Raw genomic sequence first — 55,612 nt, 5'->3', positions numbered from 1 at the left:
GCGAGGCCCAACGCGGGGTGTTTGGCATCGCTGCGTTGGGTTTCGTGCCTCTACCCAACCTACGGGAGGCGCGTGTGCGGAATAGCGGATGCTCGTGACTCCCGGGCTGAAGCCCGGGCTACCCGGTTACGACGTTCGTGCGCGGGCTTGCGGGGTGCCCGTGGCCCGGGCTGAAGCCCGGGCGACGAGGCGGGGGAGGGATTACTTCAGGTCGGCGAGGATATCGGCCATGTCGTCGGCGTGTTCTTCCTCTTGCTCGAGGATTTCTTCGAACAGGCGGCGGGTGGTCGGGTCCTTGTCGCCGAGGTACTGGATGATCTCGCGGTAGCTGTCGACGGCGATGCGCTCGGCGATCAGGTCTTCGGTGACCATCTCGCGCAGGTTTTCTCCTGCGACGTATTGGGCGTGGGAGCGGGCCTCCAGGCCGGCGGGGTTGAAGTCTGGTTCGCCACCCAGTTGCACGATGCGTTCGGCCAGGCGGTCGGCATGCTGCTGTTCCTGCTGGGCGTGTTCGAGGAATTCGCTGGCAGCGATGCTCGCCTTGAGCCCGGTGGCCATGTAGTAGTGGCGCTTGTAGCGCAGGTAGCAGACCAGCTCGGTGGCCAGCGCCTCGTTGAGCAGGCGCAGCACGGTGGCGCGGTCAGCGTGGTAGCCCTCGGTCACGGCGCCGTCCAGCACGTTCTGCCGGGCGCGCTGACGCAGGGTGTTCACATCGGTCAGTTGCACATCACTCATCAGGGTTCTCCTTGGCTAATCAGGCCCGGGTGCCTGGCTCTGGCGGCCGGTGGCGTCGCGGGCCCTACCTGGGATGTGAGTGATACGCAGCGGGAAAAGTTTAGGAAATCTGCGCGCCCGGGGCATCAGTCCAGGCGATCGCGCTCGACGTTTTCGCGCTGCCTGCAGGTCATGAACCCCGTGTGCTGGACACGGCCGCTGGCGCCGAAACTGACGTGGTAGGCCTGCTGGTGGCCGTTGTGATTGAGGATGTAGTTGTTGCAGGAGCCGGGGTGGATGCTGCGCTGGACGATGGAGGAGGGGCGCCCGCCGATGGCCTGTACCTGCTCCTTGGTCATGCCTTCTTCCACCTGCCGCACCAAGGGTTCGTTGCGGTAAGTGATGTAGTCGGTGGGGTTCTCGATCTTGCTGGCGCAACCGGACACCGAGCCCAGAGCGGCCGCGAGCAGGAGCGCGCGCTTGAACATGCTGATGGTCCTCGATGATCCGCTGTAAATAACAGCGCTTGGACATCAACGAGGCGTGCCGGTTCGCTATTTATTTGCGCCGGGGCTGTGCGTGGGTTGGCAATTCTGGCATTTGGCCACTGCGGCGCCCGGTGCTCCGGGCGCCGCAACGGATCAGATCTTCGCCGCCTCGGCTTCATGTTTCTGCCATTGCTCGCAGGTCATGAAACCCTTGCTGTCGACCCGGCCGGCATCGCTGAAACTCACGTAGTAGGGCTGCTGGTGGCCCTCCTTGTTCAGCACGTAGTTGTTGCAGGTGCCGGGGTGCACGGTTCGCTGGATTTCAGTGGACGGCGGGCCGCCGATGGTCAGCACCTCGTCCTTGGTCATGCCGTCCTGGACCTTTTCCACCAAAGGTTCATGACGGTAAGTGACGTAGTCGGTGGGGTTCTCGAACTTGGTGCTGCAACCCGCTACCGATGCCAGCACGAACACTGCCGCGAGTGTTTCCTTGTACATGGTTGAATCCTCATGGGGAGCGACTGGGCGTCTTCATGAGGTTCGAGTGGCGTATGGCCAGGTGAGTTCGAAGAATTTGCCGCCAGGCACTACTGGCTGGCGTTCTCGGCATCCTGCAGGCGCTGCTGGTTGACGGCGTTGGCCTGGTCGATCTGCTGCTTGAGCTGGTCCATCTGCTGCTGGGCCTGTTGTGCCTGCTCGGCTTGCAGCTTGGCCTGGGCCGCACCGGTGGCGGCGGTTTCGCCGAGGCCGCAGCCGGCGAGCAGGAGGAAGGGGAGGCAGGTCAGCAGGCGTTTCATGGCGGGGCTCCGCAGGTGGGCGATGCCGGCGAAGGTAATCCAGCGGCGGGGTCGCCGCCAGGGGCGCCGCACGAACGTCGTGGGGCGCCCGACGCCCGGCTCAGCCGTAGCGTTTGCGCGCCTCGATGGCCAGGCCGCTGCCGATGCTGCCGAAGGTGTTGCCTTCAACATGGCGGGCATTGGGCAGCAGGGCGGCGACGCTGTCACGCAGGGCGGGGATGCCGCTGGAGCCGCCGGTGAAGAACACCGTGTCCACCTGTTCCACGCCGACGCCGGCATCGCCCAGCAGGCGCGTGACGCTGTCGCGGATGCGCTGCAGCAGCGGCTCGATGGCGTCTTCGAACAGGTGGCGGGTCAGTTCCACGCGCAGGCCCGGCTCGATGCGTTCGAGGTCGATCACGCGGTGGCGCGCTTCGGTCAGCTCGATCTTGCTGTCCTCCACCTGCATCGCCAGCCAGTGCCCGGCGCGTTGCTCGATCAGGCGGAACAGGCGGTCGATGCCGCGGGTGTCGACGATGTCGTAGCGCATGTTCTTCAGCGACAGCTGCGACTTCTGCGCATAGACGGCGTTGATGGTGTGCCAGGTGGCGAGGTTGAGGTGGTAGCTGGTGGGCATGAGGGCATCGCTCTTCATGCGGCTGCCGTAGCCGAACTGCGGCATCACGCCTTGCAGGCTGAGCTGCTTGTCGAAGTCGGTACCGCCCACATGCACGCCGCCGGTGGCGAGGATGTCGCCATGGCGGTCGGCCACGTCGCGACGCTCGGGGGACAGGCGCACCAGGGAGAAGTCGGAGGTACCGCCGCCGATGTCGACGATCAGCACCAGCTCTTCGCGCTCGATGCTGCGCTCGTAGTCGAAGGCGGCGGCGATGGGTTCAAACTGGAAGGAGACGTCCTTGAAGCCGAGCTTGTTGGCCACGGCCACCAGGGTCGCCTGGGCTTCCTGGTCGGCGGCCGGGTCGTCGTCGACGAAGAACACCGGGCGGCCCAGCACCACTTGGTCGAACTCATGGCCGGCGAGCGCCTCGGCGCGCTTCTTCAGCTCGCCGATGAACAGGCCCAGCAGGTCCTTGAAGGGCATGGCGCTGCCCAGGACGGTGGTCTCGCTCTTCAGCAGCGTGGAGCCCAGCAGGCTCTTCAGCGAGCGCATCAGGCGGCCTTCGTAGCCTTCCAGGTATTCGTGCAGGGCCAGGCGGCCATAGACCGGGCGGCGTTCCTCGATGTTGAAGAAGATCACCGAGGGCAGGGTGATCTTGCCGTCTTCCAGTGCGATCAGCGGCTCCACGTCCGGGCGCCACCAGCCGACGGTGGAGTTGGAGGTGCCGAAGTCGATGCCCAGGGCACGGGCTGCGGTGAGATTGCTCATGGCGCGAGAAGTCCGGTGGAAAAAACGGCCGCGCAGTGTACGCGAGCCGAAGGCGCTTTGCTCAGGCGGCAAGGCGCAGTTCGTCGCAGTGGCTAGACTCCAGTCGACGCTTCGTCATCCCCCATGGACCACCCGGGAGACCGCCCATGAAGTCGATCCGCCTGCCCCTGCTCGTACTCGCGCTGCTGGCCGCCAGCCAGGGTTTCGCCGCGACCCAGCAGGAGAAGATGAAGAGCTGCAACGCCGACGCCACGGCCCAGGAACTCAAGGGCGACACGCGCAAGGCCTTCATGAGCAACTGCCTCAAGGCCACCCAGCAGGAGAAGATGATCAGCTGCAACAAGACCGCCAGCGAAAAGGCCCTCAAGGGCGATGAGCGCAAGGCCTTCCTCAGCGACTGCCTGAAGAAGAAATAGCCTCAGGCCAGGCCCAGGGTCAGCGCCGCCACCGCCAGGTAGCGGCCGGCCTTGGCCAGGGTCACCAGCAGCAGGAACACCCAGGGCGACTCGCGCATCAGCCCGGCCACCAGGGTCAGCGGGTCGCCGATCACCGGCAGCCACGACAGCAACAGGGTCCAGCGCCCGTAGCGGCGATAGGTGGCCTGCGCCCGTTCGATGGCGGATTCGGACACGGGAAACCACTTCTTGTGGCGGAAGTCCGCCAGGAAGCGGCCGAGCACCCAGTTCACCAGGGAGCCGAGCACGTTGCCCAGCGTCGCCACCAGCAACAATGCCCACACCGGCTGGCCACCCGCGAGCAGCAGCCCGGCCAGCACCGCTTCCGATTGCAGCGGCAGCAGGGTGGCGGCGCCGAAGGCGATGAGGAAGAGGCTGGTGTAGGTAATCAGGTCCGGCATCGGGCGAGTTCCGGAGCGGTGGGAGCGAGGACCGGGTGGTCCTCGCGAACGGCTTAGTGGCTGCTGTTCAGCTTGACCACATCACCGGAAACGGTGGTGGTGTAGCCGGTCAGGACCCAGGCCCAGAACCAGTCTTCCTGGATCTGGGTGTTGATCATCGCGTCACCGCCCTTGGCCTTGATCGCGGCGTTCTGGGCGCGGATGAAACGGTTGTTCTGCTGGACCGGAATCAGGCCGACGACCAGCAGGCCGGTGGCGCTGGCCTCGCTGTGGCCGATCACGGTGTATTGGCTGCTGTCGAGGTTCTGGGTCTTCATCGGGGTGCCGGTGCAGCCGGCGATAGCCAGTACGGACAGCAGGCCTGCGATCATCTTGAAGCTGTGTTTCACATCATTCTCCTTGGTGAATCATCCCGCGATTCGTTCGCCGGGGCGCGCAATGTAGACGCGGTGGATGCAAAGGTGAACCCGGTGTGGCAACGCGTCACTGAAAACAGATTGTGCCTACAGCCGATTGGAGGCTCTTTCGGCTAAAGGCAACTGAAAGCCTGGAAGGCTAGAATCTGTAACCTTGCTGCCATTGCTGTCGGACAATGTGACCGAGGGTGCGATACTTGCATCCCTGTGTCTCAACCATCCGCACCTGCCGTTTTGGAACCTCTAATGCGAAGAGCCTCTCACCACGAGTTGCGCACGGCCTTTCGTGCGCTGTTGAACTCGAAGACCTGCTATCACACCGCGTCCGTCTTCGACCCCATGTCCGCCCGCATCGCCGCCGACCTCGGCTTCGAAGTCGGCATCCTCGGTGGCTCGGTTGCCTCGCTGCAGGTACTGGCCGCCCCCGACTTCGCGCTGATCACCCTCAGCGAGTTCGTCGAGCAGGCCGTGCGTATCGGTCGCGTCAGCCGTCTGCCGGTGATCGCCGACGCCGACCACGGCTACGGTAACGCGCTGAACGTGATGCGCACCGTGGTCGAGCTGGAGCGTGCCGGCATCGCCGCGCTGACCATCGAGGACACGCTGCTGCCGGCCCAGTTCGGGCGCAAGTCCACCGACCTGATCAGCGTCGAGGAAGGCGTCGGCAAGATTCGCGCGGCCCTCGAAGCCCGCGTCGACCCGGACCTGGCGATCATCGCCCGGACCCACGCCGGCGTGCTGACCACCGAGGAAGTGATCACCCGCACCAAGGCCTACCAGGCCGCCGGCGCCGATGGCATCTGCATGGTCGGTGTCACCGACTTCGAGCACCTGGAAACCATCGCCTCGCATCTCAGCGTGCCGCTGATGCTGGTCACCTACGGCAACCCGCAGCTGCGCGACAACCAGCGCCTGGCCGACCTCGGCGTGCGCATCGTGGTCAACGGCCACGCGGCCTACTTCGCCGCCATCAAGGCCACCTACGACTGCCTGCGCGAGCAGCGCCAGATCGACACCGCCGCTTCCGAACTGAGCGCCACCGAGCTGACCCACAAGTACACCCTGCCCGAGGACTACATCATCTGGGCGCGGGAATACATGGACGTGAAGGAATAGCCCGGAACGACCTCCACTTGTCGCCCACCGGCCCGCGGCCTTGCAAAAGGCCGCCCGCCGCCCCCATAACCCTCCAATGAGCGGAATGAGATCGGGAGGTCGACATGGCCAGTGGTTGGGCGGGAGACGGTGCCGTACAGGAACAGATCGACAGCACCATCGAAGACGCCATCCAGCGGGCGCGTAGCCAGTTGCCCAAGGGCGAGAGCCTGACGCACTGCGAAGAATGCGACGCCATCATCCCCCAGGCACGGCGCGAAGCCGTACCGGGCGTGCGCCTGTGCATCGCCTGCCAGAGCGAGCACGACCGCGAGCAGTCCAGCCACGCGGGCTATAACCGCCGGGGCAGCAAGGACAGCCAGTTGCGCTGAGGGGTTAGACGTGGATCAGAACAGCGCGCCGATATAGACCGCGCCACCGGCACCGGCCTGGATGCCCAGGTTGGCGCCACCCATCAGCAGGGCGCCGCGCGCCGACTGCATCAGTTGCCGGGTCAGCATCGGCGAGACGGTGAGGCTGGTCACCGGGCTCGCGTTCATCAGCATCACCGCGGCCAGCAGCTTGGCGTCGAGGCCGAACAGCATGGCCGTGCCGGATACGCCGACGGCTACGCCTGCGCCGATCTCCACGTACATGCAGGGCCCGGTGATGTCGTCACGGGTGAGGTCGCGGTCCACCAGGTCGTCCGCCACGAAAACCGCGCCGTCACTGGGGAAGGCTTCCGCCGCACCGGCACCGCCGATGCTCTTGCCCTTGATCTTGATATCCACCTTGCCGAAGCGCGGCAGCTTGGCGCCGAAGCCCACGCCGGCACCGAGGCCGCCATAGCGCAGGGCGACGTTCTCCCCCGAGGGCGAACGCAAGGTGATGGAGCCGCCACCGCCGGCGACGAAGGCGACCGTCAGGCCACCACCACTGGCGGTGACATAGCCCCAGCGGCTCGGGTTGACGGGCAGGGGGATGGGCATCTTGGGCATTGCGGCTTCCTTGTGCGGTTCAGGCGATGTCGTAGCGGGGGCGCCTGAAGAGGGTCATCAATCCGGTGACCGTGAAGATGGAGCCCAGCAGGCCGAGGAAGGCCGAGGTGCCCCAGAGAGCGCCGAAGTCATCGACCACGGCCGAGGTGGCCGGAGCGTCGGCCTGGTAGTGCACCTTCACCGGCATGCCGACCTGGTAGCCGTAGATCCAGCCCCCTTGGGGGTAGGAGATGCGCGTACCGGTGCCGTCGGTGAATTCGATTTCCGGGTGGGAGCCGCCGGCATTGAGCGCGACGACGCTGCCGTCTGCCTCCAGGGCCGACTGCAGGAATCCCACGCGGGAAGAGGTCTGTATGGCCATCGCAGCGAGCAGCGCGATGCCGATCAGGGCGAAGAGACCGCCCTTGAGGCGGGGAAGCGGGGTATCGGACATCCTGTGGCGTTCCTGATCATCCATGGGCATGGCCGGGGGAACTCCCGGCCACTGCGCTGGGACAGGCGTCTGTCCCTGAGGTTCCCGTCAGGGCGACGGGAACCTGACCCATCAGGCCTTGGGGTTGAGGCCGTAGGCGTTGGTCTCGGGCACGCTGTCCTGGACCAGCAGGAACAGCAGGTACAGGCCGCCGAGGATCGGAACCAGGGCGATCAGCATCCACCAGCCGCTCTTGCCGATGTCGTGCAGGCGACGCGCGGTGACGCCCAGGGCCGGCAGCAGCACGGCGAGGCTGTACAGGTTGGCCAGCAGGGCCAGGTTCTCGTTGATCATGCCCAGTACCACGGACAGCACGACGGAGATCACGACGTTCACCAGGGTGAACATCCAGTACTCCTTGCGACGAGCGCGGCCGTTAAAGTCGAAGTAATGCTGCTTGATGCACTTCAAATACCATTCCATAACAAACTCCCTTTTTTGGCCGCGCTGAGCGGCACTCTCGTCTTCGTGGCAAGGCCTTGTCCTACACCGACGGTGTAGCCGACTGACTATAGCGTTTCGTAACAAGGCATTGCGTGGGGGAGTTCACGACACGGCAAATTGCCATCGAGTCAATTCTGGAGAGGCGCTCAGCCCCGGGAAATGGGCTTTTGCCGGGAATGCCGGCAAGAAATCACCAGGATGCCGTCCGTTTCGACTCGAAAGGTCAGGCTGTAGGGAAATTGTCGGAACAGGGCGCGGCGGACTTCGCCATGCACGAGAGGGTGAGCCTGTGGATAAAACAGGATGCCTTCCAGGCAGGTATCGAGTGCCCTGAGGAATTCGCGGCCCAGGCCGGGGGCGCAGGCGGCATACCAATCGCGGGCCTGTGTCAGCTCGAGTTCGGCCTCCGGGCGGAATCTGACCTTCACGCCTGGCCGGACCAGAGCCGTTTGCGCACGTCTTCCCAGTCGATGGCGGTTGCGGGGGCGGCGTCGTGGGCGGCCAGGCGCCGGTCGATTTCGCGACGCTCCTCGTCGGTCAACGGCGGGAGGTTTTCCGGGTGGGCGGCGACGCTGTCCCAGAGGTCTTCGGCCAACTGGATGCGTTCAGCGGGCGAGAGCTTGAGCAAGGCGTCGGGGAGGGCGGGGCGAGGCTGGGGCATGGCGGGCTCCCGGTGCGGGGAAATGGCGAAATCCTAGCACAGGGTGTTCATCCCCCCGCCGTGGCGGCAAGGGGATGGGCGCAAGCCTCAGAACAGGAAATACCGCTGCGCCATCGGCAGCACCTCGGCGGGTTCGCACCAGAGCAATTGGCCGTCGGCTTTCACCTGGTAGGTTTGCGGGTCCACATCGATGTCCGGGGTGTAGTCGTTGTGGATCAGGTCCTTCTTCTGCACGGTGCGGCAGCCCTTGACCACGGCGATGCGCTTCTTCAGGCCGAGTTGCTCGGGCACGCCGGCCTCCAGCGCGGCCTGGCTGATGAAGGTCAGGCTGGTGGCGTGGCGGCTGCCGGCGTAGCTGGCGAACATCGGGCGGTAGTGCACCGGTTGCGGGGTGGGGATCGAGGCGTTGGCGTCGCCCATCAGGCTGGCGGCGATGGCCCCGCCCTTGAGGATCAGCGTCGGCTTCACGCCGAAGAAGGCCGGGCGCCAGAGCACCAGGTCGGCCCACTTGCCCACTTCGATGGAGCCCACTTCATGGCTGATGCCGTGGGTGATGGCCGGGTTGATGGTGTATTTGGCGATATAGCGCTTGACCCGGAAGTTGCTGTTGCCGGCACCGTCGCCTTCCAGCGGACCACGCTGCTTGTGCATCTTGTCGGCGGTCTGCCAGGTGCGGGTGATGACCTCGCCCACACGGCCCATGGCCTGGCTGTCGGAGCTGATCATCGAGAACGCGCCGAGGTCGTGGAGGATGTCTTCGGCGGCGATGGTCTCGCGGCGGATGCGGCTTTCGGCGAAGGCCACGTCCTCGGCGATGCTCGGGTCCAGGTGGTGGCAGACCATGAGCATGTCCAGGTGCTCGTCGATGGTGTTGCGGGTGAAGGGCCGCGTCGGGTTGGTGGAGCTGGGCAGCACGTTGGCGAAACCGCAGGCCTTGATGATGTCCGGCGCATGGCCACCCCCCGCGCCTTCGGTGTGGTAGGTGTGGATGGTGCGGCCCTTGAAGGCACCCAGGGTGGTCTCGACGAAGCCGGACTCGTTGAGGGTGTCGGTGTGGATCGCCACCTGCACGTCGTACTGGTCGGCCACGCTCAGGCAGTTGTCGATGGCGGCCGGGGTGGTGCCCCAGTCCTCGTGCAGCTTGAGGCCGATGGCGCCGGCCCTGACCTGCTCGATCAGCGGTTCCGGCAGCGAGGCGTTGCCCTTGCCGGTGAAGCCGATGTTCATCGGGAAGGCGTCCGCGGCCTGGAGCATGCGCGCCATGTGCCAGGGCCCCGAGGTGCAGGTGGTGGCGTTGGTGCCGGTGGCCGGCCCGGTACCGCCGCCGATCATGGTGGTGACGCCGCTCATGAGCGCCTCTTCGATCTGCTGCGGGCAGATGAAGTGGATATGGGTGTCGATGCCGCCGGCGGTGAGGATCATGCCCTCGCCGGCGATCACCTCGGTGCTGGCGCCGATGGCGATGGTGACGTCGGGCTGGATGTCCGGGTTGCCGGCCTTGCCGATTGCCGCGATGCGCCCGTCCTTGAGGCCGACGTCAGCCTTGACGATGCCCCAGTGGTCGATGATCAGCGCGTTGGTGATCAGCGTGTCGACCACCTCGGCTGCCAGCAGCTGGCCCTGGCCCATGCCGTCGCGGATCACCTTGCCGCCGCCGAATTTCACCTCCTCGCCATAGGTGGTGAAGTCCTTCTCCACCTCGATCCACAGCTCGGTGTCGGCCAGGCGCACCTTGTCGCCGACGGTGGGGCCGAACATGTCGGCATAGGCTTGTCGGGAAATCTTCATTCCTCGGTCCTCGGAATTCAGGCTGCAAGCCGAAAGCTGCAAGCCTCAAGTAAAAAAGCGGAAGCCGCGCTGCCCTTGCTTGCAGCTTGTGGCTTGCGACTTGTCACTGCGATCACAGATCGCCCATCACCCTTCCGGCAAAGCCGAACACCCGGCGCAGGCCGGCGAGGTCCACCAGTTCCACCTCGCGGCTCTGGCCCGGCTCGAAGCGCACGGCGGTGCCGGCCGGGATGTTCAGGCGCATGCCACGGGCGGCGGCGCGGTTGAAGGCGAGGGCGTCGTTGGTCTCGAAGAAGTGGTAGTGCGAGCCGACCTGGATCGGCCTGTCGCCGGTGTTGGCCACGCTCAGGGTCAGGGTGCGGCGGCCGGCGTTGAGTTCGATCTCGCCGTCCTGGATCTGGTATTCGCCGGGAATCATGGGGGCCTCCGGGTCAGGGTGTGCTGCGCTGCGGGGTGAGGCACAGCTGCATGAAGGTCAGGTCCAGCCAGCGGCCGAACTTGCAGCCCACCTGGGGCATCTGCCCGGTGGTGACGAAGCCGAGGCGCTCGTGCAGGCGGATGGAGGCGGCGTTGCCGCTTTCGATGGCCGCCACCATCACGTGCTTGCCACAGGCGCGGGCGCGCTCGATGAGCGCGGCCATCAGCAGCGGGCCGAGGCCCTTGCCGCGCTGGTCGGCGTGCACGTAGACGGAATGCTCGACGGTGTTGCAGAAGCCTTCGAAGGGCCGCCAGTCGCCGAAGGAGGCGTAGCCGACCACCTCACCGGCCTCGAGGGCGACCAGGATCGGGTAGCCCTGCTGGGCGCGGGCGTCGAACCAGGCGCGGCGGTTGTCGAGGTCCACCGGGCGTTCGTTCCAGATCGCCGTGGTGTTCTCCACGGCGTCGTTGTAGATGGCGCGGATGCCTTCCAGGTGTTCGGGCGCGGCGTCGCGGATATCAAGTGACATGGTGGCTCTCACACAATCGGCTGGTGCACGGTCACCAGCTTGGTGCCGTCGGGAAAGGTTGCTTCGATCTGGATCTCCGGGATCATCTCCGGCACACCCTCCATCACCTGGTCACGGGCCAGCAGCGTGGTGCCGAAGTGCATCAGCTCGGCCACGGTGCGGCCGTCGCGGGCGCCTTCGAGCAGGGCGGCGGAGATGTAGGCCATGGCTTCCGGGTAGTTGAGCTTCACCCCACGGGCCAGGCGCCGCTCGGCGACCAGGCCGGCGGTGAAGATCAGCAGCTTGTCTTTCTCTCTCGGGGTGAGGTCCATCAGGTACTCCAGATTCGTGGCGGCACGGCGTCGCGGCCGAGCAGGGCAGGGCGCAACAGGCGCCAGAGGTCGATCAGCCAGGCGCGCGCGTGCAGGGCTTCACTGGCCAGGCAGCGGGCCACCAGCAGGCCGGGCAGTTGGGTCAGGTCGCCGCGCACCGCCGAGGGCAGTTCGCGGCAGCGTTCCAGCAGCTCCGGGTCGAGCTGGCCGGTGGCGATCAGGGTGGCGAACACCGGTTGCCCGGCGAGGCCGATGGGTGAGTCGAGCAGGCCGTCGTCGCCGCTGATGCGCTGGCGCTCGTGCCACAGCGCGCGGCCGTCGCGGCGGATATCCAGCTGTGCCTGGAACTGGCCGCTGGCGAAGTGCTCGCCGGCGGCGGGGCGGCCGAGGGCGACCACGTCCCAATAGAACAGCCGGGCGTCGGCGGCCAGGTCGATGCGGGTGCTCAGTTCGGCCTGGGCGCCGGAGAAGACGATGGTTTCCTGGGGCAGCCACTCCAGGGTGGCGCCGGCCTCGACCCGCAGCGCCAGCGTCTGGAAGGCCGGGCCATGGGCGCGGTACCACTTGGCCGCGCCGGGGCTGGTGAGCTGGGCCCAGGCGTCGTCGCCCACCCGGGCGGTGATGTCCAGGCGGTCGCCGCCAGCGATGCCGCCGGGCGGGTGCACGATGATGTGCTGGCACACCTCGGGGCCCTCGGCGTGGAGGTGCTTTTGCACCCTCAGGGGGCCGAGGTGGCGGCGAAGCACCGGAATGGTGCGTTCGTCCCGGCGGGCGTAGCCCAGCTCCAGTTCGGCGTGCCAGCTCGGCGTGAACAGGGCTGCGGGCAGGTTCATGGCTGTGGAGGCATCCGCAAAATAGTTGACCGACCGGGCAAAGCAAGAGGCGTGCCCTGAACCCATTCGGTGCACGGGCCCGGGCCCGGGGGTCAGATCGTCACCAGGCCGCGCACGCCTTCGGCTTCCATGTTTTCTCCACGCCCCTGCTGGATGATTTCGCCCCGGCTCATCACCAGGTACTGGTCGGCCAGCTCGGCGGCGAAGTCGTAGAACTGCTCCACCAGCAGGATGGCCATGTCGCCGCGCTCGGCCAGCTTGCGGATCACCGCGCCGATCTCCTTGATCACCGAGGGCTGGATGCCTTCGGTGGGCTCGTCGAGGATCAGCAGGCGCGGCCGGCTGGCCAGGGCGCGGCCGATGGCCAGCTGTTGCTGCTGGCCGCCGGAGAGGTCGCCGCCGCGGCGGTGCTTCATCTCCCGCAGCACCGGGAACAGCTCGTAGATGAATTCGGGCACCGCCTTGGCTTCCTTGGCGCTGAAGCGGGAGAGGCCCATGAGCAGGTTCTCCTCCACCGTCAGGCGCGGAAAGATCTCGCGACCCTGGGGCACGTAGGCGATGCCGGCGTGCACGCGCTGGTGCGGCTTGGAACCGGTGATCGGCTTGCCCTCCCAATTCACCGCGCCTTCCTTCGCGGGGATCAGGCCCATCAGGCATTTCAGCAACGTGGTCTTGCCCACGCCGTTGCGCCCGAGCAGGCAGGTGACCTCGCCAACCTTCACCTCGAACGACAGGCCGCGGAGGATGTGGCTGCCGCCGTAGTATTGATGCAGCTGATGGACTTGGAGCACGGTTGAATTCCTCAGTGGCTGCAGCCTCAAGCGCCAAGCTTCAAGCCACAAGAAAAAGCGGGTCAGCATCGTTTTGCAGCTTGCAGCTTGCAGCTGGCGCGTCAGCGCCCCAGATAAACCTCGATCACCTGTTCATTCGCCTGCACGTCCGCCAGCGATCCTTCCGCCAACACATGCCCCTGATGCAGCACGGTGACGTGGTCGGCGATGCTACCGACGAAGCCCATGTCGTGCTCCACCACCATCAGCGAGTGCTTGCCGGCCAGGCCCTTGAACAGCTCGGCGGTGAATTCGGTTTCGGCGTCGGTCATGCCCGCCACCGGCTCGTCGAGCAGCAGCAGTTGCGGGTCTTGCATCAGCAGCATGCCGATCTCCAGGAACTGCTTCTGGCCGTGGGACAGGAGGCCTGCCGGGCGGCGTCGCGAGTCCTGCAGGCGGATGGTGGCGAGTACTTCGTCGATGCGGTCCTTCTGCTCGCCGGAGAGTGTGGCGCGCAGGCTGGCCCACACCGATTTGTCGGTCTTCTGCGCCAGCTCCAGGTTTTCGAACACCGTTAGCGCTTCGAACACCGTGGGCTTCTGGAACTTGCGGCCGATGCCGGCCTGGGCGATCTGCACCTCGCTCATGCGGGTCAGGTCCAGGGTTTCGCCGAACCAGGCACTGCCGGTGGTGGGGCGGGTCTTGCCGGTGATCACGTCCATCAGCGTGGTCTTGCCCGCGCCGTTGGGGCCGATGATGCAGCGCAACTCTCCGACGCCGATGTACAGGTTGAGGTCGTTGAGCGCCTTGAAGCCATCGAAGCTGACGCTGATGTCTTCCAGCGTGAGGATGGTGCCGTGGCGGGTGTTCAGGCCCTTGCCGGCGCTCTGGCCGAGGCCGAGGGCGTCGCGGCCGGTGCCGGCGTCGCTGTTGGGGTCGTAGGCGGGTTCGAGCATGAGTTCGGGTACCGGGGTCGCTCTCATTGGTCCTTCTCCTTGCGCAGCAGGCCGAACAGGCCCTTGGGCAGGAACAGGGTGACGACGATGAACAGGGCGCCGAGGAAGAACAGCCAGTATTCCGGGAAGGCCACGGTGAACCAGCTCTTCATGCCGTTGACCAGACCGGCGCCCAGCAGCGGGCCGATGAGCGAGCCGCGCCCGCCCAGGGCCACCCAGACGGCGGCTTCGATGGAGTTGGTCGGCGACATCTCGCTGGGGTTGATGATGCCCACCTGGGGCACGTACAGCGCGCCGGCCAGGCCGCAGAGCACGGCCGACAGCACCCAGATGAACAGCTTGTAGCCGCGCGGGTCGTAGCCGCAGAACATCAGGCGGTTCTCGGCGTCGCGCAAGGCGGTGAGCACCCGGCCGAACTTGCTCTTCGACAGGCGCCAGCCCAGCACCAGGGCACTCACCAGCAGCGCCACCGTGGCCAGGAACAGCACGGCGCGGGTGCCCGGCGCGGTGATGTCGAAGCCGAGGATGCGCTTGAAGTCGGTGAAGCCGTTGTTGCCGCCGAAGCCGGTCTCGTTGCGGAAGAACAGCAGCATGCCGGCGAAGGTCAGGGCCTGGGTCATGATCGAGAAGTACACGCCCTTGATCCGCGAGCGGAAGGCGAAGAAGCCGAACACCAGGGCCAGCAGGCCGGGGGCGAGCACCACCAGGCACAGCGACCAGAGGAAGCTGGAGGTGCCGGTCCAGTACCAGGGCAGTTCGCTCCAGGCGAGGAAGCTCATGAAGGCCGGCAGGCCGTCGCCGGCGCTCTGGCGCATCAGGTACATGCCCATGGCGTAGCCGCCCAGGGCGAAGAACAGCCCGTGGCCCAGGGACAGCAGCCCGGCGTAGCCCCAGACCAGGTCCAGGGCCAGGGCGACGATGGCGTAGCAGAGGATCTTGCCCACCAAGGTGAGGGTGTAGGCGGAGACCTGCAGCGGGTTGTCGGCCGGCAGCAGGTGCAGCAGCGGCAGGGCGATGAGCACCGCCAGCACCAGGGCGCCAACGCCCAGGGTGACTTTCGGGCCGGCCTTCTGCGCGGCGGTGAGGGTCAGGGGCTGGTTCATCAGTCGATCACCCTTCCTTTGAGTGCGAAGAGGCCCTGGGGACGCTTCTGGATGAACAGAATGATCAGCGCGAGGATCAGGATCTTGCCCAGCACGGCGCCGATCTGCGGTTCGAGGATCTTGTTCGCCACGCCCAGGCCGAAGGCCGCCATCACGCTGCCGGCCAGCTGGCCGACGCCACCGAGCACCACCACCAGGAAGGAGTCGATGATGTAGCCCTGGCCGAGGTCGGGGCCGACGTTGCCGATCTGCGACAGGGCCACGCCGCCGAGCCCGGCGATGCCAGAGCCGAGGCCGAAGGCGAGCATGTCGACGCGGCCGGTGGGCACGCCGCAGCAGGCGGCCATGTTGCGGTTCTGGGTGACGGCGCGGACGTTGAGGCCCAGGCGCGTGCGGTTCAGCAGCAGCCAGGTCAGCGCCACCACGAACAGGGCGAAGCCGATGATGACGATGCGGTTGTACGGCAGCACCAGGTTGGGCAGCACCTGGATGCCGCCGGAGAGCCAGGCCGGGTTGGCCACCTCGACGTTCTGCGCACCGAACACCACGCGTACCAGCTGGATCAGCATCAGGCTGATGCCCCAGGTGGCGAGCAGGGTTTCCAGGGGACGGCCATAGAGGTGGCGGATCACCGTGCGCTCCAGGGCCATGCCGATGGCGGCGGTGACGAAGAAGGCCACCGGCAGCGCCACCAGCGGGTAGAGGGCGAGCAGGTCCGGCGCCAGGCGCTGGAACATCAGCTGCACGATGTAGGTGGAGTAGGCGCCGAGCATCAGCATCTCGCCGTGGGCCATGTTGATCACCCCGAGCAGGCCGAAGGTGATGGCCAGGCCGAGGGCGGCGAGCAGCAGGATGGAGCCCAGGGACAGGCCGCTGAAGGCCTGGCCGAGCACTTCGCCCAGTGCCAGCCGGCGCTTGACCTGGGCCAGGCTGGTTTCGGCGGCGGTGCGCACGGCGGCATCGGTTTCCACTGCCGGGTCGAGCAGCGCCTCGAGGCGGGTACGGGCCAGCGGGGCGCCGGTTTCGCCCAGCAGGCGCACGGCATTGAGGCGGATGGCCGGATCGGGGTCGACCAGTTGCAGGTTGGCCAGGGCCAGGCCGATGGCGTCACGCACGGCGGCGTCTTCCTCGGCGACCATGCGCTGGTTGAGCAGCGGCAGCTGCGCCGGCTTGGCGCTCTTCTGCAGCTGGCGGGCAGCGTCCAGGCGCGCGGCGGGTTCGGCGGCGAGCAGTTGATGGCTGGCCTGGGCGGTGATCAGCAGGCCGCGCAGGCGGTTGTTCAGGCGCAGCTTCTTCGGCGTGGCGGCGGGGGCGGCGTCGCCCTCGGCGGCCTGCCAGGTGCCGTCCTGTTCGACGTAGGCCAGCTTGGCGTCGACGGCAAAGCGGTTCTGTTGCAGGGCATCGAGCAGGGGCTGGCGCGTGGCCTCGGGCTGGGCGGCCCAGCTTTCCAGCAGCTTGGCCTGCTGGCCCGGGTTGGCGGCAGCGAAGTCGTTGGCGTCACCGGCCTGGGCCGCCAGGGGCAGCAACAGGGCCAGGGACAGGAGGGTTCGGAAAAGGCAGTTGGGCATGGAGAGGGAGGCTCCGTATCGGCGGGGTAAGCCAAAAGGTGGAAGCCAGAAGCTGGAAGCTGGAAGGGGGGCTTCCAGCTTCAGGCTTCAGGCTTCCGGCTTAGTTTTTCACCGCGTAGTCCGGCTTCTTGTCGTTGCCGGGGATGAAGGGGCTCCACGGCTGGGCGCGCAGCGGGCCTTCGGTCTGCCAGACCACGGAGAACTGACCGTCTTCCTGGACCTCGCCGATCATCACCGGCTTGTGCAGGTGGTGGTTGGTCTTGTCCATGGTCAGGGTGTAGCCGGAGGGCGCGGCGAAGGTCTGGCCGCCCATGGCTTCACGGACCTTGTCGACGTCGGTGGTGCCGGCCTTCTCGACCGCCTGGGCCCACATGTGGATGCCGACGTAGGTGGCTTCCATGGGGTCGTTGGTCACGGCGGTGCTGTAGTTGGGCAGGTTCTTGGCCTTGGCGTAGGCCTTCCAGTCGGTGACGAACTTGCTGTTCACCGGGTTATCCACGGACTCGAAGTAGTTCCAGGCGGCCAGCTGGCCCACCAGCGGCTTGGTGTCGATGCCGCGCAGTTCTTCCTCGCCCACGGAGAAGGCCACCACCGGGATGTCGGTGGCCTCGATGCCCTGGTTGGCCAGCTCCTTGTAGAAGGGCACGTTGGAGTCGCCGTTGACGGTGGAGATCACCGCGGTCTTGCCGCCGGCGGAGAACTTCTTGATGTTGGCGACGATGGTCTGGTAATCGCTGTGGCCGAAGGGGGTGTAGACCTCTTCGATGTCCTTGTCCGCTACGCCTTTGCTGTGCAGGAAGCTGCGCAGGATCTTGTTGGTGGTGCGCGGGTAGACGTAGTCGGTGCCCAGCAGGAAGTAGCGCTTGGCGGCGCCGCCGTCTTCGCTCATCAGGTATTCCACCGCCGGGATGGCCTGCTGGTTCGGCGCTGCGCCGGTGTAGAAGACGTTGGGCGAGAGCTCTTCACCCTCGTACTGCACGGGGTAGAACAGCAGGCCGTTGAGCTCCTCGAACACCGGCAGCACGGACTTGCGCGACACCGAGGTCCAGCAACCGAAGACCACGTCCACCTTGTCCTTGGTCAGCAGTTGGCGGGCCTTCTCGGCGAACAGCGGCCAGTTGGAGGCGGGGTCGACCACCACGGGTTCCAGCTTCTTGCCGTTGATGCCGCCCTTGGCGTTGATCTCGTCGATGGTCATGAGCGCCATGTCCTTGAGCGAGGTCTCGGAGATGGCCATGGTGCCGGACAGCGAATGCAGGATGCCGACCTTGATGGTCTCGGCGGCCTGCAGGGTGAAGGGGAACAGGCCGGTCAGTACCAGGGCGCTGGCGGCGAGGGTCGATTTCAGGAAGGGACGGCGTTTCATGTAAAGCCTCCTTGGCTGTCCATGCAATGACAGTGGGATGGGACCGAAATGGGGTCATCAGTACGGTCATCTGTACTGCTGTCAGTGCATTGGCAGCATCCGTGCCAACGGCGCTAAAGGCTTGATTCAGAGGGCTTTGCGGGGTTTTTCGCAGAATTTTTGGAAAATCGCCGCGCTCCATTGCGGTGCGCGGCGACAAGCTGAACGGTCGGTCAGGTCAGGGGTTGCACGCTTTCAGGGCGCCAGGTAGTTCTTCACCCCGGTGAAGATGATCTGGGCCGCGAGGGCGCAGACGAACAGGCCCATCAGGCGGCTGACGATCTGCAGGCCCTGCTCGCCGAGGATGCGTTCGATGCGGTTGGAGAGGTAGAGCACCACGCCCACGGTGACACTGGCGAGCGCGATGGCGGCCAGGGCGGTGAGCTTGTCGTTCCAGTGGTGGTGCCCGGCGCCCATCACCAGCATGGCGCCGATGGTGCCGGGGCCGACGGTGAGGGGGATGGTCAGCGGCACGATGGTGACGTCCTGCTGCACGTTATCCGACTGCACCGCCGGCTTGCCCTGGGCCATGCCGAGGGCGGAGATGAACAGCACGCTGCCGGCGCCGATGCGGAAGGCGTCGATGGTGATGCCGAAGACGTTGAAGATGCTCTGGCCGAACAGGTACAGCAGCACGCTGGCCACCAGGGTGCCGAGGGCGACCTTCCAGGCCAGGCGCTTGCGCTCCTTGACCGTGTAGCCGCGGGTCAGGCCGATGAAGCAGGAAAGGACGAAGAAGGGGCTGTAGAGCACCAGCATCTTCAGGTACAGGCTGAACATCATGGAGAGCATCGGACGGGCTCGTGATGGAGAGAGTGTTGTGAGTGTAGGAGCAGCCGATGGTTGCGCCCGTTGATCCGGGTCGCCCTGGCGGCGGGTCATCATACGCGGCCGGGCGCAACTGGGCGTAGAGCTGGCGCAGGCGGTCGTGGGTGGATTTCGGTGAGGGCCGGGTGGGCCGGGTGGGCGGGGTGGGCGTAGGGTGGGTTTCAGCCCACCGCTCTCCCGGAGCCAGGCACATTGGCATGCCAGGCCCGACCCCGCTTGGTGGATGAAAAGAGCGTCATCCACCCTACACAGCGGTCATGTCCGCGCGCGGCCGCCGCCCTTGTAGGAGCGAATTCATTCGCGATGGGAATCCCGGGCTGAAGCCCGGGCTACGTGGGATCAGGAATGCAGGGCGTCGTCGGGTTCGTGCTGGCGGCGCATTTCCTTTTCCGCGACCCAGTGCTCGATCAGCTCGCGCAGCTGGGAGAGCTCGACGGGCTTGGCCATGTGGCCGTCCATGCCGGCCCGGCGGGCGCGTTCCTTGTGCTCGGTGAGGATGTGCGCGGTGAGGGCCACCACCGGGGTGCGCGGGCGCTGTTCCTCGCTTTCCCAGTTGCGCAGCATCTCGGTGGCGGAGAAGCCGTCGAGCACCGGCATTTCGCAGTCCATCAGCACCAGGTCGTACTGCTGGTTCTTCATCGCGCTGAGGGCTTCCTCGCCGTTGCTGGCGGTGTCCGGCTGCAGGTTGAGCTTGCTGAGCATGCCGCGGATGACCTTGGTGGAGATGCTGTTGTCCTCGGCCACCAGGATGCGGAAGTCGTTGGGCACATTGAGCGGGGTGCTGACCTGGGAGCCGGGCAGGGCCGCCGAGCCGCCGGCGGCGCGCTGGTTGAGCTCGTCGGCGAGGGTGGTCTTGAGGGTGTAGCCGGCCACCGGCTTGGCGAGGATGCGCTTGATGCCGGCGTTGCGGGCGATGATCTTGCTCGGCGCGTTGCTGATGCCGGTGAGCATGATGATCAGGATGTCGTGGTTGAGGCTCGGGTCTTCCTTGATCTTGGCGGCCAGCTGCATGCCGGTCATGCCGGGCATGTCCTGGTCCAGCAGCACCACGTCGAAGTACTCGCGCAGGTGCGCCTTGGTGCGCAGCAGGGCCAGGGCCTCCTTGCCGGAGGGCACGGCGCTGACCTGCAGGCCCCAGGCGCTGCACTGTTGCATCAGCACCTTGCGGCAGGTGTCGTTGTCGTCCACCACCAGCAGGCGTGCGCCCTGCAAGGGGCCGTCGAAGTCGGAGGCGGGTTGCTCCAGGCGTTCGCTTTCCAGGGGCAGGGTCAGCCACAGGGTGCTGCCCTGGTTGCCGCCGGTCTGCACGCCGAACTCGCCGTCCATCAGGCGCACCAGCTGGCGGGCGATGATCAGGCCCAGGCGGCCACCGAGCTTGGTGGCGGAGAGGAAGTCCTTGCTGTGCAGCTCGGCGTTGAGCAGGGCGTCGCGCTCGGCGGCTTCCAAGGGGCGGCCGCTGTCCTGCACGGCGATGCGCAGGCGCGGTTCGTTGCCGCTGGTGTCCAGGGCCACCACCAGCAGGATCTCGCCTTCGTCGGTCTGCTTGAAGGCGTTGTCCAGCAGGCTCAGCAGGGCCTGGCGCAGGCGCGTCGGGTCGCCGCTGATGACGCGCGGCACCTGGGGCTGCATGAAGCTGATGAGCTCGACCTTCTGCTGCTCGGCCTTGGCGCGGAAGATGTCCAGGCAATCGTCGATCAGGGCGTTGAGGTCGAACTGCACGTCGTCCAGCTCGATCTGCCCGGATTCCAGCTTGGAGATGTCGAGGATTTCGTTGATCAGGGTGAGCAGCTCGTTGCCGGAGCTGTGGATGGTCTGCACGTAGTCGCGCTGCTTGGCCGACAGCGGGGTGCCGAGCAGCAGCTCGGTCATGCCCAGCACGCCGTTCATGGGGGTGCGGATCTCGTGGCTGATCTTGGCCAGGAACTCGCCCTTGGCCTTGAGCTCGGCGGAGCTGGCCGCCGCTTCACGGCTGACGCTGAAGTCGTCGAGGAGGATGCGTCGCTGGCGTTCGCTCATGGCGATGCTCATCAGCACGCCGCTGATGGCGGTCACCGCCAGCAGGCCGAAGGCCAGCCAGTCGGACTGCACCGACCAGTAGCCGAACAGCGCCGGCAGGGCGCTGATGAAGGCGACGCTGTAGACCAGCAGTGCCAGGGTGAACATGCGCGCCGGGCGGTAGCCGCGCCGCCAGTGGTGCAGCGAGACGAAGAGGATGCTCACGCCGGTGAGCGCCGCCATGGCGTAAACCAGTTGGTTGAACATCAGGTCGGTGGCGATCATCAGCAGCATGCCGATGACGCCGATGAGCACGATCTCGCCGACGAGCACGCCATTGAGCGGGGTGCTGGGGCAGACCTTGCGGAAGAAGCTGGCGGTGAAGAACAGCGCGCAGAGCATGGCCAGCAGCATCGACAGGTTGGCGATCTGCGGTTGCGCGCTCTGCCAGCTGTGCAGCCAGGGCGCGCTGATGCCCAGCAGGCTGAGGGCGGTGCCCACCAGGCACAGCTGGGTGGCGGCCAGCCACAGGCCGCTGGTGGCGCGGGCGTAGCCGAAGCGCAGGAGGTTGTGCACCACCAGCATCAGCAGGCTGCCGATGAGCACGCCGAAGAGCAGCGGGCGGCTGTCGTCGGCGGCCATGCTCACCGCCGATTGCAGGGAGACGGTGGGGCGCAGGGCATGTTCGGAGGAGAGCCGCAGGTAGAGATCCAGCGGCTCGCTGCGCATCGGCAGCGGCAGGAGGAAGTCTCGGCTGGGCAGCGGGCGGTCGCTGAAGGGCAGGCGGCTGCCGGTGCGGGTGTGGTCGATGAGCTCATCGTCACGGATCACATAGAGGTCGAGGAACGACAGGTAGGGCGCGAAGACCCGCAGCAGCTGTTCGTGATCGCCGGGGGGCAGCTGGTAGTGCAGCCAGAGGGCACTGTTGCCACCGGGGGTATAGAGGCGTTCGAGGTCGACGGGGGTGAATTGCGAGGCGGACTGCTGGGCGCGGATGTCTTCGAGCTGCAGGCTGGCGGTGGGATCGAGCAGCATGCTCCAGTGCGCGCTGTCCCTGGCTTGCGCCGATGGCAGGCAGAGCAGGGTCAGCAGCAGGCTGACGCTAAGACCGATGGCAATCCTGAGCCGGCGCACGGGCGAAGTCCCTTCGTGAGTGAGTGGCCGGATTATAGCCAAGCACCGGCCGGTGGAATATGACAAAGGCGGCCATATGGCCGCCTCTTCTGCAGGTTTACCGGTTTTTTACCCTCAACCTTCGCCGCGTTCGCGGGCGATGGCGCGGTAGCCGATGTCGTTGCGATAGAAGCAGCCGTTCCAGCTGATCTTCTTCGCCAGGCGGTAGGCCTGCTGCTGGGCTTCGTGGACGCTCGGGCCGATGGCCGTGGCGCAGAGCACGCGGCCGCCGGCGGTGACCACCTGGCCGTCCTTCAGCGCGGTGCCGGCGTGGAACACCTTGCCGTCCAGTTCGGCGGCGTCGGCCAGGCCGGAGATCACGTCACCCTTGGCGTAGTCGCCCGGGTAGCCGCCTGCGGCCAGTACCACGCCCACGGTGGGACGCGGGTCCCAGGTGGCTTCGACCTTGTCCAGGGCCTTGGCCAGGGCGGCCTCCACCAGCAGGACCAGGGAGCTTTCCAGGCGCACCATGATGGGCTGGGTTTCCGGGTCGCCGAAGCGGCAGTTGAACTCGATGACCTTGGGCTTGCCCGCCTTGTCGATCATCAGGCCGGCATAGAGGAAGCCGGTGTAGACGTTGCCTTCCTCGGCCATGCCGCGGACGGTTGGGTAGATCACCTCGTCCATCACGCGCTGGTGCACGTCCGGGGTCACCACCGGTGCCGGGGAGTAGGCGCCCATGCCGCCGGTGTTGGGGCCGCTGTCGGCATCGCCGACGCGCTTGTGGTCCTGGCTGGTGGCCATGGGCAGCACGTTCTTGCCGTCGACCATGACGATGAAGCTGGCTTCCTCACCGTCGAGGAACTCCTCGATCACCACGCGGGCACCGGCGTCGCCGAAGGCGTTGCCGGAAAGCATGTCACGCACGGCGTCCTCGGCTTCGGCCAGGGTCATGGCGACGATCACGCCCTTGCCGGCGGCCAGGCCGTCGGCCTTGACCACGATCGGCGCACCTTTCTCGCGCAGGTAGGCCAGGGCCGGCTCGACTTCGGTGAAGTTCTGGTAGTCGGCGGTGGGGATCTTGTGGCGCGCCAGGAAGTCCTTGGTGAAGGCCTTGGAGCCTTCCAGCTGGGCGGCGCCGGCGGTGGGGCCGAAGATGTCCAGGCCGCGGGAGCGGAACAGGTCCACCACGCCTTTCACCAGGGGGGCCTCGGGGCCGACGATGGTCAGCTGCACGTTCTGTGCGGCGAAGTCGGCCAGTTGTTCGATGGCCAGTACGTCGATGGCGACGTTCTCGCACTTGGCTTCGGTGGCGGTGCCGGCGTTGCCCGGGGCCACGAAGACCTTGGCGACGCGGGAATCCTGGGCCACTTTCCAGGCCAGGGCGTGTTCACGACCGCCGCTGCCGATGATCAATACGTTCATGGAGCTCTCCTGCGGAGAGAGCGGCAAGCTTCAGGCTTCAAGCTACAAGTAGGAGCGGGCACGACCCTGCTTTTTCTTGCAGCTTGACGCTTACGGCTTGCAGCTCGCTGTTAATGACGGAAATGACGCATGCCGGTGAAGACCATCGCAATCCCGGCCTCGTCGGCCGCGGCGATGACTTCGTTGTCACGCATGGAACCACCCGGCTGGATCACCGCGGTGATGCCGGCCTTGGCGGCGTTGTCGATGCCGTCGCGGAAGGGGAAGAAGGCGTCCGAGGCCATGACCGCGCCCTTGACTTCCAGGCCCGCGTGCTCGGCCTTGATGGCGGCGATGCGGGCGGAGTTGACGCGGCTCATCTGGCCGGCGCCGACGCCGACGGTCTGGCGGTTCTTGGCGTAGACGATGGCGTTGGATTTGACGAACTTGGCCACTTTCCAGGCGAAGATCAGGTCGTGCACTTCCTGCTCGGTGGGCGCGCGCTGGGTGACGATCTTCAGGTCGTCGGCGGAGATCATGCCGATGTCACGGCTCTGTACCAGCAGGCCGCCGTTGACGCGCTTGAAGTCCCAGCCCGGGGCGCGGTCCTTCGGCCACTCGCCGCATTCCAGCAGGCGCACGTTGGCTTTGGCGGCGACCACGGCGCGGGCTTCGGCGGAAACCTTGGGCGCGATGATCACTTCGACGAACTGGCGCTCGACGATGGCCTTGGCGGTTTCGGCATCCAGCTCGCGGTTGAAGGCGATGATGCCGCCGAAGGCGGATTCGGTGTCGGTGGCGTAGGCCAGGTCATAGGCCTTGCGGATGCCGCCTTCGGCGTCCGGTACCACGGCCACGCCGCAGGGGTTGGCGTGCTTGACGATGACGCAGGCCGGCTTGACGAAGCTCTTCACGCATTCCAGCGCGGCGTCGGTGTCGGCCACGTTGTTGAAGGAGAGTTCCTTGCCCTGCAGCTGCACGGCGGTGGAGATGCTCGCCTCGCCCTTCTTCGCTTCGACGTAGAAGGCCGCACTCTGGTGCGGGTTCTCGCCGTAGCGCATTTCCTGGGCCTTGACGAACTGGCTGTTGAAGGTGCGCGGGAAGGCGCTGCGCGCTTCGGTGGACAGGCTGTCGCGGGCCTGGTCGATGGTGCCCAGGTAGTTGGCGATCATGCCGTCGTAGGCGCTGGTGTGCTCGAAGGCCTTGAGGGCCAGGTCGAAGCGCTGGGCGTAGGTCAGGCCGCCGGCCTTGAGGCCTTCGAGGACGCTGGCGTAGTCGCCGGCGTTGACCACGATGGCGACGTCCTTGTGGTTCTTGGCGGCGCTGCGGACCATGGTCGGGCCGCCGATGTCGATGTTCTCGATGGCGTCGGCCAGGTCGCAATCAGGCTTGGCGACGGTGGCTTCGAAGGGGTACAGGTTGACCGCGACCAGGTCGATCGGCTTGATCCCGTGCTGCTCCATGACCGCGCCGTCGAGCGCGCGACGGCCGAGGATGCCGCCGTGGATCTTCGGGTGCAGGGTTTTCACCCGGCCGTCCATCATTTCCGGGAAGCCGGTGTAGTCGGCGACTTCCACCGCGGCGATGCCGTTGTCCCGCAGCAGCTTGTAGGTGCCGCCGGTGGAGAGGATCTCGACGTTGAGGGCGACGAGTTCGCGGGCGAATTCGAGGATGCCGGTCTTGTCGGAGACGCTGATCAGTGCGCGGCGAACGGGAAGGCGGGTGGTCTGGTCGGTCATTTCGATGTCCATCGGAGCAGGGAAATCAGTAAAAAAGGGCGGCCTTTGATGTTCTCGGGGGCCGCCCTTTCTTTATCGAATACGTGCTTTACAGGAGGTCGTACTGCTTGAGCTTCTTGCGCAAGGTGCCGCGGTTCAGGCCGAGCATCTCGGAAGCCTTGGTCTGGTTGCCCTTGACGTAGTTCATCACGGACTCCAGCAGCGGCGCCTCGACTTCGGAGAGCACCAGGTTGTAGACGTCCGTGACCGCGGCGCCCTCGAGATGGGCGAAGTAATTGTGCAAGGCCTTCTCGACACTGCCGCGCAAGGTCTGGCCTTCCGCGGTCGGTGTGGTCAGGTGCTGTTTAAGGTTGGCGTTGTCGCTCACGGGTGTTGCCCCATCAAAAAAATTCTCGGTCATCGTCGTCATGCGGCCTGTTCTCCGTCGTTGTGACGTTCGATGAAAAACTCTCGAACGTTGGCGCACTGCGCGTCCGTGGACTCCAAACGATTGAACTGGGCGCGAAACTCCCTGGCGCCCGGCAGGGTTGCGAGATACCAGCCGACATGCTTGCGGGCGATGCGTACGCCCATCAGGTCGCCGTAGAAGGCGTGCAATGCGGCCAGGTGCTCCAGCAGGATCTGTTCAATTTCCTTCAAGCCCGGGGCCGGCAGGAGTTCGCCGGTTTCCAGGTAGTGCGCGATCTCGCGGAATATCCAGGGTCGCCCCTGGGCCGCTCGACCGATCAGCAGGGCATCGGCGCCGGTGGCGTCGAGGACCTCTCTGGCCTTCTGTGGCGAGGTGATGTCGCCATTGGCGAAGACCGGGATCGATACCGACTGCTTGATCGCAGCGATGGTGTCGTACTCGGCTTCACCGGTGTACAGGTCGGCACGGGTGCGGCCATGCACGGCCAGCGCCTGTATCCCCGACTGTTCGGCGATCCTCGCCACGGCGATGCCGTTCTTGTTGTCCCGGTCCCAGCCGGTGCGGATCTTCAGGGTCACCGGCACGTCCACGGCCTTGACCACCGCTTCGAGGATCGCGGCCACCAGGGCCTCGTCCTTCATCAGCGCGGAGCCGGCGGCCTTGTTGCAGACCTTCTTCGCCGGGCAACCCATGTTGATGTCGATGATCTGCGCGCCCAGTGCCACATTGGCGACGGCGGCCTCGGCCAGCATCTGCGGATCGCCCCCGGCGATCTGCACCGAGCGCGGCTCGGGGTCGCCCTCATGGAGCAGGCGCAATTTCGACTTGCGGCTGTTCCACAGGCGCACGTCGCTGGTGACCATTTCGGAGACTACCAAGCCGGCGCCGAGGCGGCGGCAAAGCAGACGAAACGGACGATCGGTCACTCCCGCCATGGGGGCGAGTATCACTTGATTGGGTAGTGCGTATGGGCCGATGCGTACCGCCGACATGGGTCTTCCCTGCCTGTGGGGCCGGATCTTGGTCTTCGAAAAAGGGTGGGCATGATACCCGCTCTCGATGACCGGATAAAGGTTGTTTTGAACAAATTCTGAACAGTGATGAGCTTATCGCCGAAGGTTCTGGCGAGGCCCTCCAGCGGCGACAAGCCGCCGCTGGCGCTACTCGGGGGAGTGGAAGCTGAGACTGTAGTTCACAGCCTTGGTGCCTGGGTCGAGGATATCCAGGGAGATGTGGATGGGCGTCTGCGGCGGCATTTCCGACTGCCCGGCAAGCTCGCCGGCGAGGTATTCGCCCGGCTTGAACCGACGACTGGCCAGAAGCTGGCCGTTGATGTCGGCGAAGCGCAGCTCCAGCAGCGGGAAGGGCTGGGAGAAGGACGCGCGGTTGTAGAGGATGGCGTCCACCACCAGTGCGCCGGTGAAGTCCGGGTGGCTGCGCACCACCAGGTTGCTGCTCTTGATCAGGGCGATCTCGACCTTGGACGGCAGCTGGCAGCCGAGCTCCGGGCACAGCTGTTCGAACCAGGGGCGGTACTGGTCGGTGCGTGCCAGCTCGTCGAAGTGGTACCAGACGTATTGCCCGGCCAGGGCGATGGCGCCCAGCAGGTTCAGTGCGCCCCAGCCGATCCAGCGGCCCCAGGGTTTCTTCGGCTGCTGCCAGTCGAGCTGCAACGGCTCGTCGTCGATATCCAGCAGGTTGCCGCCCCGCAGGCCCGGCTCGTTGCGCGGTGGCGCGCGTGTCGGGGCGACCGGGGGCTCGTCGATCTCGTCGTCGTCTTCGTCCGACGCGCCGATTCGAGCGCGCGCGGGTTCGTCCGTCGGCTCGTCATCCCGCTCGGCGGCGGGGCCGAAGGCCGGGGCCGGGTCATCGTCCAGGTCGTCGTCGAGGGGCAGCGCCGGCTCCTTGCGCTGTGGCGCAGGGGGCTCGATGGCGGCGGGGCGCTCGGCCACGGCGGGCGGTGTCGGGCGCGGTGCGCTCGGCGTGGCGCGCGGCGCGTCCTCGCGCAACAGGGCCTCAGCCCAGCGCTCGTCATGCTTGTCGGTGGGCTCCACATGCTGGCCGTACAACTGCTCGCCCGGTTTGGGCGCGGCCTGCAGGGCGAGGAATTCCTGGGAGAGCTTGAGCTCTTCCTGTTCCAGCTTGGCCAGTTCCTCGTCCAGGTCGAGGCTGTCGAGGTCCAGGTCGTCGTGGATCCACAGGGTGTTCTTGTCGGCCGTCTTGCCCGGCGGCACGGCGGGCTGCGCCGGCGCGGGTGGGGGCACGGGCGCCGAGGCCAGGGGCGACTTGAGCAGGGTGGCGACACTGGGGGCCTGGCTGGCCGGCTGTGCCGGGGCCGGCGGCGCGACCGGGGCCGCGGGTTTCGGTGCGACCGGCGCGGCAGGGCGCGGCGCCTGGGGCGCGGGCGTGGAGGGCTTCGGCTCGCCGGCCGACATGGCTCCCAGCAACTGCTTGGCTGCGTTGAACACATGCAGGCAGGCCCCACAGCGCACGGCGCCTTGGGCAGCGCCCAGCTGCGCGCGGCTTACGCGGAAGCTGGTCTGGCAATGGGGGCACTGGGTGACGAAGCTTTCGGTCATGCGGCGGTCCGTGTGAAACAAGGCGCCAGTCTACCAACTCGGTGGCACGCTGGCGCGGGTCTGCTCATGGGGCGTGGCTCAGCGACGTACACCGCTGATGCGCACCCAGCCGTCCTTGTCGGCGGTGGGGTCGAGCACGAAAGCGTCGGCATAGGCGGCGCGGACTTCCTCGGCCTGCTCGGCGAGGATGCCGGACAGTGCCAGGCGGCCACCGGCCTTGACCAGCGCGGTGATCTGCGGCGCCAGGGACACCAGCGGGCCGGCGAGGATGTTGGCCACCACCACGTCCGCCTGCTGTTGCGGCATGTCGGCGGGCAGGTAGACCGGGAACAGGGCCGGGTCGATGCCATTGCGCGAGGCGTTGTCGCGGGAGGCTTCCAGGGCTTGCGGGTCGATGTCGGTGCCTACCGCCTGGCGCGCGCCGAGCAGCAGGCCGGCGATGGCGAGGATGCCCGAGCCGCAGCCGAAGTCGATCAGCTCGCAGCCGTTCAGCTCCTGGCCGTCCAGCCATTCCAGGCACAGCGCGGTGGTCGGGTGGGTGCCGGTGCCGAAGGCCAGGCCCGGGTCCAGCAGCAGGTTCACCGCGTCCGGCTCCGGGGCTTCGTGCCAACTGGGCACGATCCACAGGCGGCGGCCGAAGCGCATGGGCTGGAAGTTGTCCATCCAGCTGCGCTCCCAGTCCTGGTCCTCGATGCGCTCGATCTGGTGCTCGGGCAGCGCGCCGCCGGTGAGCAGTTCCAGGTGGGCGACCAGGTTGGTTTCGTCGGTGTCGGCTTCGAACAGCGCCAGCAGGTGGGTGTTGGACCAGAGCGGGGTGGTGCCGAGGTCGGGCTCGAAGATCGGCTGGTCTTCGGCGTCCATGAAGGTCACGGAGACGGCGCCGACTTCCAGCAGTGCATCTTCATAGGTTTCCGCCTGATCCGGGGTGATGGCGAGACGGACTTGTAACCAGGGCATGGCGGAACCTCGATGCGGCGTGAATATGTGAACCCTGATGGGCACCTTTAAAAACCTGGGCGATTGCAACGCAGGTAGTTTTTAGAGGCGCCTCATGGGGCGGGCAAGCTTACTTGAGGCTCTGATGCCACGCCAGCCGGGCGTTCCGGGCGGTCCAGGCCGCGATAGGCGAGGTGGCAGGTGCCGGCGCCGAGCAGAGCCGGTAGCAGCAGGTTGAGCACAGGCACCAGCGCCAGCATCAGGATCAGCAGGCCGAAGGCGATCATGGCGCCGCGCTGGCGGCGCACCGCCTGCATCTGCTCGGCGCCGCTGGCCAGGCCCGACAGCGCGGCGGGCACCAGGAAGCGCACGTTGAGGTAGGCCAGCAGGATGATCAGCAGCACGCCGTTGATCACCGGCACCGCCAGGCACAGCAGCGGGCCCAGGCCGATGCCCAGCCAGGGGCCGAGGTGATAACGGCCGGCGCGCAGCAGGTCGCTGGCCGCCGGGTTGCGCGAGGCCAGGCCCGGGTAGGGCTTGAGGGCGCGCTCGCGCAGGCTGCCCATCAACACCCAGCGCAGGGCCAGGCGGATGCTGATGACGATGGCGGCGACGAACAGCACGCCGACCATGGCCAGGGCCAGGAAGGCGGAATACACCAGTATCAGGCCCATGGCCGGGGCGATGCCGGCCATGCCGCTGAGGGTGGCCGGGCCCCCGGCGAGGCTGGGGATGAGCCCGAGCATGGCAGCGCCGGAGATGACGAAGATCGACAGCAGCCCGGCGACCTTGAGGATGATTTCGATATGGGCGTAGAAGACCCAGCTCCAGAACAGCGCCGTCAGCAGGCAGAGGCCGGAGGAGCGCAGCAGGATGCCCGGGCGCAGGCTGGAACGCAGGGCCAGGCCGAGGCAGATGAAGGCTTCGCCGAAGGCCGGGCCGATGGCGAGGATGCGGGACTTCAGGGACATGGCGATCCTTCGCGTGAAATGCAGAAGGGCCGCATTATGCGGCCCTTCCAGGGTTGCCGGGCTTACTTCTTGCCCAGTTTGTGCTCGAGGTAGTGAATGTTCACGCCCCCCTTGCGGAAACCCTTGTCGCGGGTGAGGTCGCGGTGCAGCGGGATGTTGGTCTTGATCCCGTCCACCACCAGCTCATCGAGGGCGTTGCGCATGCGCGCCATGGCCTCGTCGCGGTCCTTGCCGTAGGTGATCAGCTTGCCGATCAGCGAGTCGTAGTTCGGCGGAACCGAATAGCCGCTGTACAGGTGCGAATCGACCCGCACGCCATTGCCACCGGGTGCATGGTAATACTGCACCTTGCCGGGGCTGGGCATGAAGTTGTCCGGGTCTTCGGCGTTGATCCGGCATTCCAGGGCGTGACCACGGATGACCACGTCCTCCTGCTTGATCGACAGCTTGTTGCCCGCGGCGATGCTGAGCATCTCCTTGACGATGTCGATGCCGGTGACCATCTCGGTGACCGGGTGCTCGACCTGGACGCGGGTGTTCATCTCGATGAAGTAGAAGTGGCCGTTCTCGTAGAGGAACTCGAAGGTGCCGGCACCGCGGTAGCCGATCTCGACGCAGGCCTGGACGCAGCGGGCCAGCACTTCGGCACGGGCCTTCTCGTCGATGCCGGGGGCTGGGGCTTCTTCCAGCACCTTCTGGTGACGACGCTGCAGGGAGCAGTCGCGGTCGCCGAGGTGGATGGCGTTGCCCTGGCCGTCGGAGAGCACCTGCACTTCCACGTGACGCGGGTTGGTGAGGAACTTCTCCAGGTAGACCATGGAGTTGCCGAACGCCGCGCCGGCTTCGGTACGGGTCAGCTTGGCCGACTTGATCAGCTCGTCGGCGCTGTGCACCACGCGCATGCCGCGACCACCACCGCCACCGGCGGCCTTGATGATCACCGGGTAACCCACTTCCTCGGCGATGGCCAGGGCGGTGGCTTCGTCTTCCGGCAGCGGGCCGTCGGAGCCCGGGACGGTCGGCACGCCGGATTTCTTCATGGCGTCCTTGGCGGACACCTTGTCACCCATCAGGCGGATGGTGTCGGCCTTGGGGCCGATGAAGGCGAAGCCGGAGTTCTCCACCTGCTCGGCGAAGTCGGCGTTCTCGGCGAGGAAGCCGTAACCCGGGTGGATCGCCGTGGCGCCGGTGACTTCGGCGGCACTGATGATCGCCGGGATGTTCAGGTAGGACAGGGCAGCCGGGGCCGGACCGATGCAGACGGTCTCGTCGGCCAGGGACAGGTGCATCAGCTCGCGGTCAGCCGTCGAGTGCACCGCCACCGTCTTGATGCCCAGCTCCTTGCAGGCGCGCAGGATGCGCAGGGCGATCTCGCCACGGTTGGCGATCAGGACTTTTTCCAGCATCACAGGCTCTCCGCGGTTCAGACGATGGTGAACAGCGGTTGGTCGTACTCAACCGGCTGGCCGTTCTCCACGAGGATGGATTCGATCACGCCGCTGGCTTCGGCCTCGATGTGGTTCATCATCTTCATCGCTTCGACGATGCACAGGATGTCGCCCTTCTTAACGGTCTGGCCGACTTCGGCGAAGTTCGCCGAGGTGGGCGAGGCGGCGCGGTAGAAGGTGCCGACCATCGGCGAGCGCACCACGGTGCCGTTGAGTTTCTTGGCGACCGGAGCGGCTTCCGCGGCAGGCGCTGCGGGGGCGGCTACCGGAGCCGGGGCCGGAGCGGCCATCGGCGCGGCGGCGTAGATCGGCTGGGCCATGGCGGCCTGCTTGCTGTGGCGGCTGATGCGCACGGACTCTTCGCCCTCGCGGATCTCCAGCTCGTCGATACCGGATTCTTCCAGCAGCTCGATCAGTTTTTTGACTTTACGGATATCCATTAATTATCAACTCCCAAGGGTGAGGTCAGGGGCGTTCAAGGTGTTCTAGCGCCGCGTCCAGGGCCAGGCGGTAGCCGGTGGCACCCAGACCGCAAATCACTCCCACCGCAACGTCGGAGAAGTAGGAGTGATGGCGGAAAGGTTCTCGCTTGTGCACGTTGGAGAGGTGCACTTCGATGAATGGGATGCTCACTGCGAGCAACGCGTCACGTAGGGCGACACTTGTATGCGTGAAAGCGGCGGGATTGATCAGGATGAAGTCCACGCCTTCGTTGCGTGCGGCATGGATGCGATCGATCAGTTCGTACTCGGCATTGCTCTGCAGATAAAGCAGGTGATGCCCCGCCTCGCGGGCTCTGCGCTCCAGGTCCTGGTTGATTTCGGCCAGGGTGGTGGCGCCGTACTTGTCGGGTTCGCGGGTGCCCAGCAGGTTGAGGTTGGGGCCGTGCAGGACGAGCAGGGTGGCCATGCGATGTCTTCCTTATTGGGGGCCAGGCGGGACTATGCAGGAAAGCCCGAGAGGCTGTCCACATGCCGGTAGTAGTCGACACGATGCCCGTAGTTTGCGGCAGATTTGTGAAAATCGGCTCAGAGCCGCTGGGCAGCGCCTTGCAGCTTGGCGGCGAAGTCCGTCGCGGTGATCTCACCTACGACACGCGATTCCGACCATTCGTCACCATTGGGGGCGAAGAACAGGATGGCAGGCGGGCCGAACAGCTTGTAGCGGTCCAGCAGTGCGCGCTGCTCGGGCGTGCTCGCGGTCATGTCGAAGCGCACCAGGTGGTAGGCGCCCAGTTGGCTGGCCACCTCGGGGGCGGTCAGCACTTCGCGCTCGATCACCTTGCAGCTGATGCACCAGTCGGCGTACCAATCCAGCAGCAGCGGCTTGCCGGCGGCCTTGGCTTCGGCCTGGGCGGCGGCCAGCTCGGCCGGGGTGGTGATGGTCTGCCAGGCACCGGCGGTGCTGGCGGTGACGGCTGCAGCGCCCGGGCGGCCCAGGGGGCGCAGCGGGTCCGACTCGCCCTTGAGGGCGCCGGTCCAGGCGGCCACCGCGTAGACCAGCAGCACCAGCCCGGCCAGTTGCGCCAGGCGCTGGCGGGCGGTTTTCGGGGTGAACTCCAGGGCGCCGAGGAACAGCGCCACGCCGCCGGCCAGCAGGCCCCACAGGGCCAGGGACAGCGGGCCCGGCAGCACGCGTTCCAGCAGCCACACCGAGACGGCCAGCAGCAGCACGCCGAAGGCATTGCGCACCGCGACCATCCAGTTGCCGGACTTCGGCAGCAGCGTGCCGCCGCCCACGGCGAACAGCACCAGGGGCGCGCCCATGCCGAGGCCGAGGACGAACAGCTTGAGCCCGCCGCCCAGGGCGTCGCCGCTGGCGCTTATATAGAGGAGGGCGCCGGCCAGGGGTGCCGACACGCAGGGCGAGACCAGCAGGCTGGAGAACACCCCCAATGCCGCCGCGCCCCAGATCGAGCCGCCGCGGGTATTGCCGGCCAGGCGATCCAGCGGGCCGCTGATGAATTGCGGCAGGCGCAGCTCGTAGAGGCCGAACATGGCCAAAGCGAACACGGCGAAGAAGGCGGCGAAGGGCACCAGCACCCAGGCCGATTGCAGGCGGGCCTGCAGGTTGAGTTCGGCGCCGAACACGCCCATCAGCGCGCCGAGCACGGCGAAGCAGGCAGCCATGGGCAGCACATAGGCCAGCGACAGCACCAGGCCGCGGCTGCCGCCCACCTGGCCGCGCAGCACCACGCCGGACAGGATCGGCAGCATCGGCAGCACGCAGGGGGTGAAGGTCAGGCCGAGTCCGGCGAGGAAGAACAGCGCCAGCTCGTGCCAGCTCCAGCCCTTGCCCTCGGATGGGATCGCGCCGTCCAGCGCCGCCGGGGCGTCGCCGATCTGCAGGGTTTCGGTCTCCGGCGGGTAGCACAGGCCCTTGTCGGCGCAGCCCTGGTAGGTCACCAGCAGCTTGAAGGGGCGCTTGGACGGGTTGTTCAGCGGCAGGTCGACGTCGAGGACTTCGTAGTACACCTCCACGTCGCCGAAGTATTCGTCGGTCTTGTGCTTGCCGGCCGGCAGCTGCGCGTCGCCCAGGGCGATGTCCGCCGGCTCGGTGCGGAACTGGAAGCGGTGCTTGTAGAGGTAGTAACCCTCGGCGTTGGCGAAACGCAGCTTGATCGAGGTCGGCGAGCTGTCCACCAGGCTGAGGCGGAAGGCCTCGCGTACGGGGAGGAAGTCCTTGCTGTTGTTCAGCGCGGCTCCGAGGGTGGAGCTAGGGCGGTTATCCAGCAGCCCGGCGCTGGCGGGCAGGGCGACCAGCAGCAGGATCAGGGTCAGCAGACGGCGCATGGAAATCTCGGCAGGCGAAGGTGCCGGGCATGATAGCGGAGCCGGCCGCCGCCATGCAGCGCTGATCCTGTAAGCGGTTTTCTCGGCTGCCCGGGTGGTCGTGGCGCGGCGGCCGTGCCCGGCCGGCGGCGACGCGCTTCGCCGCTGCCGGGCGCGACACGTCGCCGCAGGGGTCAGACGCGGAAGGCTTGCACGGCGCGGGTCAGGTCGCCGCCCAGTTGCAGCAGCTGTTCGCCCTGGTCGCGGCTGCGGCCGATACGCTGCAGGTTGTCGTCGCCGAGCTGATGGATCTCTTCGCTGTAGCCACGGATCTCGGTCACCGCGCCGCTCTGGTTGGCGGTGGCTTCGGCGATCTGCCCGGCGGTTTCGGCGATGGTGCGGATGGCCGCGACTATCTCGTCCAATGCGCCATCGGCAGCGGCGGCGCGGCTGGCGGTGGCCTCGGCATGCTCCACCTGGGCGCGCATGCCCTGCACCGACTGGTGGGCGGCGGTCTGCAGGCGGCCGATCAGCTCCTGGATCTCGCCGGTGGCACCGGCGGTGCGTTGCGCCAGGGTGCGCACTTCGTCGGCGACCACGGCGAAGCCCCGGCCCTGCTCGCCGGCACGGGCGGCCTCGATGGCGGCATTGAGGGCCAGCAGGTTGGTCTGTTCGGCGATGCCGCGGATCACCACCAGCACGCTTTCGATGGTGGCGGACTCCTGGGCCAGGCGCTCGATGGCGATGGCGTTGCCCTGCACCTCGCTGACCAGGCTGTGCATGCCTTCCAGGCTCTGGCCGATGATGCGCTGGCCCTGCTCCACGGCGCGCCCGGCGTCGTGGCTGGCAGCGGCGGCCTGGCTGGCGTCGCCCGCCACCTGCTGGATGGTCGCTTCCAGTTCGCCCAGGGCGTCGCGGATCTGCGCGGTGCCGCCGGCCTGGCGCTCGGCCCCGGCGTGCAGGCCGCCATTGAGGTCGGCCAGGGTATTGCTGCTGCCGGCCACCTGCTCGGCATGGTGGCGGATGGTGCCCACCAGCTCGCCCAGGTAGGCACGTAGACGGCTCAGGGACTGTTCGATGCCGCGCAGGTCGTCGATTTTCGAATCCAGCTCGATGGGTTTGCTGAAGTCGCCGGCGGCCCAGGCGGAAAGGGACTGCACCAGGCGCCCGAGTACGCGGGTGAGGTTGCGCTGGATGCGGTCCACGGCCAGGGCGATGAGCAGGATCAGGCCGATCATCAGCCCCTGGATCACCCGCACTTCACCCTGGATACGGCCGTGCTCGGAGCGCACCAGCGGCTCCAGCGCGGCCAGGGCCTGGCGCAGGGCATCGAGGCGGGCGCGGGTGGTGCCAGCCAGTTCGGCGCGGCTGGTGATCAGCTGGCGGGTGCGCTGCAGTTCGGCTGGGTAGCGCTTGAGCAGGCTGGCCAGGTCGCGCTTGAGGGCGATGCCGCGATCCTCGGCCTGCTTCGTCTCGGTCGCGGCTTCGGTGGCGGCCAGGCCCATCATCGCGGCGAAATCATCGGAGGCGGAGCTGGAGGCATCGGCCACGCCCAGCAGCGGCAGGGCGTCGAGGCGCGCGGATTCCATGCTCAGGGCGGCCAGTTCGCGCTCGACGTCGGCGGCCAGTTCGTCGCGGCCGCTCTCCACCAGCTTGACCCGGGCGTGGGCCAGGCGGGTCAGGTGCTGGGCAGCGGCCAGCAGGGGCTTGCGGTATTCGGCGGCCTGGGTGGGGTCGCCTTCGTCGGCGTAGCGGGCCAGCTGTTCCAGGGCGCCGTCGATCTCGCGTTCGGCCTGCAGCAGCAGGCCCTGGGGATCGCCGGCCAGCTTGCCGGCGGCCAGCAGCTGGTCGCGGCTGAAGGCGCGCAGGTCGTCGATGCTGGCGCGCAGGGTGGTGGCCAGTTGCGGCGGCAGCTGGGCCATGCGCTGGTCCAGTTCGTCCAGGCTCTGGGTGGCGGCGCTGTGGCGCAGGGCGTCGCCACTGCCGAGGTAGGCTTCGATGTTGGCGCTGACGTCACGCTGGAAGCGCTGGGCCAGGTCCATGTACTGCTCCATCACCTGGTAGGGACGCTCCAGGGCACGTTGCGACCACCAGAGGGTCACGCCCAGGGCCAGGCAGACGGTTACAAGCAGCAGGGTGTTGAGATTGGTGAGCTGTTTCAGGCGCATCGGGGCCTCGACCGACTACATAACGGACAGGCCCTGAAAGATATTGCGGTTCGGTTTCAACCTGATGACAGCGTGAACTGCGTCACGCCCGCCGGTCGGCCTCAGGTGAACAGTTCGACGCGGTTGCGACCGCCGTGCTTGGCGCGATAGAGCGCTTCGTCGGCCTGCTTGGAGAGGGCGTTGCTGTCGAGGTCGTCGCGCAGCTCGGCGATGCCGGCGCTGAAGGTGCAGGACAGGTCGTGGGGCTGCGCCGGGTAGTGGATCTCGGCGAAGCGCCGGCGGATTTCGTCCAGCACGCGGTGGGCGGCCTGCAGGTCGGTATCGGGCAGGACGATGGCGAACTCCTCGCCGCCGTAGCGCCCGATATGGTCGGTCTTGCGCAGGCGTTGCTTGAGGAACAGCGCCAGGCTCTTGATCACCCGGTCGCCCATGGGGTGGCCGTAGGTGTCGTTGACCTTCTTGAAGTGGTCGATGTCGATCATGGCGAAGGTCAGCGGGCGACCGTCGCGGCGTGCACGGGAGCGGGCGTCTTCCAGCAGTTGCAGGGTGTGGGTGTGGTTGAACAGCCCGGTGAGGCTGTCACGCACCATCCGCGCCTTGAGGCTGCGGGCGCGCTTGGCGCGGTTGCGTACCGTGGCGATCAGGTGGCGCGGCTTGATCGGCTTGGTGAGGAAGTCGTCGCCACCCTCGCTCATCGCATCCAGCTGCTTGTCCAGGTCGTCCTCGGCGGAGAGGTAGATGATCGGCACGCTGACGTAGCGCTCGTGCTGGCGGATCACCTTGGCCAACTCGGTGCCCAGGCACTCGGGCATGTACATGTCGAGGATGATCAGGTCCGGCTGGAACTCGGCCAGCGCGCCCATGGCCAGGGCCGGCTCGGTGATGGCCTGGGTGACGATGCCGGCGCTGTTGAGCACCATTTCGGTGTGCATCGCCTGGGCCTTGGAGTCGTCGACGATCAGCACCCGATAAGGCTCGTAATGGGCGGTGCGGGTCAGGGTCTCGATCTTCTCCAGCAGGCTGGAGGCATCCAGGGCACCGGTGAAGTACTCCTGGCCCCCGGCGCGCACGGCGGCCAGGCGGGTCGGCGTATCGGTTTCCTCATGGCTGAAGAACAGCACCGGCAGCTTGTGCTCCAGGCCTTTCTGCGCCTCCAGGGCCAGCTCCAGTCCCAGGCCGCGACCGGCGAAATCCACTTCCATGACGATGGCGGCCGGATGGCGCTCGGCCATGGCGGCACGGAAGGCATTGGCGCTGTCGCAGGTCTGTACGTAGAGGCCGAAGAAGTCCATCTGCTGGGCCAGGCGCTGGGCCCGCTCCTGGTCCTGCAGGGCCAGGTACACCGGCTTGCGCAGGGGCGGCAGGAAGGTCTGTTCCAGTTGGTCGCCGTGGCGCAGGCCGGTGCGCGACAAACGCTGCATCAGTTGGCTGAGCTCGGTGATCAGGTCGCTGGAAAGACGGCCGCGGTTGGCCTTGATGGCTTCCAGGCAGTGCTTGATGCCCTGGGCCAGCTGGGTGTGTTCGGGTTGTTCGAAGCGTTCCGCATAGCGCAGCAGGTAGCCGTTGGCCTCGGTCAGCTCGGCCAGGTCGGCGCTGGTCCACTCGGCGCGCTGCAGACGTTGCCAGACTTCCAGAAGATGGCGCGCCTGGTGGATCACCCGCTGTGCGAAGTGATTCTTGAGGCGATCGCGGCTCGGATCTTCATGCTCGGTCATGACGTTGCTTCTAATGCTCGACCGCAGGACTTTAAGGGGGCGGTCAGAATGGTGGCGCTATGCTAGCACCTGATTGTGCGTACGCTAGTACCGCCGATCTAATGACGCCAGTATTTTTTCACGGAGAACCATTGGGTCACAGTTGCGCTGTGCGCCCCGTCTCAGGTTGCGGCCCACTCTTGGTTTGGCCATTTGTCGCTGGCAAGGCCGGGCTCTTCACTTATAGTGCAGAGCCGGATGGCACCCTCCTCGCAGGTTGCTGTCGAAACTGCCGAGCTGAACGAGTTTAAGGACATAGCCATGCTGGACTGGAAGAAGCGTGCGGGTCAGGCACGAGATCGCGTCGATGATTCGGTGGATGACGTGCGCAGCTACCTGGGCGGAATCTGGCTGAGCCGCGCCCTCGGTGCGCTGCTGGGCCTCTACCTGGTGGGTGCGATCATCGTGGGTTGGTACTGGAGCCAGGAGCCCGGGCTGTTCCCGGTGCAGCAGAACGCCCAGGCCGCCGCCGAGCGTGCCCAGCGCAAGCTGGTGACCGGCTACACCACGGTCGAAACCCTCAAGCAGGTCGGCCAGACCCTGCTCGACAAGCCCGGTGGCTACCTCTCCAACGACCTCGCCCCGCCCGGCCTCTGGCTGGACAACATGCCCAGCTGGGAATACGGCGTGCTGGTGCAGGTCCGCGACCTGTCCCGAGCCCTGCGCAAGGACTTCGCCCGTTCGCAGTCGCAGTCCACCGAAGACGTCGACCTGGCCCGTGCCGAGCCGCGCTTCAACTTCGACAACAAGAGCTGGGCCCTGCCGGCATCGGAAACCGAGTACCAGGAAGGCATCCGCGCCCTGGACCGCTACCTGGCCCGTCTCTCCGACCCGAACCAGTCCTCCGCGCAGTTCTATACCCGCGCCGACAACCTCAACAACTGGCTGGGCGACGTCGCCACGCGCCTCGGTTCGCTGTCCCAGCGCCTCTCCGCCAGCGTTGGCCGGGTGCGCCTGAACACCGACGTGAAGGCCCTGGAAGCCCAGGAAGGCGTGGTGCCCAAGGTCAGCGAGGAGATCGTCGAGACGCCCTGGCTGCAGATCGACAACGTCTTCTACGAAGCCCGTGGCCAGGCCTGGGCGCTGTCGCACATCCTGCGTGCCATCGAAGTGGACTTCGCCGACGTGCTGGCGAAGAAGAACGCCACCATCAGCGTGCGGCAGATCATCCGTGAGCTGGAAGCCGCCCAGGAACCGCTGTGGAGCCCCATGGTGCTCAACGGCAGCGGCTTTGGCGTGCTGGCCAACCACTCCCTGGTGATGGCCAACTACATCTCCCGCGCCAACGCCGCCATCATCGACCTGCGCCAGTTGCTTGAGCAGGGTTGATGGCCATCAGCGAACGCGAGGCGGCGCACCGTGCCGCCTCCGATGCCGAGCGCATCGCCTGGGTCGACGAGGCCGATGGCCTGCTCGGCGAACTGCCTCGGGCCGAGCTGCGTGAGCGCGGCCTGATCGGTCGTGGCACCTTCATCCTCCTCTTCGATTCCGCCGGGCGCCTCTGCGTGCACCGCCGCTCCTTGAGCAAGGCCGTGTACCCCGGCTACTGGGACCTTGCCGCCGGCGGCATGGTCGCCGCCGGGGAGGGCTACGCCGAATCCGCCGAGCGCGAGCTGGAAGAGGAACTGGGCATCGCCGGCGTACCGCTGGTGGAGCACGGGCGCTTCTTCTTCGACGAGCCGGGCAACCGCCTGTGGTGCGCGGTGTTTTCCGCCGTTTCCGATGCACCGCTGCGGCTGCAGCCGGAAGAGGTGCTCGAAGCCCGTTTCATCGACCTGGCAGAAGCCGCTGCCCTGCAGCCCTGCTGCCCCGACTCCCAGCGCGCCCTGCAGCTCTACCTCGACACCTGACCCAAGCACGACGGTATGCCTTGAGTGGATGACGCTCTTCTCATCCACCGATCGGCGCTTCCGGTTACCAGAAGTGCTCTCGCTGGCCGTAGGGTGGGCTTCAGCCCACCGCTCTCGCTCGATGCCAACCTGTGGGCACCCCATTTTCCCCTGCCGAACCCGCGCCAGGCGCGGGTTTGTGCGATATTCCGGACCCTTTCGTGCGGGATGCTGCACAGCGAGGCAGGAAGGTCGCTATTCTGTCGATCAATGGCGCAATTTCGTACTTAGCATTCGCGCCGAATGCTGCTAAATTTCGCCGCCTTTCAAGCCCGGCTTCCCCGCCGGGTCTGCGCTGCCCCTGCCAGAGTGGGGCTTCGCGGTCGGCTCCCGCCGACCAGTCGCTATCCTGACCCCTACGAGGAAAGCCGGTGGTCAAGAAAGCTTCGTCCTTCGCCGCATTGAGCGGCCTGGTGTACTCCACCGACAGCGGCCGGCATTGCCCGGACTGCGCCCAGCCCATTGACGCCTGCATTTGCAAGCGAGCCTCCGTGCCCGCTGGCGACGGCGTCGCCCGTGTTCGCCGGGAAACCAAGGGCCGCGGTGGCAAGACGGTGACCAGTATCAGCGGCGTGCCGCTCGACGAGGACGCCCTCAAGGAGCTGGCCAGCGCGCTCAAGCGTCGCTGCGGCACCGGTGGCGCCCTGAAGGACGGTGTGATCGAGATCCAGGGCGATCACGTGGACCTGCTGCTCGAAGAGCTCGCCAAGCGCGGCTTCAAGGCCAAGAAATCCGGCGGTTGATCACCGGCTTTCTAAACTGACTGCAGCTGATGCGGTCAACACCCCAACGTCACACGACCGAATTAATCTGCCCAAGCCCGCCCCACATGATCGGCGGGCCTGGCTCTTTTCTATCCCACAGGGGGAATCCGATGTCTGCACGACGCACGCGCAAGGACGATGGCAGCAGCTGGACCGTGGCCGACAGCCGCAGTGTCTATGGCATCCGCCATTGGGGCGCCGGTTATTTCGCGATCAATGACGCCGGCCGCGTCGAAGTCCGCCCCAGCGGCGCCGCCAGCGAGCCGATCGACCTGTTCGAACAGGTCGACGCCCTGCGCGAGGCCGGCCTGTCCCTGCCGCTGCTGGTGCGTTTCCCCGGCATCCTGCAGGACCGCGTACGCCAGCTGACCGGCGCCTTCGACGCCAATATCGAGCGCCTGGAATACCAGAACCGCTACACCGCCCTGTACCCGATCAAGGTCAACCAGCAGGAAGCGGTGGTGGAAAACATCATCGCCACCCAGGACGTCTCCATCGGCCTGGAAGCCGGCTCCAAGCCCGAGCTGCTCGCCGTGCTGGCCCTGGCGCCCAAGGGCGGCACCATCGTCTGCAACGGCTACAAGGACCGCGAGTTCATCAAGCTGGCGCTGATGGGGCAGAAGCTTGGTCACAACGTCTTCATCGTCATCGAGAAGGAGTCCGAGGTTCAGTTCGTGATCGAGGAGGCCGCCGAACTCAAGGTCGCGCCCCAGGTCGGCCTACGCGTGCGCCTGTCGTCCCTGGCCTCGTCCAAGTGGGCCGACACCGGTGGCGAGAAATCCAAGTTCGGCCTCTCCGCCGCGCAACTGCTGTCGGTGGTCGAGCGCTTCCGCAAGGCCGGTATCGAGCAGGGCGTGCGCCTGTTGCACTTCCACATGGGCTCGCAGATCGCCAACCTGGCCGACTACCAGCACGGCTTCAAGGAAGCCATCCGCTTCTACGCCGAGCTGCGCAGCCTCGGCCTGCCGGTCGACCACATCGACGTCGGCGGCGGCCTGGGCGTCGACTACGACGGCACCCACTCGCGCAACGCCAGCTCCATCAACTACGACATGGACGACTACGCCGGCGTGGTGGTGGGCATGCTCAAGGAGTTCTGCGACGCGCAGGGCCTGCCGCACCCGCACATCTTCTCCGAGAGCGGCCGCGCCATGACCGCGCACCACGCGGTGCTGGTGATGCAGGTGACCGACGTCGAGCGCCACAACGACGAAGTGCCGAAGATCGCCAACCTCGAAGAGCAGCCGGAGATCGTCCGCTGGCTCGCCGACCTGCTGGGCCCGACCGACGCCGAGATGGTCACCGAGACCTACTGGCGCGCCACCCACTACATCAGCGACGCCGCCACCCAGTACGCCGAAGGCAAGCTGACCCTGGCGCAGAAGGCCCTGGCCGAGCAGACCTACTTCGCCATCTGCCGCCGCCTGCACAACCAGCTCAAGGCGCGCCAGCGTTCCCATCGCCAGGTGCTGGACGAGCTCAACGACAAGCTGGCCGAGAAATACATCTGCAACTTCTCCGTGTTCCAGAGCCTGCCGGACACCTGGGCCATCGGCCAGGTGCTGCCGATCCTGCCGCTGCACCGCCTCGATGAAGAGCCGGTGCGCCGCGCGGTGCTGCAGGACCTGACCTGCGACTCCGACGGCAAGATCAAGCAATACGTCGACGAGCAGAGCATCGAGACCAGCCTGCCGGTGCACGAAGTGCGCGAGGGCGAGGACTACCTGCTGGGCGTGTTCCTGGTGGGGGCCTACCAGGAAATCCTCGGCGACATGCACAACCTGTTCGGCGACACCGACTCGGTGAACGTCTACCAGCGCGAGGATGGCAGCGTGTACCACGGCGGCATCGAGACCCACGACACCATCGAGGACATGCTGCGCTACGTGCACCTGTCCCCCGAGGAGCTGATGGCGCTCTACCGCGACAAGGTCTCCGGTGCCAAGCTCAGCGCCCGCGAGCGCACCCAGTACGTCGACGCCCTGCGTCTCGGCCTGACCCGCTCGTCCTACCTGTCGTCCTGATCCACTGCTCCACGAAAAAGCCCGACCCAGCGCCGGGCTTTTTCATTTGGGAGTGGGGGTAGGGGACAACGGGATGCCCACCTGTAGGGGCGAATTCATTCGCCCATCGGCTGCCCACATCCCACCAGCACCCTGCGCAAGCGCCCCGCCAATGCCCGTGCCTCTTCGGCCGTGGCGATATTGGTGAAGCCCAGCAGCAGCCCCGGTGCGCCGCCTTCGCCCAGGTACCAGCGCGACAGCGCGGCGACCGCCAGGCCGGCTGCCTGGGCGCTGTCGGCCAGGGTGCGGTCGTCGCTGCCGGGGGCGAGGCGGGCCAGCAGGTGCATGCCGCCGGCCTGCTGGTCCATGCGCAGCCATTCCCCGCAATGCTCCAGCAGCGCCTCGCGGGTGTGGGCGCGGCGCTGGGCGTAGAGGTGGCGCATCTTCTTCAGGTGGCGGGCGAAGTGGCCCTGGTCGATGAAGTCGGCCGTCGTCGCCTGTAGCAGTTCGCCCCCGCCACCCTGGAACACCGTGGCGATGTCGCGGAAGCGCTCCACGTCGCGCTCCGGCACCACCAGGTAGGCAAGGCGCAGGCCGGGGTAGAGCACCTTGCTGAAGGTCCCGGTGTAGAGCACGTGGCCGTCGCGGTCGAGGCTCTTGAGCGCGGGCAGCGGCCGGCCCTGGTAGCGGTATTCGCTGTCGTAGTCGTCTTCGATCACCCAGCCCTGCATCTGCCGCGCCCGCTCCAGCAGTGCCAGGCGCCGGGGCAGCGACAGCGCCACCCCGGTGGGGCTCTGGTGCGTGGGGGTGACCAGGGCGAAGCGCGCTTCGGGTGCCAGGCGCAGGCCGTCCTCCACCCGCAGCCCTTCGCCGTCCACCGCTACCGGCACGCCGCGCACGCCGAGCCCTTCCAGCAATTGGCGGGCATGGGGGTAGCCGGGGTCCTCCAGCCAGATGGCCTCGCCCGGCCGCATCAGCGCGCGCTGCACCAGGGCCAGGCTGGCGCGGTGGCCGGCGGTGATGAACACCTGCTCGGGCCGGCAGTGGATGCCCCGGGAAATGCCGAGGTAGCCCGCCAGGCTTTCGCGCAGGGCGAGATGGCCGGCAGGGTCCGGCACCATCAGTGCGCTACCGCCCAGCTCGCGCAGGCGCCGGGCTGCCAGGCGTGCCCAGAGCTTGCGCGGGAAGGCATCCAGGGCCGGCAGGCCGAGCTGGAAGGGCTGGGGCGAGGCCTCTGCCGTGTGAGCGCTTTCAGCCCTGGCCGGGCGGGTGGCGCGCAAGGCGGGCCGGGGCGCCGGGGTCAGCCGGGGCGAGACAAAGGTCCCGGCGGGGCCGCGTGCCAGCAGGTAGCCTTCGGCGATCAGCATCTGGTAGGCCACCTCCACCGTGCCCCGCGCCAGGTTCAGTTCGCTGGCCAGGCTGCGCAGCGACGGCACCCGGGCGCCGGGCTGCAGCTGGCCCTGCTCGATGGCCTCGCGGAAGCGCTGGTACAGCTGCAGGTACACCGGGGTGCCCAGGTCGCGGTCGAGGTGGAAGGGTAGGGGGCTGCTCGGCATGCTCATGTCCCAGTCATTTCGATGATTCTTGGCCCTGGCTGCTGGTCCATGGCCTGCCTAGAGTAGCGGCTCCCAGCGAAGAGGAAAGCGGCCATGCCCGATCAGCCCAGCCCCATCGAACTGTTGCACCTGGAGAGCGACCCACAACTGCGCGCGGCCTTCCCGGTGATGCAGGCGCTGCGCCCGCAGTTGCCCGACCCTGAGGTGTTCATCCAGCGCGTGCGTCGCCAGGCGAAGCAGGGTTACCGTCTGCTGGGTGCCTGGCGTGGCGGCCAGGTGCTGGCCCTGGCCGGCTACCGCGAACTGGAGAACCTGATCCACGGCCGCTTCATCTATGTCGACGATCTGGTGGCCGACCCGCAGCAACGCAGCCAGGGGCTCGGCGGCCAGTTGCTGGATGAGCTGGCACGGATAGGCAGCCAGCTCGGTTGCCAGCGCCTGGTGTTGGATACGGCACTGGCGAATTCCCTGGCGCAGCGCTTTTATTTCCGCCAGGGCCTGCTGTCCACCGGCCTGCACTTCAGCCGGCCATTGCCCACCCCCACGCTCCGTCCCGAGGAGGACTGATCATGCCCCGTGTATTGCTGATCGAATGCAGCCCCAATGAAGACGCGTCCCCTGGCGGCCAGCTGGCCCGGGAGATGGCCGAGCGCCTCCACGCCAACGCCCAGATCACCGTGCGCAACCTGGTGCGTGAGCCGCTGCTGCCCTTGTGTGGCGACTACGCCCGTGCGGTGACCGGCCGCGCCCATCGCGAGGACCCGGCCCTGGCGTTGTCCGAGCAACTGATCGGCGAGGTGGAGAGCGCCCACTACCTGGTGATTTCCACGCCCATGCACAACTACATGGTGCCGGCGGCGCTCAAGCTCTGGCTGGACTACGTGGTGCGCATCCAGCGCAGCTTCACCATGGTCGACGGCAACAAGGAAGGCCTGCTGGAAGACCGCCCGACCTTCGTCGTGGTCAGCTCCGGTGGCAACTACCTGGGCGCCAAGGCCAGCCAGGCGGACTTCCTCTCGCCCTACCTGCGCCACATCCTCGGCGTGATCGGCCTGCACCATGTGGAGTTCGTCCACCTGCAGGGCCTGGCCCAGGGGCCGGAGGTGGTGGCCGAAACCTTGCAACAGGCGCGGGCGCGCCTGGCCAACAACCCCTATTTCGCGGCGGCGCCTTTCCCCGGCGTTCCCGCCTGAGCAAGGCACGGCGCGAGCCACGGGGAGATCAGGAGATCACGCCGAACCCGCGCGCCATCAGCGCGGCCAGCAGCGGGATGACCAGCGCCAGCAACAGCTCCAGGCGGATCGCCATGATCACCAGCTTGGCGGTCTTCGGGCTGACCTGGGGCACCTGGCCGGCCTTCAGCTCGTTGCGCCAGTTGAGGAAGACGAAGGTCGGCAGCGCGGACAGCAGCGCCACCAGGATGAACAGCCCGATCTTGGCGTGGAACAGGCTGTTCTTCAGGTAGTACTCGGTGCCCTTGCCGTACCACAGCACCCGCGCCAGGCCGGTGGCCAGCACCAGGCCGGCGCTCAGGCCGTAGGCGATGTCCACCCGGATCAGGCTGCGCGCGCGCTCCAGGTCCAGGGGCAGCTTGAACAGGCGGTGCTCCAGGACCAGCAGCGAAAACAGCAGGAAAATCGACAGGTAGTGCAGGTACGCGGCAATGGCTTGAGCCATGTGAACTCCTTTCAGGTCATCAGGGGTGTTTCTTATAGGTGCAGCGGCCGCGTCAGTTGGCGCTCTCCACGCGGTTGCGGCCGTTCTGCTTGGCCCGGTACAGGGCACGGTCGGCCAGGTCCAGGGCTTCGTTCTGCGATTGCTCGGGGCTTACCAGCAGGGTGCCGGCGCTGATGGTCTGGGTCAGCTCCTGGCCGGCGGCGCGCATCGGTTTCTCGGCGATGCAGCGGCGCAGGCGCTCGGCGATATGGTTCAGTTCCTCGCCATCATGCACCGCCACCAGGGCGACGAACTCCTCGCCACCGATGCGCACCAGCAGGTCGTCGGGGCGCAGCGCCGCGGTCATGCGCCGCGAGCTTTCCCACAGCACCTGGTCGCCGGCGGCGTGGCCGTGCTGGTCGTTGATGCGCTTGAAGTGGTCGAGGTCGGCGTAGATCACCCCCAGGCGCAGCCCGGCCTTGTTCACCCGTGCCATCTCCTTGGGGAAGAACTGCGACAGGGCGCCCCGGTTCCACAGCTGGGTCAGCGGGTCGATCAATGCCTTGCGCTGCTCGCGGTCCACGGCGCGGCGCAGGTTCTGCGTCTGCTGGGCCATGCCGCGCAGTTGCAGGTAGCCCTCGGCCAGGGTCGCCAGGTCACGTAGGCGGAACAGCTCCTGCTGGTTCAGGGTGCGCGGCTTGGGGTCGAGCATGCACAGGGTGCCGATGGGCAGCGCATTGCTGGAGAACAGCGGCTGGCCGGCATAGAAGCGGATGAAGGGCGCGCCCACCACCAGCGGGTTGTCGCTGAAGCGCGAGTCGGTGCGGGCGTCGGGAATCAGCAGCGGGCCGTCGCCGAGGATGGCGTGGCCGCAGAAGGAAATGTCGCGGGCGGTCTCCGAGGCATTGAGGCCGATGCGTGCCTTGAACCACTGGCGGTTGCGGTCCACCAGGCTGATCAGCACCGTTTCCACCTGGAACAGCTCCTGGGTCAGGCGCACCAGGGTGTCGAGGTAGAGCTCGGCGGGGGTGTCCAGAACATCCTGTTCATCCAGGGCCTTCTGGCGTCGATCTTCTTCGGGGAAACACGGAGCGGCGAGCATAGATTCCTCCAGTCAATTCGCATGCGTGAACCAGGCATCGCGGCGGGACAGGCGCCAGGCGAAGGCGCCAAGACTCAGGCCACGCAACAGCATAAAACACAGGAACGCCAACCATAGGCCATGGTTCCCCTGTGCCTGCAGCAGCACCCCCAGGGGCAGGCTCAGCGCCACCGCCAGCAGCATGGCGTCGCGCATTTCCCGGGCCCGGGTGGCGCCGATGAACAGGCCGTCCAGCAGGTAGCTCCACACCGCCACCAGCGGCAGTACCGCCAGATAAGGAAGATAGACGTGAGCGACGGTGCGCACCTCCCCGATATCGCTCTGCATGTCGATGAACAGCCCCCCGGCCACGGCGAAGAACAGCGCGAAGGCCAGGCTCGCCAGCAATGACCAGGCACCGGCCACCAGCAGCGCGCGGCGCAGCTCCAGGCGGTTGCGCGCGCCGATGGCGTGGCCGCACAGGGCTTCCACCGCATGGGCCAGGCCGTCCAGGGCGTAGGCGGTCACCAGCAGGCCATTGAGCAGCAGGGCGTTGGCCGCCACCGTGGCGTCGCCCATGCGCGTGCCCTGCACCGTCAGCAGGAAGAACACCAGCTGCAGCGCCAGGGAGCGGATGAAGATGTCGCGGTTCACCGTCAGCAGTGGGCGCCAGGCGCGCCACAGGCGCAGGGCCGGCCAGTCGATGCGCCCGGGGTGGCGGCGCAGGGCACCACGGGTCAGCGCCAGGCCGATGGCCGCGCCCGTCCACTCGGCGATCACCGCCGCCTGGGCCGCGCCGGCCACGCCCAGGTCGAGCCCGAGGACGAACCACAGGGCCAGGGCGATGTTGGTCAGGTTGGTGCCCAGCAGGATGGCCAGCGGCGCCCGGGCGTTCTGGGTGCCGAGGAACCAGCCCACCAGCGCGTAATTGGCCAGGGCCGCCGGCAGGCCCAGCAGGCGCAGGTGGAAGAACTCCCGGGTCATGGCGTCCAGCTCGGCCGAGGGGTTCATCAGCCCCAGGGCCAGGCCGCTGAAGGGCACCGCCAGCAACCCCAGCAGCGAGGCCAGGCCCAGCGCCAGGCCCATGCCCTGCAGCAGCACCTGGCGCAGCGCGCCGCCATCGGCACGGCCGGCGGCCTGGGCGGCGAAGCCGGTGGTGCCCATGCGCAGGAAGCCGAGCACCCCGAGCAGGAGCATATAAAGGGTGCTGCCCACCGCCACGGCGCCCAGCTGGTGGGCATGGGGCAGGTGGCCGACCACGGTGCTGTCCACCAGCGCCACCAGGGGCACGGAGATGTTGGACAGGATCATCGGCGCGGCCAGCGCCCAGACCCGGCGATGGGTGGGGACGTGTCGCCAGGCATCGAGGAATGCGCGCATTCTGAGGCTCCGGAAGGGCTGCGCAGTATAGCTTTGCAAAAGCGTGAGAAAGGGGGCTTTACGGCCGCCGGGGCTCGTCTATAGTTGGCGCGCGCGCACCTGCGCGTCCCCTCCCCGGAGTCACCATGTCGTCGTACAAAGGATTGTTACTGGCCCTCTCGCTGGGGCTTCTTGCCGCCTGCGATTCCTCCACCCCCGAACACACCGCCGAGAAATCACCCGCCCCGCCTGCCGCCGTCCAGGAGCAGCGCGCGCCGGCCGATGTCGGGGCGCTGGCCAAGCGTTTCGCCGGCCGCGAGCTCAAGGTGGTGGACGTTTCCGAAACCCAGCTCGACGGCTCCAGCACGCTGGCCGTGACCTTCTCCGTGCCCCTGGACCCGGAGCAGCCGTTCGCCGAGCGCCTGCACCTGGTGGACAGCGAGCGCGGCAAGGTGGATGGGGCCTGGGAACTCTCCGACAACCTCATGGAACTGCGCCTGCGCCACCTCGAGCCCAAGCGCAACCTGGTGCTCACCGTCGACCCCGGCGTGCGCGCGGTGAACGACTCGCGCCTGGCCAAGGAAAGCGTCACCCACCTGGAGACCCGCGACCAGCAACCCAGCGTCGGCTTCGCCAGCCAGGGTTCGTTGCTGCCCACCCGGCTTGCCGAAGGGCTGCCGGTGATTACCCTCAACGTCGACGCGGTGGATGTGGACTTCTTCCGCGTGCGCCCTGAGGCACTGCCCAGGCTGCTGTCGCGCTGGGGGCGTCGCGGCCACATGGACTTCTGGGAGGCCAACAGCACCCTGGAAATGACCGAGCTGGTCTACAGCGGCCGCTTCGATCTCAAGCCCGCGCGCAACACCCGCGAGACGGTGCTGCTGCCCATTGCCGGCATCGGGCCGCTGAAGCAGGCTGGCGTCTACATCGCGATGATGCGCCGCGCCGGCAGTTACAATTACTACACCCCGGCAACCCTGTTCAGCCTCAGCGACATCGGCCTTTCCGTCCATCGTTTCCGCGACCGTCTCGACGTCTTCACTCAGGCCCTGGACGGCGGCAAGGCGCAGGCCGAGGTCGAGCTGGAGCTGCTCGACGAGAAGGGCCAGCCCCTGTCCCAGGGCAAGACCGACGCTCAGGGCCATGCCCAGCTGCCGCTGACGGAAAAGGCCCGCGTGCTGGTTGCACGCCAGGGCGAGCAGACCAGCCTGCTGCGCCTCGCCGCCACGGCGCTGGACCTCTCCGAGTTCGACATCACCGGGCCCCAGGCCAACCCGCTGCAGTTCTTCGTGTTCGGCCCGCGTGACCTCTATCGCCCCGGCGAGACCGTGCTGCTCAACGCCCTGCTGCGTGACAGCGATGGTCGCGCGGTGGCGGGCCAGCCGGTGACGGTCGAGGTGCGTCGCCCGGACGAGCAGGTCAGCCGCCGCTTCGTCTGGAATCCCGATGAAGGCGGGCTCTACCAGTACCAGTTGCCGCTCTCCGGGGACTCCCCCACCGGTCGCTGGCAACTGCTTATGGACCTGGGCAACGGCCGCAAGGAACTCTACGAATTCTCGGTCGAGGACTTCCTCCCCGAGCGCCTGGCCCTGGAACTCAAGGGCAGCGACGAGCCCCTGGCGCCGGACGACGCGGCGCGCTTCCAGGTCGAGGGCCGTTACCTCTACGGCGCGCCGGCCTCCGGCAACCGCCTGCTGGGCCAGCTCTACGTACGCCCCCTGCGCGAGGCGGTGGAAAGCCTGCCCGGCTATCAGTTCGGCTCGGTGACCGAGGAGGAGCTGGAGCAGGACATCGACCTGGATGAAACCACCCTCGACGAAGCCGGCAAGGGCGCCCTGGAAATCGACAGCCGCTGGGCCAGCGCCCGCTCGCCCTTGCAGCTGACCCTCCAGGCCAGCCTGCAGGAAACCGGCGGCCGCCCCATCACCCGGCGCCTGAAGCAGCCGGTCTGGCCGGCGCCGCGCATGCCCGGCCTGCGCACCCTGTTCGATGGCGAAGAGGTCGACACCGACAGCCTCGCCGAGGTGGAGCTGCTGGTGGCCGACCCCGCCGGCAACAAGCTGGCAGCCCAGGGCCTCAAGGTGCGCCTGGTGCGCGAGCGCCGTGACTACTACTGGAACTACTCCGACGGCGAAGGCTGGAGCTACCACTACAACGAGAAGTTCTTGAACGTCGACGAGCAACTGGTCGACGTCGCCGCCAACGGCACCGCCAAGGTCAGCTTCCCGGTGGAGTGGGGCTCCTACCGCGTCGAGGTCGAGGACCCGCAAAGCGGCGTCATCAGCAGCCTGCGCTTCTGGGCCGGCTACCGCTGGCAGGACAACACCGACGGCGGCGCGGTACGCCCCGACCAGGTCAAGCTGGCGCTGGACAAGCCCGCCTATGGCGAAGGCGACGTGGCCAAGGTCACCGTCACCCCGCCCGCGGCCGGCAGCGGTTACCTGCTGGTGGAGTCGGCCGACGGCCCACTCTGGTGGCAGAGCATCGAGGTGCCCGCCGAAGGCAAGGCCTTCGAGATCCCCATCGCCCGCGAATGGGCGCGCCACGACCTGTACGTCAGCGCCCTGGTGGTACGCCCCGGCGAGCGCAAGGAGCGGGTCACCCCGCGCCGCGCCGTCGGCCTGCTGCACCTGCCCATCGACCGCGCCCAGCGCAAGCTGGCGCTGACCCTCAGCGCCCCGGAGAAGATGCGCCCCAGCCAGCCCCTCGCGGTGCATGTGCAAGCGAAGAACGCCGATGGCAGCCCGGCGCGCCAGGTGCGTGTGCTGGTCGCCGCGGTGGATGTCGGCATCCTCAACATCACCAACTACGCCACGCCGGATCCCTTCGCCGCGCTGTTCGGGCGCAAGGCCTACGGCGCCGACCAGCTTGACGTCTACGGCCAGCTCATCGAAGCGGGGCAGGGGCGCCTGGCCTCCATCGCCTTCGGCGGTGACGCCGGCCTCACCGCCGGTGGCAAGCGCCCGCAGACCCAGGTGCGGCTGGTGGCGCTGCAAAGCGTGCCGCTGACCCTGGACGACAAGGGCGAGGGCGAGCTCAGCCTCGACATCCCCGACTTCAACGGCGAGCTGCGCCTGATGGCCCAGGCCTGGAGCGACGACCGCTACGGCATGGCCGAAGCCAAGACGGTGGTGGCCGCGCCCCTGGTGGCCGAACTCTCGGCGCCGCGCTTCCTTGCCGGTGGCGACGAAACCACCGTGGCGCTGGACCTGACCAACCTCTCCGGCAAGCCCCAGGAACTGGATGTGCGCCTGGAGGCCGATGGCCAGCTGCGCCTGGCCGACAGCCCCGGCAGCCAGACCGCGCCGCTGCAATTGGCCGACGGCCAGCGCACCACCCTGCGCATCCCGGTGCGCGCCCTCGGTGGCTACGGCCAGGGCCGGCTCAAGGTCTCGGTCAACGGCATGGAACTGCCCGGCGAAACCCTGCAGCCTTTCGCCCGTGACTGGACCCTGGGCATCCGCCCGGCCTGGCCGGCGCTGGTGAAGAACTTCCGCGCGGTGCTCAAGGGTGACAGCTGGAGCCTGCCCGCCGGCACCCTGGACGCCTTCGAGCCGGCCGGGCGTGAAGCGCTGCTGGCCGTCTCCTCGCGCCCGCCGCTGAACATCGGCGAGCAGATCCGCGCCCTGCGCGCCTACCCCTACGGCTGCGCCGAACAGACCACCAGCGGCCTCTACCCCTCGCTCTATGCGGACGCGGCGACCCTGTCGCGCCTGGGCATCGAGGGTGAGAAGGACGAAGCGCGCCGCCGCGCCATCGAGATCGGCATCGAGCGCCTGCTGGGCATGCAGCGCTACAACGGCAGCTTCGGCCTGTGGAGCGCGGAGAGCGAAGAGGAGTACTGGCTCACCGCCTATGTCAGCGACTTCCTCCTGCGTGCCCGTGACCAGGGCTTCGCCGTCCCCGCCGAACCGCTGAAGCGCGCCAACGAGCGCCTGCTGCGTTACCTGCAGGAGCCGAGCCTGATCGAGGTCTCCTACAGCCAGTACCCCGGCCACAGCCGCTTTGCCGTGCAGGCCTATGCCGGCTACGTGCTCGCCCGCAGCCAGCAGGCGCCCCTGGGTGCCCTGCGCAGCCTGTACGAGCGCCGCGCCGATTCCCGCTCCGGCCTGCCGCTGGTGCAACTGGCCGTCGCCCTCAAGGCCATGGGCGACCAGCCCCGCGCCGACCTGGCCCTGGACGCCGGGCTCGCCGTGCAGCGCGACGACACCTTCTGGCTCGACGACTACGGCAGCCGCCTGCGTGACCAGGCGATGATCCTCGCCCTGCTGGAAGAGAACGACCTCGCCGCTGATCGCCGCGAGGTGCTGCTGTTCGATCTCGCCGACCTGCTGGCGTCCAAGGAGTGGCTGTCGACCCAGGATCGCAACGCGCTGTTCCTCGCCGGCCGCAGCCTGCTGGGCAAGGCCGAGCCGCAATGGCAGGCCAGCCTGGAGGTGGCCGGCCAGCGTCATGCCCTGGACAACAACCGGGGCGGGCTCAAGCTGGACGAGGCGCAACTGGCCGAACCCCTGACCCTGGCCAGCCAGACCAAGGCGCCGCTCTACCAGCGCCTGACCCTGTCCGGCTACCCGAGCCAGGCGCCCAAGGCGGGGGGTGAGAACTTCACCATCCACCGCGAGTACCTGGGCATGGACGGCAAGCCGCTGGATATCCGCAACCTGGAAAGCGGCCAACTGGTGCTGGTGCACATCGGCATCGAGGCCAAGATGCGCGCGCCCGACGGCCTGGTGGTGGACCTGCTGCCCGCCGGCCTGGAGCCGGAGAACCAGAACCTGGGGCAGAGCGCCGCCAGCCTGCAGGACGCCAGCCGCGAGGTTAAGGAGTGGCAGGAAGCGATGCAGAACGCCGCGATCAAGCACCAGGAATTCCGTGACGACCGCTTCGTCGCGGCGGTGGATATCCGCGAGTACGAGCGCACCCACCTGCTGTACCTGGCCCGCGCCGTAACCCCCGGCCGCTACCGCGTGCCGCCGCCCCAGGTGGAGTCGATGTACCGCCCGGAATGGCAGGCGCTGGGCGATGCGCCGGAGGAAATGGTGGTCAAGGCACGTTGATGCCCGCCCGGGGCCCGTGCACCTGCACGGGTCCCGGCGCCCCTCACCAGGAGCTCCGTCGTTGTCCTTCCTTTCCACTGCACTGGACCTTGCCCGCCGCCTGCTGAGGCGCCGCTGGGTCGTGCTGCCGTTGTTGCTCCTGGTGCTGCTCTGGTGCGCCGACCGGCTGTTCCCGCTGCCCCTGCCGGCGGACGATCAGGCGCGGGTGGTGCTGGCCGAGGACGGCACGCCGCTGTGGCGCTTCGCCGATGCCGAAGGCGTGTGGCGCTACCCGGTCACCCCGCAGCAGGTCTCGCCCTATTACCTGGAGGCGCTGCTCGGCTACGAGGACCGCTGGTTCTACCGTCATCCCGGGGTCAACCCGCTGGCCCTGGGCCGTGCGGCCTGGCAGAACTTCAGCGATGGGCGCGTGGTGTCCGGTGGCAGCACCCTGTCGATGCAGGTGGCGCGGCTGCTCGACCCGCACCCGCGCACCTTCGCCGGCAAACTGCGCCAGCTGTGGCGCACGCTGCAGCTGGAGTGGCACCTGTCCAAGGACGAAATCCTCACCCTCTACCTGGACCGCGCGCCGTTCGGCGGCACCCTGCAGGGGGTGGCTGCCGCGAGCTGGGCCTACCTGGGCAAGCCGCCGAGCCAGCTGACCCGTGCCGAGGCCGCCTTGCTGGCGGTCCTGCCCCAGGCGCCGAGCCGCCTGCGCCCGGACCGCCACCCCCAGCGCGCCACCGAAGCTCGGAACAAGGTGCTGCAGCGCCTCGCTGGCTACGGCATCTGGCCCCAGGTTGCGGTGGACGAGGCACTGGAGGAACCGGTGCTGCTGGCGCCGCGCCGGGAGCCGAGCCTGGCGCCGCTGCTGTCGCGACGGCTGAACCGGCCGGGCAGCCCGCCGCTGATCCGCACCACCCTGGACGCGACCCTGCAACGGCGCATGGAGGACCTGCTGCTGGGCTGGCGCGCACGCCTGCCCGAGCGCACCTCGGCGGCGATCCTGGTGGTGGAGCACTCGACCATGGCGGTGCGCGCCTACCTGGGCTCGGTGGAGATGGACGATGCCCGCCGCTTTGGCCATGTCGACATGGTCGGCGCCCTGCGCTCACCGGGTTCCACCCTCAAACCCTTCCTCTACGGCATGGCCCTGGACGCCGGGCTGATCCACTCCGAATCCCTGTTGCAGGACGTGCCGCGCCGTTATGGCGACTACCGCCCCGGCAACTTCTCCAGTGGTTTCAGCGGGCCGGTGGCGGCCAGCGACGCCCTGGCCACCTCCCTCAACCTGCCCGCCGTGCAACTGCTGGAAGCCTATGGGCCGAAGCGCTTCGCCGGCGAACTGCGTAGCGCCGGCCTGCCGCTGGTGCTGCCGGCGGGGGCGCAGCCGAACCTGGCGCTGATCCTCGGCGGGGCCGGCGCGCGACTGGAAGACCTGGTGGGGGCCTATGCCGCCTTCGCCCGCCAGGGCCGCGCCGCCGCACCGCGCCTGCAACCCGACGATGCCCTGCGCGAAAAGCGCCTGCTCTCACCCGGGGCAGCCTGGATCGTGCGGCGCATCCTCTCCGGCCAGGCGCAGCCGGAGCGTGACCCGCAAGCGCTGCCGCCCCTGCGCCCGGCGCTGGCGGTGAAAACCGGCACCAGCTACGGTTTCCGCGACGCCTGGGCCATAGGCGTGGGGCCGCGCTACCTGGTCGGCGTGTGGATCGGCCGCCCAGACGGCACGCCGGTGCCTGGCCAGTTCGGCCTGGCCTCGGCAGCACCCTTGCTGGTGCAGGTGCACGACGTGCTGCTCAACCGCGACGCCCAGCGTGGCATTGCCCAGCCGCCGGATGAAAAGCCCGCCTCGGTGGGCATCGCCGCCATCTGCTGGCCCGTCGGGCAGACGCTGCCCCAGGGTGACCCCAACTGCCGCCGCCAGCGCTTCGCCTGGACCCTCGACGGCACCGTGCCGCCGACCCTGCAGGCTGCCGACCAGCCCCTGGGCCTCGGCCTGCGCCAGCCGCTGTGGCTGGACGCCCAAGGCCTGCGCACCGCGCCGGATTGCCCGGGCGCCACGCGTCGCGACCTCGACCTCTGGCCCGCCCCGCTGGAGCCCTGGCTGCCCCGTCGCGAGCGGCGTTCCGCGCTGCTGCCGGCGGTTTCGCCCACCTGCCCGCCGC

General features: G+C 67.5%; 52 protein-coding genes. 11 read left to right on the top strand and 41 right to left on the bottom strand.

Translation table 11 applies throughout. The features are described from left to right. Positions 1-201: 201 nt before the first annotated feature. The 5 genes from OEJ36_RS27590 to OEJ36_RS27570 all read right to left on the bottom strand — a co-directional run bounded on the left by OEJ36_RS27590 (position 202) and on the right by OEJ36_RS27570 (position 3,365). Entirely contained in the window at positions 202-735 is a 534-nt protein-coding gene (locus OEJ36_RS27590; protein ID WP_263404232.1) for a bacterioferritin, read from the bottom strand. Positions 736-860: 125 nt separating this feature from the next. Further along, on the bottom strand, positions 861-1,202 hold the full coding sequence (gene osmE, locus OEJ36_RS27585) for an osmotically-inducible lipoprotein OsmE (protein WP_263404231.1): 342 nt from the start codon (positions 1,200-1,202) through the stop codon (positions 861-863). A gap of 153 nt (positions 1,203-1,355) precedes the next feature. Beyond that, complete coding sequence (gene osmE, locus OEJ36_RS27580) at positions 1,356-1,700, bottom strand: osmotically-inducible lipoprotein OsmE (RefSeq protein ID WP_263404230.1); 345 nt, start codon at positions 1,698-1,700, stop codon at positions 1,356-1,358. Between the two features lie 89 nt (positions 1,701-1,789). Beyond that, on the bottom strand, positions 1,790-1,999 hold the full coding sequence (locus OEJ36_RS27575) for a hypothetical protein (RefSeq protein ID WP_263404229.1): 210 nt from the start codon (positions 1,997-1,999) through the stop codon (positions 1,790-1,792). A gap of 100 nt (positions 2,000-2,099) precedes the next feature. Continuing rightward, positions 2,100-3,365: an Hsp70 family protein gene (locus OEJ36_RS27570; RefSeq protein WP_263404228.1), complete on the bottom strand. Its 1,266-nt coding sequence runs from the start codon at positions 3,363-3,365 to the stop codon at positions 2,100-2,102. A 146-nt stretch (positions 3,366-3,511) separates the two neighbouring features. On the opposite strand from OEJ36_RS27570, the gene OEJ36_RS27565 reads away from it, so the two are divergent. Beyond that, positions 3,512-3,781, top strand: a complete 270-nt coding sequence (locus OEJ36_RS27565) for a PsiF family protein (RefSeq protein ID WP_263404227.1) — start codon at positions 3,512-3,514, stop codon at positions 3,779-3,781. A 2-nt stretch (positions 3,782-3,783) separates the two neighbouring features. Here the strand turns inward: OEJ36_RS27565 and OEJ36_RS27560 are convergent, their stop codons facing one another. Next, positions 3,784-4,221, bottom strand: coding sequence for a YqaA family protein (locus tag OEJ36_RS27560; protein ID WP_263404226.1), 438 nt, complete (start codon positions 4,219-4,221; stop codon positions 3,784-3,786). 53 nt (positions 4,222-4,274) lie between these two features. Continuing rightward, on the bottom strand, positions 4,275-4,592 hold the full coding sequence (locus OEJ36_RS27555) for a hypothetical protein (protein WP_374981957.1): 318 nt from the start codon (positions 4,590-4,592) through the stop codon (positions 4,275-4,277). Between the two features lie 291 nt (positions 4,593-4,883). Between OEJ36_RS27555 and OEJ36_RS27550 the strand changes: the two genes are divergently transcribed. After that, a complete protein-coding gene (locus OEJ36_RS27550) occupies positions 4,884-5,753 on the top strand; it encodes an oxaloacetate decarboxylase (protein WP_043243596.1) in 870 nt (289 codons plus the stop codon). Between the two features lie 104 nt (positions 5,754-5,857). After that, a complete protein-coding gene (locus tag OEJ36_RS27545) occupies positions 5,858-6,124 on the top strand; it encodes a DksA/TraR family C4-type zinc finger protein (protein ID WP_021222403.1) in 267 nt (88 codons plus the stop codon). A gap of 15 nt (positions 6,125-6,139) precedes the next feature. Here OEJ36_RS27545 and OEJ36_RS27540 read toward each other — a convergent pair whose 3' ends face one another. The 30 genes from OEJ36_RS27540 to OEJ36_RS27395 all read right to left on the bottom strand — a co-directional run bounded on the left by OEJ36_RS27540 (position 6,140) and on the right by OEJ36_RS27395 (position 38,064). Beyond that, the gene (locus OEJ36_RS27540) at positions 6,140-6,730 is read right to left on the bottom strand and encodes a hypothetical protein (protein ID WP_043243599.1); all 591 of its coding nucleotides are present in this window, start codon (positions 6,728-6,730) and stop codon (positions 6,140-6,142) included. Positions 6,731-6,749: 19 nt separating this feature from the next. After that, on the bottom strand, positions 6,750-7,163 hold the full coding sequence (locus tag OEJ36_RS27535; RefSeq protein ID WP_021222401.1) for a DUF3592 domain-containing protein: 414 nt from the start codon (positions 7,161-7,163) through the stop codon (positions 6,750-6,752). A gap of 111 nt (positions 7,164-7,274) precedes the next feature. Next, positions 7,275-7,625 carry a DUF805 domain-containing protein gene (locus OEJ36_RS27530; protein ID WP_263404225.1) on the bottom strand — a complete coding sequence of 117 codons (351 nt, stop codon included), beginning with the start codon at positions 7,623-7,625 and terminating at the stop codon, positions 7,275-7,277. A 167-nt stretch (positions 7,626-7,792) separates the two neighbouring features. Then, entirely contained in the window at positions 7,793-8,074 is a 282-nt protein-coding gene (locus OEJ36_RS27525; RefSeq protein WP_263404224.1) for a type II toxin-antitoxin system RelE/ParE family toxin, read from the bottom strand. Continuing rightward, positions 8,071-8,307, bottom strand: a complete 237-nt coding sequence (locus tag OEJ36_RS27520; RefSeq protein WP_263404223.1) for an addiction module protein — start codon at positions 8,305-8,307, stop codon at positions 8,071-8,073. The genes OEJ36_RS27525 and OEJ36_RS27520 overlap by 4 nt, the downstream gene beginning before the upstream one ends. Before the next feature lie 87 nt (positions 8,308-8,394). Continuing rightward, entirely contained in the window at positions 8,395-10,095 is a 1,701-nt protein-coding gene (gene ureC / locus OEJ36_RS27515) for an urease subunit alpha (protein WP_263404222.1), read from the bottom strand. Between the two features lie 112 nt (positions 10,096-10,207). Next, positions 10,208-10,513, bottom strand: coding sequence for an urease subunit beta (locus OEJ36_RS27510; protein ID WP_263404221.1), 306 nt, complete (start codon positions 10,511-10,513; stop codon positions 10,208-10,210). 13 nt (positions 10,514-10,526) lie between these two features. Continuing rightward, on the bottom strand, positions 10,527-11,042 hold the full coding sequence (locus OEJ36_RS27505; protein ID WP_263404220.1) for a GNAT family N-acetyltransferase: 516 nt from the start codon (positions 11,040-11,042) through the stop codon (positions 10,527-10,529). 8 nt (positions 11,043-11,050) lie between these two features. Further along, positions 11,051-11,353: an urease subunit gamma gene (gene ureA, locus OEJ36_RS27500; RefSeq protein WP_021222395.1), complete on the bottom strand. Its 303-nt coding sequence runs from the start codon at positions 11,351-11,353 to the stop codon at positions 11,051-11,053. Continuing rightward, positions 11,353-12,186: an urease accessory protein UreD gene (locus OEJ36_RS27495; protein WP_263404219.1), complete on the bottom strand. Its 834-nt coding sequence runs from the start codon at positions 12,184-12,186 to the stop codon at positions 11,353-11,355. The genes ureA and OEJ36_RS27495 overlap by 1 nt, the downstream gene beginning before the upstream one ends. A gap of 92 nt (positions 12,187-12,278) precedes the next feature. After that, positions 12,279-12,977: an urea ABC transporter ATP-binding subunit UrtE gene (urtE, locus tag OEJ36_RS27490; protein WP_263404218.1), complete on the bottom strand. Its 699-nt coding sequence runs from the start codon at positions 12,975-12,977 to the stop codon at positions 12,279-12,281. A 101-nt stretch (positions 12,978-13,078) separates the two neighbouring features. Beyond that, positions 13,079-13,939, bottom strand: coding sequence for an urea ABC transporter ATP-binding protein UrtD (urtD, locus tag OEJ36_RS27485; RefSeq protein WP_263404217.1), 861 nt, complete (start codon positions 13,937-13,939; stop codon positions 13,079-13,081). Further along, positions 13,936-15,015 (bottom strand): urea ABC transporter permease subunit UrtC, encoded by a 1,080-nt coding sequence (urtC, locus tag OEJ36_RS27480; protein ID WP_263404216.1) that lies wholly within the window; start codon positions 15,013-15,015, stop codon positions 13,936-13,938. The genes urtD and urtC overlap by 4 nt, the downstream gene beginning before the upstream one ends. Beyond that, a complete protein-coding gene (gene urtB / locus OEJ36_RS27475; protein ID WP_263404215.1) occupies positions 15,015-16,583 on the bottom strand; it encodes an urea ABC transporter permease subunit UrtB in 1,569 nt (522 codons plus the stop codon). The genes urtC and urtB overlap by 1 nt, the downstream gene beginning before the upstream one ends. A gap of 100 nt (positions 16,584-16,683) precedes the next feature. Next, positions 16,684-17,949, bottom strand: coding sequence for an urea ABC transporter substrate-binding protein (urtA, locus tag OEJ36_RS27470; protein ID WP_021222389.1), 1,266 nt, complete (start codon positions 17,947-17,949; stop codon positions 16,684-16,686). A 234-nt stretch (positions 17,950-18,183) separates the two neighbouring features. Beyond that, positions 18,184-18,780, bottom strand: coding sequence for a MarC family protein (locus OEJ36_RS27465; protein ID WP_263404214.1), 597 nt, complete (start codon positions 18,778-18,780; stop codon positions 18,184-18,186). 375 nt (positions 18,781-19,155) lie between these two features. Beyond that, a complete protein-coding gene (locus tag OEJ36_RS27460; protein WP_263404213.1) occupies positions 19,156-21,945 on the bottom strand; it encodes a hybrid sensor histidine kinase/response regulator in 2,790 nt (929 codons plus the stop codon). Between the two features lie 114 nt (positions 21,946-22,059). Next, positions 22,060-23,349 (bottom strand): phosphoribosylamine--glycine ligase, encoded by a 1,290-nt coding sequence (purD, locus tag OEJ36_RS27455; protein WP_263404212.1) that lies wholly within the window; start codon positions 23,347-23,349, stop codon positions 22,060-22,062. A gap of 110 nt (positions 23,350-23,459) precedes the next feature. Next, positions 23,460-25,067, bottom strand: a complete 1,608-nt coding sequence (gene purH / locus OEJ36_RS27450) for a bifunctional phosphoribosylaminoimidazolecarboxamide formyltransferase/IMP cyclohydrolase (RefSeq protein ID WP_263404211.1) — start codon at positions 25,065-25,067, stop codon at positions 23,460-23,462. A gap of 88 nt (positions 25,068-25,155) precedes the next feature. Beyond that, positions 25,156-25,476 (bottom strand): DNA-binding transcriptional regulator Fis, encoded by a 321-nt coding sequence (fis, locus tag OEJ36_RS27445; RefSeq protein WP_031288889.1) that lies wholly within the window; start codon positions 25,474-25,476, stop codon positions 25,156-25,158. Then, entirely contained in the window at positions 25,473-26,468 is a 996-nt protein-coding gene (gene dusB / locus OEJ36_RS27440; protein WP_263404210.1) for a tRNA dihydrouridine synthase DusB, read from the bottom strand. The genes fis and dusB overlap by 4 nt, the downstream gene beginning before the upstream one ends. A 168-nt stretch (positions 26,469-26,636) precedes the next feature. Further along, positions 26,637-28,055, bottom strand: coding sequence for a DUF3426 domain-containing protein (locus OEJ36_RS27435; protein WP_263404209.1), 1,419 nt, complete (start codon positions 28,053-28,055; stop codon positions 26,637-26,639). A 78-nt stretch (positions 28,056-28,133) separates the two neighbouring features. Further along, a complete protein-coding gene (prmA, locus tag OEJ36_RS27430) occupies positions 28,134-29,012 on the bottom strand; it encodes a 50S ribosomal protein L11 methyltransferase (RefSeq protein WP_263404208.1) in 879 nt (292 codons plus the stop codon). Positions 29,013-29,104: 92 nt separating this feature from the next. Further along, positions 29,105-29,962 carry an EI24 domain-containing protein gene (locus OEJ36_RS27425; RefSeq protein WP_263404207.1) on the bottom strand — a complete coding sequence of 286 codons (858 nt, stop codon included), beginning with the start codon at positions 29,960-29,962 and terminating at the stop codon, positions 29,105-29,107. Between the two features lie 62 nt (positions 29,963-30,024). After that, positions 30,025-31,368, bottom strand: coding sequence for an acetyl-CoA carboxylase biotin carboxylase subunit (accC, locus tag OEJ36_RS27420; RefSeq protein WP_021222379.1), 1,344 nt, complete (start codon positions 31,366-31,368; stop codon positions 30,025-30,027). Between the two features lie 17 nt (positions 31,369-31,385). After that, positions 31,386-31,850, bottom strand: a complete 465-nt coding sequence (gene accB, locus OEJ36_RS27415) for an acetyl-CoA carboxylase biotin carboxyl carrier protein (RefSeq protein WP_263404206.1) — start codon at positions 31,848-31,850, stop codon at positions 31,386-31,388. Positions 31,851-31,875: 25 nt separating this feature from the next. Further along, entirely contained in the window at positions 31,876-32,319 is a 444-nt protein-coding gene (gene aroQ, locus OEJ36_RS27410; protein WP_021222377.1) for a type II 3-dehydroquinate dehydratase, read from the bottom strand. A gap of 119 nt (positions 32,320-32,438) precedes the next feature. After that, entirely contained in the window at positions 32,439-34,202 is a 1,764-nt protein-coding gene (locus OEJ36_RS27405; RefSeq protein ID WP_263404205.1) for a protein-disulfide reductase DsbD, read from the bottom strand. Between the two features lie 173 nt (positions 34,203-34,375). Beyond that, positions 34,376-34,963 (bottom strand): methyl-accepting chemotaxis protein, encoded by a 588-nt coding sequence (locus OEJ36_RS30750; protein WP_411861064.1) that lies wholly within the window; start codon positions 34,961-34,963, stop codon positions 34,376-34,378. 1,487 nt (positions 34,964-36,450) lie between these two features. After that, entirely contained in the window at positions 36,451-38,064 is a 1,614-nt protein-coding gene (locus OEJ36_RS27395; protein ID WP_263404203.1) for a PleD family two-component system response regulator, read from the bottom strand. Positions 38,065-38,364: 300 nt separating this feature from the next. Here OEJ36_RS27395 and OEJ36_RS27390 point away from each other — a divergent pair, with 300 nt between their 5' ends. The 4 genes from OEJ36_RS27390 to speA all read left to right on the top strand — a co-directional run bounded on the left by OEJ36_RS27390 (position 38,365) and on the right by speA (position 42,780). Beyond that, positions 38,365-39,432 (top strand): DUF2333 family protein, encoded by a 1,068-nt coding sequence (locus tag OEJ36_RS27390; RefSeq protein ID WP_021222373.1) that lies wholly within the window; start codon positions 38,365-38,367, stop codon positions 39,430-39,432. Beyond that, positions 39,432-39,953 carry an NUDIX hydrolase gene (locus OEJ36_RS27385; protein ID WP_263404202.1) on the top strand — a complete coding sequence of 174 codons (522 nt, stop codon included), beginning with the start codon at positions 39,432-39,434 and terminating at the stop codon, positions 39,951-39,953. The genes OEJ36_RS27390 and OEJ36_RS27385 overlap by 1 nt, the downstream gene beginning before the upstream one ends. A gap of 410 nt (positions 39,954-40,363) precedes the next feature. Next, positions 40,364-40,735: a translation initiation factor Sui1 gene (locus tag OEJ36_RS27380; protein ID WP_263404201.1), complete on the top strand. Its 372-nt coding sequence runs from the start codon at positions 40,364-40,366 to the stop codon at positions 40,733-40,735. 131 nt (positions 40,736-40,866) lie between these two features. After that, positions 40,867-42,780, top strand: a complete 1,914-nt coding sequence (speA, locus tag OEJ36_RS27375; RefSeq protein WP_043246691.1) for an arginine decarboxylase — start codon at positions 40,867-40,869, stop codon at positions 42,778-42,780. Between the two features lie 95 nt (positions 42,781-42,875). Here the strand turns inward: speA and OEJ36_RS27370 are convergent, their stop codons facing one another. Then, positions 42,876-44,321: a PLP-dependent aminotransferase family protein gene (locus tag OEJ36_RS27370; protein WP_411861063.1), complete on the bottom strand. Its 1,446-nt coding sequence runs from the start codon at positions 44,319-44,321 to the stop codon at positions 42,876-42,878. 87 nt (positions 44,322-44,408) lie between these two features. Here OEJ36_RS27370 and OEJ36_RS27365 point away from each other — a divergent pair, with 87 nt between their 5' ends. Then, complete coding sequence (locus tag OEJ36_RS27365) at positions 44,409-44,882, top strand: GNAT family N-acetyltransferase (protein WP_263404199.1); 474 nt, start codon at positions 44,409-44,411, stop codon at positions 44,880-44,882. Positions 44,883-44,884: 2 nt separating this feature from the next. Next, a complete protein-coding gene (locus tag OEJ36_RS27360) occupies positions 44,885-45,508 on the top strand; it encodes an FMN-dependent NADH-azoreductase (protein ID WP_263404198.1) in 624 nt (207 codons plus the stop codon). A gap of 28 nt (positions 45,509-45,536) precedes the next feature. On the opposite strand, the gene OEJ36_RS27355 is transcribed toward OEJ36_RS27360, so the two are convergent. From OEJ36_RS27355 to OEJ36_RS27345, 3 genes are read right to left on the bottom strand one after another with little or no spacing between them, the layout of a single operon-like run. Then, positions 45,537-45,992, bottom strand: coding sequence for a DUF2214 family protein (locus tag OEJ36_RS27355; protein ID WP_043246855.1), 456 nt, complete (start codon positions 45,990-45,992; stop codon positions 45,537-45,539). 52 nt (positions 45,993-46,044) lie between these two features. Then, positions 46,045-47,073 (bottom strand): sensor domain-containing diguanylate cyclase, encoded by a 1,029-nt coding sequence (locus OEJ36_RS27350; protein WP_263404197.1) that lies wholly within the window; start codon positions 47,071-47,073, stop codon positions 46,045-46,047. A gap of 12 nt (positions 47,074-47,085) precedes the next feature. Next, entirely contained in the window at positions 47,086-48,432 is a 1,347-nt protein-coding gene (locus OEJ36_RS27345) for an MATE family efflux transporter (protein WP_263404196.1), read from the bottom strand. Between the two features lie 125 nt (positions 48,433-48,557). Here OEJ36_RS27345 and OEJ36_RS27340 point away from each other — a divergent pair, with 125 nt between their 5' ends. Both OEJ36_RS27340 and pbpC read left to right on the top strand, forming a co-directional pair. Further along, positions 48,558-53,468: an alpha-2-macroglobulin family protein gene (locus tag OEJ36_RS27340; RefSeq protein WP_263404195.1), complete on the top strand. Its 4,911-nt coding sequence runs from the start codon at positions 48,558-48,560 to the stop codon at positions 53,466-53,468. Between the two features lie 61 nt (positions 53,469-53,529). Beyond that, a partial coding sequence (pbpC, locus tag OEJ36_RS27335; protein ID WP_411861062.1) for a peptidoglycan glycosyltransferase PbpC occupies positions 53,530-55,612 on the top strand: 2,083 nt, incomplete at its 3' end.

The organism is Pseudomonas sp. PDM13 (assembly GCF_025685765.1).
GTDB lineage: Bacteria > Pseudomonadota > Gammaproteobacteria > Pseudomonadales > Pseudomonadaceae > Metapseudomonas > Metapseudomonas solani.
This window is presented reverse-complemented; position numbering and strand designations above follow the sequence as displayed.

Coding starts and splice junctions, on each gene's coding strand:
- OEJ36_RS27355 (WP_043246855.1), bottom strand. CDS start 45,992: ATGGCTCAAGCCATTGCCGCGTACCTGCACTACCTGTCGATTTTCCTG.
- prmA (WP_263404208.1), bottom strand. CDS start 29,012: ATGCCCTGGTTACAAGTCCGTCTCGCCATCACCCCGGATCAGGCGGAA.
- OEJ36_RS27560 (WP_263404226.1), bottom strand. CDS start 4,221: ATGCCGGACCTGATTACCTACACCAGCCTCTTCCTCATCGCCTTCGGC.
- ureC (WP_263404222.1), bottom strand. CDS start 10,095: ATGAAGATTTCCCGACAAGCCTATGCCGACATGTTCGGCCCCACCGTC.
- osmE (WP_263404230.1), bottom strand. CDS start 1,700: ATGTACAAGGAAACACTCGCGGCAGTGTTCGTGCTGGCATCGGTAGCG.
- OEJ36_RS27535 (WP_021222401.1), bottom strand. CDS start 7,163: ATGTCCGATACCCCGCTTCCCCGCCTCAAGGGCGGTCTCTTCGCCCTG.
- urtB (WP_263404215.1), bottom strand. CDS start 16,583: ATGCCCAACTGCCTTTTCCGAACCCTCCTGTCCCTGGCCCTGTTGCTG.
- accB (WP_263404206.1), bottom strand. CDS start 31,850: ATGGATATCCGTAAAGTCAAAAAACTGATCGAGCTGCTGGAAGAATCC.
- OEJ36_RS27510 (WP_263404221.1), bottom strand. CDS start 10,513: ATGATTCCCGGCGAATACCAGATCCAGGACGGCGAGATCGAACTCAAC.
- OEJ36_RS27505 (WP_263404220.1), bottom strand. CDS start 11,042: ATGTCACTTGATATCCGCGACGCCGCGCCCGAACACCTGGAAGGCATC.
- OEJ36_RS27360 (WP_263404198.1), top strand. CDS start 44,885: ATGCCCCGTGTATTGCTGATCGAATGCAGCCCCAATGAAGACGCGTCC.
- OEJ36_RS27465 (WP_263404214.1), bottom strand. CDS start 18,780: ATGCTCTCCATGATGTTCAGCCTGTACCTGAAGATGCTGGTGCTCTAC.
- OEJ36_RS27565 (WP_263404227.1), top strand. CDS start 3,512: ATGAAGTCGATCCGCCTGCCCCTGCTCGTACTCGCGCTGCTGGCCGCC.
- OEJ36_RS27575 (WP_263404229.1), bottom strand. CDS start 1,999: ATGAAACGCCTGCTGACCTGCCTCCCCTTCCTCCTGCTCGCCGGCTGC.
- urtD (WP_263404217.1), bottom strand. CDS start 13,939: ATGAGAGCGACCCCGGTACCCGAACTCATGCTCGAACCCGCCTACGAC.
- fis (WP_031288889.1), bottom strand. CDS start 25,476: ATGACGACGATGACCGAGAATTTTTTTGATGGGGCAACACCCGTGAGC.
- purD (WP_263404212.1), bottom strand. CDS start 23,349: ATGAACGTATTGATCATCGGCAGCGGCGGTCGTGAACACGCCCTGGCC.
- ureA (WP_021222395.1), bottom strand. CDS start 11,353: ATGGACCTCACCCCGAGAGAGAAAGACAAGCTGCTGATCTTCACCGCC.
- OEJ36_RS27405 (WP_263404205.1), bottom strand. CDS start 34,202: ATGCGCCGTCTGCTGACCCTGATCCTGCTGCTGGTCGCCCTGCCCGCC.
- OEJ36_RS27570 (WP_263404228.1), bottom strand. CDS start 3,365: ATGAGCAATCTCACCGCAGCCCGTGCCCTGGGCATCGACTTCGGCACC.
- OEJ36_RS27385 (WP_263404202.1), top strand. CDS start 39,432: ATGGCCATCAGCGAACGCGAGGCGGCGCACCGTGCCGCCTCCGATGCC.
- OEJ36_RS27345 (WP_263404196.1), bottom strand. CDS start 48,432: ATGCGCGCATTCCTCGATGCCTGGCGACACGTCCCCACCCATCGCCGG.
- OEJ36_RS27540 (WP_043243599.1), bottom strand. CDS start 6,730: ATGCCCAAGATGCCCATCCCCCTGCCCGTCAACCCGAGCCGCTGGGGC.
- OEJ36_RS30750 (WP_411861064.1), bottom strand. CDS start 34,963: ATGCACAGCCTGGTCAGCGAGGTGCAGGGCAACGCCATCGCCATCGAG.
- urtC (WP_263404216.1), bottom strand. CDS start 15,015: ATGAACCAGCCCCTGACCCTCACCGCCGCGCAGAAGGCCGGCCCGAAA.
- OEJ36_RS27550 (WP_043243596.1), top strand. CDS start 4,884: ATGCGAAGAGCCTCTCACCACGAGTTGCGCACGGCCTTTCGTGCGCTG.
- OEJ36_RS27370 (WP_411861063.1), bottom strand. CDS start 44,321: ATGAGCATGCCGAGCAGCCCCCTACCCTTCCACCTCGACCGCGACCTG.
- OEJ36_RS27395 (WP_263404203.1), bottom strand. CDS start 38,064: ATGACCGAGCATGAAGATCCGAGCCGCGATCGCCTCAAGAATCACTTC.
- OEJ36_RS27520 (WP_263404223.1), bottom strand. CDS start 8,307: ATGCCCCAGCCTCGCCCCGCCCTCCCCGACGCCTTGCTCAAGCTCTCG.
- OEJ36_RS27530 (WP_263404225.1), bottom strand. CDS start 7,625: ATGGAATGGTATTTGAAGTGCATCAAGCAGCATTACTTCGACTTTAAC.
- aroQ (WP_021222377.1), bottom strand. CDS start 32,319: ATGGCCACCCTGCTCGTCCTGCACGGCCCCAACCTCAACCTGCTGGGC.
- speA (WP_043246691.1), top strand. CDS start 40,867: ATGTCTGCACGACGCACGCGCAAGGACGATGGCAGCAGCTGGACCGTG.
- OEJ36_RS27590 (WP_263404232.1), bottom strand. CDS start 735: ATGAGTGATGTGCAACTGACCGATGTGAACACCCTGCGTCAGCGCGCC.
- OEJ36_RS27555 (WP_374981957.1), bottom strand. CDS start 4,592: ATGATCGCAGGCCTGCTGTCCGTACTGGCTATCGCCGGCTGCACCGGC.
- OEJ36_RS27340 (WP_263404195.1), top strand. CDS start 48,558: ATGTCGTCGTACAAAGGATTGTTACTGGCCCTCTCGCTGGGGCTTCTT.
- OEJ36_RS27365 (WP_263404199.1), top strand. CDS start 44,409: ATGCCCGATCAGCCCAGCCCCATCGAACTGTTGCACCTGGAGAGCGAC.
- urtA (WP_021222389.1), bottom strand. CDS start 17,949: ATGAAACGCCGTCCCTTCCTGAAATCGACCCTCGCCGCCAGCGCCCTG.
- OEJ36_RS27495 (WP_263404219.1), bottom strand. CDS start 12,186: ATGAACCTGCCCGCAGCCCTGTTCACGCCGAGCTGGCACGCCGAACTG.
- OEJ36_RS27435 (WP_263404209.1), bottom strand. CDS start 28,055: ATGACCGAAAGCTTCGTCACCCAGTGCCCCCATTGCCAGACCAGCTTC.
- dusB (WP_263404210.1), bottom strand. CDS start 26,468: ATGTCGGCGGTACGCATCGGCCCATACGCACTACCCAATCAAGTGATA.
- OEJ36_RS27350 (WP_263404197.1), bottom strand. CDS start 47,073: ATGCTCGCCGCTCCGTGTTTCCCCGAAGAAGATCGACGCCAGAAGGCC.
- purH (WP_263404211.1), bottom strand. CDS start 25,067: ATGACCGACCAGACCACCCGCCTTCCCGTTCGCCGCGCACTGATCAGC.
- osmE (WP_263404231.1), bottom strand. CDS start 1,202: ATGTTCAAGCGCGCGCTCCTGCTCGCGGCCGCTCTGGGCTCGGTGTCC.
- OEJ36_RS27390 (WP_021222373.1), top strand. CDS start 38,365: ATGCTGGACTGGAAGAAGCGTGCGGGTCAGGCACGAGATCGCGTCGAT.
- accC (WP_021222379.1), bottom strand. CDS start 31,368: ATGCTGGAAAAAGTCCTGATCGCCAACCGTGGCGAGATCGCCCTGCGC.
- OEJ36_RS27545 (WP_021222403.1), top strand. CDS start 5,858: ATGGCCAGTGGTTGGGCGGGAGACGGTGCCGTACAGGAACAGATCGAC.
- OEJ36_RS27425 (WP_263404207.1), bottom strand. CDS start 29,962: ATGTCCCTGAAGTCCCGCATCCTCGCCATCGGCCCGGCCTTCGGCGAA.